This window comes from Mesorhizobium argentiipisi (SeqCode) (assembly GCF_037179585.1).
GTDB classification, from domain to species: Bacteria; Pseudomonadota; Alphaproteobacteria; order Rhizobiales; family Rhizobiaceae; genus Mesorhizobium; species Mesorhizobium argentiipisi.
Genome location: NZ_JAPYKO010000028.1, coordinates 1 through 52,193, shown reverse-complemented (window position 1 = coordinate 52,193; position 52,193 = coordinate 1). Strand labels below are relative to the sequence as shown.

General features: G+C 62.0%; 62 protein-coding genes and 3 tRNA genes (1 of these 65 running past the window's edge). 44 read left to right on the top strand and 21 right to left on the bottom strand.

What is annotated here, in order from left to right; translation table 11 throughout:
• Positions 1 to 146, top strand: partial view of an SRPBCC family protein gene (locus tag O7A05_RS27835; RefSeq protein WP_337096271.1) — the final stretch only. Its footprint begins 349 nt before the window's first position; 146 of the gene's 495 nt are visible here — the last part of the coding sequence; its start codon lies beyond the left edge, outside the window; its stop codon occupies positions 144 to 146.
• Positions 147 to 206: 60 nt separating this feature from the next.
• On the opposite strand, the gene O7A05_RS27830 is transcribed toward O7A05_RS27835, so the two are convergent.
• From O7A05_RS27830 to O7A05_RS27820, 3 genes are all read right to left on the bottom strand, one after another.
• A complete protein-coding gene (locus O7A05_RS27830; RefSeq protein WP_040998815.1) occupies positions 207 to 482 on the bottom strand; it encodes an ArsR/SmtB family transcription factor in 276 nt (91 codons plus the stop codon).
• A 32-nt stretch (positions 483 to 514) separates the two neighbouring features.
• Positions 515 to 1,762 (bottom strand): MFS transporter, encoded by a 1,248-nt coding sequence (locus tag O7A05_RS27825; RefSeq protein WP_140752837.1) that lies wholly within the window; start codon positions 1,760 to 1,762, stop codon positions 515 to 517.
• A 100-nt stretch (positions 1,763 to 1,862) separates the two neighbouring features.
• Positions 1,863 to 2,057: a DUF1192 domain-containing protein gene (locus tag O7A05_RS27820; protein ID WP_040998812.1), complete on the bottom strand. Its 195-nt coding sequence runs from the start codon at positions 2,055 to 2,057 to the stop codon at positions 1,863 to 1,865.
• A 114-nt stretch (positions 2,058 to 2,171) separates the two neighbouring features.
• On the opposite strand from O7A05_RS27820, the gene O7A05_RS27815 reads away from it, so the two are divergent.
• From O7A05_RS27815 to O7A05_RS27805, 3 genes are all read left to right on the top strand, one after another.
• Positions 2,172 to 3,182 (top strand): NAD(P)H-quinone oxidoreductase, encoded by a 1,011-nt coding sequence (locus tag O7A05_RS27815; protein ID WP_337096270.1) that lies wholly within the window; start codon positions 2,172 to 2,174, stop codon positions 3,180 to 3,182.
• 297 nt (positions 3,183 to 3,479) lie between these two features.
• Positions 3,480 to 3,620 carry a DUF1127 domain-containing protein gene (locus O7A05_RS27810; RefSeq protein WP_071074868.1) on the top strand — a complete coding sequence of 47 codons (141 nt, stop codon included), beginning with the start codon at positions 3,480 to 3,482 and terminating at the stop codon, positions 3,618 to 3,620.
• Between the two features lie 255 nt (positions 3,621 to 3,875).
• On the top strand, positions 3,876 to 4,574 hold the full coding sequence (locus O7A05_RS27805) for a DUF1013 domain-containing protein (protein WP_337096269.1): 699 nt from the start codon (positions 3,876 to 3,878) through the stop codon (positions 4,572 to 4,574).
• A gap of 71 nt (positions 4,575 to 4,645) precedes the next feature.
• Here the strand turns inward: O7A05_RS27805 and O7A05_RS27800 are convergent, their stop codons facing one another.
• Positions 4,646 to 5,365, bottom strand: a complete 720-nt coding sequence (locus O7A05_RS27800; RefSeq protein ID WP_192257602.1) for a helix-turn-helix transcriptional regulator — start codon at positions 5,363 to 5,365, stop codon at positions 4,646 to 4,648.
• Between O7A05_RS27800 and O7A05_RS27795 the strand changes: the two genes are divergently transcribed.
• The gene (locus O7A05_RS27795) at positions 5,327 to 5,647 is read left to right on the top strand and encodes a hypothetical protein (protein WP_337096267.1); all 321 of its coding nucleotides are present in this window, start codon (positions 5,327 to 5,329) and stop codon (positions 5,645 to 5,647) included. The genes O7A05_RS27800 and O7A05_RS27795 overlap by 39 nt on opposite strands.
• A gap of 70 nt (positions 5,648 to 5,717) precedes the next feature.
• Here the strand turns inward: O7A05_RS27795 and O7A05_RS27790 are convergent, their stop codons facing one another.
• Entirely contained in the window at positions 5,718 to 5,882 is a 165-nt protein-coding gene (locus O7A05_RS27790; protein WP_156913455.1) for a hypothetical protein, read from the bottom strand.
• A gap of 186 nt (positions 5,883 to 6,068) precedes the next feature.
• On the opposite strand from O7A05_RS27790, the gene O7A05_RS27785 reads away from it, so the two are divergent.
• A complete protein-coding gene (locus O7A05_RS27785; RefSeq protein WP_040985195.1) occupies positions 6,069 to 6,248 on the top strand; it encodes a hypothetical protein in 180 nt (59 codons plus the stop codon).
• 149 nt (positions 6,249 to 6,397) lie between these two features.
• On the opposite strand, the gene O7A05_RS27780 is transcribed toward O7A05_RS27785, so the two are convergent.
• From O7A05_RS27780 to tkt, 6 genes are all read right to left on the bottom strand, one after another.
• Positions 6,398 to 7,138, bottom strand: coding sequence for a DUF899 domain-containing protein (locus O7A05_RS27780; RefSeq protein WP_337096266.1), 741 nt, complete (start codon positions 7,136 to 7,138; stop codon positions 6,398 to 6,400).
• A gap of 155 nt (positions 7,139 to 7,293) precedes the next feature.
• A complete protein-coding gene (locus O7A05_RS27775) occupies positions 7,294 to 8,319 on the bottom strand; it encodes a class I fructose-bisphosphate aldolase (protein WP_337096265.1) in 1,026 nt (341 codons plus the stop codon).
• A gap of 117 nt (positions 8,320 to 8,436) precedes the next feature.
• Entirely contained in the window at positions 8,437 to 9,633 is a 1,197-nt protein-coding gene (locus O7A05_RS27770; protein WP_337096264.1) for a phosphoglycerate kinase, read from the bottom strand.
• A 104-nt stretch (positions 9,634 to 9,737) separates the two neighbouring features.
• Positions 9,738 to 11,627, bottom strand: coding sequence for a potassium/proton antiporter (locus tag O7A05_RS27765; RefSeq protein ID WP_337096263.1), 1,890 nt, complete (start codon positions 11,625 to 11,627; stop codon positions 9,738 to 9,740).
• Between the two features lie 159 nt (positions 11,628 to 11,786).
• The gene (gene gap, locus O7A05_RS27760) at positions 11,787 to 12,797 is read right to left on the bottom strand and encodes a type I glyceraldehyde-3-phosphate dehydrogenase (RefSeq protein WP_337096261.1); all 1,011 of its coding nucleotides are present in this window, start codon (positions 12,795 to 12,797) and stop codon (positions 11,787 to 11,789) included.
• Between the two features lie 155 nt (positions 12,798 to 12,952).
• A complete protein-coding gene (tkt, locus tag O7A05_RS27755) occupies positions 12,953 to 14,944 on the bottom strand; it encodes a transketolase (RefSeq protein WP_337096259.1) in 1,992 nt (663 codons plus the stop codon).
• A 260-nt stretch (positions 14,945 to 15,204) separates the two neighbouring features.
• On the opposite strand from tkt, the gene O7A05_RS27750 reads away from it, so the two are divergent.
• From O7A05_RS27750 to O7A05_RS27740, 3 genes are all read left to right on the top strand, one after another.
• Complete coding sequence (locus tag O7A05_RS27750) at positions 15,205 to 15,477, top strand: DUF4164 domain-containing protein (protein ID WP_023763725.1); 273 nt, start codon at positions 15,205 to 15,207, stop codon at positions 15,475 to 15,477.
• 4 nt (positions 15,478 to 15,481) lie between these two features.
• The gene (locus O7A05_RS27745; RefSeq protein WP_140755654.1) at positions 15,482 to 15,847 is read left to right on the top strand and encodes a cell division protein ZapA; all 366 of its coding nucleotides are present in this window, start codon (positions 15,482 to 15,484) and stop codon (positions 15,845 to 15,847) included.
• 196 nt (positions 15,848 to 16,043) lie between these two features.
• Entirely contained in the window at positions 16,044 to 16,703 is a 660-nt protein-coding gene (locus O7A05_RS27740; RefSeq protein WP_337096257.1) for a peroxiredoxin, read from the top strand.
• A 270-nt stretch (positions 16,704 to 16,973) separates the two neighbouring features.
• Here O7A05_RS27740 and rpoH read toward each other — a convergent pair whose 3' ends face one another.
• Together rpoH and O7A05_RS27730 are read right to left on the bottom strand one after the other, a co-directional pair.
• Positions 16,974 to 17,885 carry an RNA polymerase sigma factor RpoH gene (rpoH, locus tag O7A05_RS27735; protein WP_337096256.1) on the bottom strand — a complete coding sequence of 304 codons (912 nt, stop codon included), beginning with the start codon at positions 17,883 to 17,885 and terminating at the stop codon, positions 16,974 to 16,976.
• A 217-nt stretch (positions 17,886 to 18,102) separates the two neighbouring features.
• Positions 18,103 to 19,173, bottom strand: coding sequence for an RluA family pseudouridine synthase (locus O7A05_RS27730; RefSeq protein ID WP_337096254.1), 1,071 nt, complete (start codon positions 19,171 to 19,173; stop codon positions 18,103 to 18,105).
• 26 nt (positions 19,174 to 19,199) lie between these two features.
• Here O7A05_RS27730 and O7A05_RS27725 point away from each other — a divergent pair, with 26 nt between their 5' ends.
• The 9 genes from O7A05_RS27725 (at position 19,200) to O7A05_RS27685 (ending at position 26,060) form a co-directional block, all read left to right on the top strand.
• Entirely contained in the window at positions 19,200 to 19,577 is a 378-nt protein-coding gene (locus O7A05_RS27725; protein WP_337096253.1) for a fimbrial protein, read from the top strand.
• A complete protein-coding gene (locus O7A05_RS27720; protein WP_337096252.1) occupies positions 19,574 to 19,987 on the top strand; it encodes a VOC family protein in 414 nt (137 codons plus the stop codon). Before O7A05_RS27725 ends, O7A05_RS27720 begins: the two co-directional genes overlap by 4 nt.
• A 120-nt stretch (positions 19,988 to 20,107) precedes the next feature.
• Positions 20,108 to 20,182 (top strand) — tRNA-Glu (locus O7A05_RS27715).
• Between the two features lie 199 nt (positions 20,183 to 20,381).
• Entirely contained in the window at positions 20,382 to 20,585 is a 204-nt protein-coding gene (locus O7A05_RS27710) for a DNA-binding protein (protein ID WP_337096251.1), read from the top strand.
• A 1-nt stretch (position 20,586) separates the two neighbouring features.
• Positions 20,587 to 22,215: a hypothetical protein gene (locus O7A05_RS27705; protein WP_337096250.1), complete on the top strand. Its 1,629-nt coding sequence runs from the start codon at positions 20,587 to 20,589 to the stop codon at positions 22,213 to 22,215.
• Entirely contained in the window at positions 22,212 to 22,397 is a 186-nt protein-coding gene (locus O7A05_RS27700; RefSeq protein WP_337096249.1) for a hypothetical protein, read from the top strand. The genes O7A05_RS27705 and O7A05_RS27700 overlap by 4 nt, the downstream gene beginning before the upstream one ends.
• A gap of 11 nt (positions 22,398 to 22,408) precedes the next feature.
• Positions 22,409 to 22,885: a hypothetical protein gene (locus O7A05_RS27695; protein WP_337096248.1), complete on the top strand. Its 477-nt coding sequence runs from the start codon at positions 22,409 to 22,411 to the stop codon at positions 22,883 to 22,885.
• A gap of 285 nt (positions 22,886 to 23,170) precedes the next feature.
• Entirely contained in the window at positions 23,171 to 25,402 is a 2,232-nt protein-coding gene (locus O7A05_RS27690; RefSeq protein ID WP_337096247.1) for a VapE domain-containing protein, read from the top strand.
• A 283-nt stretch (positions 25,403 to 25,685) separates the two neighbouring features.
• Positions 25,686 to 26,060 (top strand): hypothetical protein, encoded by a 375-nt coding sequence (locus tag O7A05_RS27685; protein ID WP_337096246.1) that lies wholly within the window; start codon positions 25,686 to 25,688, stop codon positions 26,058 to 26,060.
• Between the two features lie 19 nt (positions 26,061 to 26,079).
• Here O7A05_RS27685 and O7A05_RS27680 read toward each other — a convergent pair whose 3' ends face one another.
• Positions 26,080 to 26,628 carry a recombinase family protein gene (locus tag O7A05_RS27680; protein ID WP_337096245.1) on the bottom strand — a complete coding sequence of 183 codons (549 nt, stop codon included), beginning with the start codon at positions 26,626 to 26,628 and terminating at the stop codon, positions 26,080 to 26,082.
• Between the two features lie 283 nt (positions 26,629 to 26,911).
• On the opposite strand from O7A05_RS27680, the gene O7A05_RS27675 reads away from it, so the two are divergent.
• From O7A05_RS27675 to O7A05_RS27665, 4 genes are all read left to right on the top strand, one after another.
• Positions 26,912 to 27,328: a hypothetical protein gene (locus tag O7A05_RS27675; protein WP_337096244.1), complete on the top strand. Its 417-nt coding sequence runs from the start codon at positions 26,912 to 26,914 to the stop codon at positions 27,326 to 27,328.
• A gap of 22 nt (positions 27,329 to 27,350) precedes the next feature.
• On the top strand, positions 27,351 to 28,106 hold the full coding sequence (locus tag O7A05_RS27670) for a hypothetical protein (protein WP_337096243.1): 756 nt from the start codon (positions 27,351 to 27,353) through the stop codon (positions 28,104 to 28,106).
• A 295-nt stretch (positions 28,107 to 28,401) separates the two neighbouring features.
• The gene (locus O7A05_RS34525) at positions 28,402 to 28,587 is read left to right on the top strand and encodes a helix-turn-helix domain-containing protein (RefSeq protein WP_415927066.1); all 186 of its coding nucleotides are present in this window, start codon (positions 28,402 to 28,404) and stop codon (positions 28,585 to 28,587) included.
• 140 nt (positions 28,588 to 28,727) lie between these two features.
• Complete coding sequence (locus O7A05_RS27665) at positions 28,728 to 28,880, top strand: hypothetical protein (RefSeq protein WP_337096241.1); 153 nt, start codon at positions 28,728 to 28,730, stop codon at positions 28,878 to 28,880.
• 36 nt (positions 28,881 to 28,916) lie between these two features.
• Here O7A05_RS27665 and O7A05_RS27660 read toward each other — a convergent pair.
• A tRNA-OTHER gene (locus O7A05_RS27660) sits at positions 28,917 to 28,989 on the bottom strand.
• Between the two features lie 753 nt (positions 28,990 to 29,742).
• Here O7A05_RS27660 and O7A05_RS27655 point away from each other — a divergent pair.
• Positions 29,743 to 30,366 (top strand): hypothetical protein, encoded by a 624-nt coding sequence (locus tag O7A05_RS27655; protein ID WP_337096239.1) that lies wholly within the window; start codon positions 29,743 to 29,745, stop codon positions 30,364 to 30,366.
• Positions 30,367 to 30,849: 483 nt separating this feature from the next.
• A complete protein-coding gene (locus O7A05_RS27650; protein ID WP_337096238.1) occupies positions 30,850 to 31,203 on the top strand; it encodes a hypothetical protein in 354 nt (117 codons plus the stop codon).
• Positions 31,204 to 31,219: 16 nt separating this feature from the next.
• Here the strand turns inward: O7A05_RS27650 and O7A05_RS27645 are convergent, their stop codons facing one another.
• Complete coding sequence (locus O7A05_RS27645; RefSeq protein ID WP_337096236.1) at positions 31,220 to 31,618, bottom strand: hypothetical protein; 399 nt, start codon at positions 31,616 to 31,618, stop codon at positions 31,220 to 31,222.
• Between O7A05_RS27645 and O7A05_RS27640 the strand changes: the two genes are divergently transcribed.
• A complete protein-coding gene (locus O7A05_RS27640) occupies positions 31,617 to 31,793 on the top strand; it encodes a hypothetical protein (RefSeq protein WP_337096235.1) in 177 nt (58 codons plus the stop codon). The genes O7A05_RS27645 and O7A05_RS27640 overlap by 2 nt on opposite strands.
• Positions 31,794 to 32,134: 341 nt before the next feature.
• Here the strand turns inward: O7A05_RS27640 and O7A05_RS27635 are convergent, their stop codons facing one another.
• Positions 32,135 to 32,311: a hypothetical protein gene (locus O7A05_RS27635; RefSeq protein WP_337096232.1), complete on the bottom strand. Its 177-nt coding sequence runs from the start codon at positions 32,309 to 32,311 to the stop codon at positions 32,135 to 32,137.
• 179 nt (positions 32,312 to 32,490) lie between these two features.
• On the opposite strand from O7A05_RS27635, the gene O7A05_RS27630 reads away from it, so the two are divergent.
• The 5 genes from O7A05_RS27630 to O7A05_RS27610 all read left to right on the top strand — a co-directional run bounded on the left by O7A05_RS27630 (position 32,491) and on the right by O7A05_RS27610 (position 34,761).
• Entirely contained in the window at positions 32,491 to 32,697 is a 207-nt protein-coding gene (locus O7A05_RS27630) for a hypothetical protein (protein WP_337096230.1), read from the top strand.
• Between the two features lie 570 nt (positions 32,698 to 33,267).
• Positions 33,268 to 33,969, top strand: a complete 702-nt coding sequence (locus O7A05_RS27625; RefSeq protein WP_337096228.1) for a Crp/Fnr family transcriptional regulator — start codon at positions 33,268 to 33,270, stop codon at positions 33,967 to 33,969.
• Positions 33,970 to 33,993: 24 nt separating this feature from the next.
• Positions 33,994 to 34,296, top strand: coding sequence for a hypothetical protein (locus tag O7A05_RS27620; RefSeq protein WP_337096227.1), 303 nt, complete (start codon positions 33,994 to 33,996; stop codon positions 34,294 to 34,296).
• Positions 34,297 to 34,305: 9 nt separating this feature from the next.
• Positions 34,306 to 34,533, top strand: a complete 228-nt coding sequence (locus O7A05_RS27615) for a hypothetical protein (protein ID WP_337096225.1) — start codon at positions 34,306 to 34,308, stop codon at positions 34,531 to 34,533.
• Positions 34,534 to 34,542: 9 nt separating this feature from the next.
• Positions 34,543 to 34,761 carry a hypothetical protein gene (locus O7A05_RS27610; RefSeq protein WP_337096222.1) on the top strand — a complete coding sequence of 73 codons (219 nt, stop codon included), beginning with the start codon at positions 34,543 to 34,545 and terminating at the stop codon, positions 34,759 to 34,761.
• 15 nt (positions 34,762 to 34,776) lie between these two features.
• Here O7A05_RS27610 and O7A05_RS27605 read toward each other — a convergent pair whose 3' ends face one another.
• A complete protein-coding gene (locus O7A05_RS27605) occupies positions 34,777 to 35,676 on the bottom strand; it encodes an ATP-dependent DNA ligase (RefSeq protein WP_337096220.1) in 900 nt (299 codons plus the stop codon).
• Positions 35,677 to 35,798: 122 nt separating this feature from the next.
• On the opposite strand from O7A05_RS27605, the gene O7A05_RS27600 reads away from it, so the two are divergent.
• The 3 genes from O7A05_RS27600 to O7A05_RS27590 all read left to right on the top strand — a co-directional run bounded on the left by O7A05_RS27600 (position 35,799) and on the right by O7A05_RS27590 (position 38,064).
• Positions 35,799 to 35,984: a DUF3606 domain-containing protein gene (locus O7A05_RS27600; RefSeq protein ID WP_337096218.1), complete on the top strand. Its 186-nt coding sequence runs from the start codon at positions 35,799 to 35,801 to the stop codon at positions 35,982 to 35,984.
• A gap of 235 nt (positions 35,985 to 36,219) precedes the next feature.
• Positions 36,220 to 36,432 carry a hypothetical protein gene (locus tag O7A05_RS27595; protein WP_337096217.1) on the top strand — a complete coding sequence of 71 codons (213 nt, stop codon included), beginning with the start codon at positions 36,220 to 36,222 and terminating at the stop codon, positions 36,430 to 36,432.
• A gap of 24 nt (positions 36,433 to 36,456) precedes the next feature.
• Complete coding sequence (locus tag O7A05_RS27590) at positions 36,457 to 38,064, top strand: hypothetical protein (RefSeq protein ID WP_337096216.1); 1,608 nt, start codon at positions 36,457 to 36,459, stop codon at positions 38,062 to 38,064.
• 7 nt (positions 38,065 to 38,071) lie between these two features.
• Here O7A05_RS27590 and O7A05_RS27585 read toward each other — a convergent pair whose 3' ends face one another.
• Positions 38,072 to 39,397, bottom strand: a complete 1,326-nt coding sequence (locus tag O7A05_RS27585; protein ID WP_337096214.1) for an integrase — start codon at positions 39,395 to 39,397, stop codon at positions 38,072 to 38,074.
• A 120-nt stretch (positions 39,398 to 39,517) separates the two neighbouring features.
• Between O7A05_RS27585 and O7A05_RS27580 the strand changes: the two genes are divergently transcribed.
• The 4 genes from O7A05_RS27580 to O7A05_RS27565 all read left to right on the top strand — a co-directional run bounded on the left by O7A05_RS27580 (position 39,518) and on the right by O7A05_RS27565 (position 41,882).
• Positions 39,518 to 39,586 (top strand) — tRNA-OTHER (locus tag O7A05_RS27580).
• A gap of 147 nt (positions 39,587 to 39,733) precedes the next feature.
• Positions 39,734 to 40,315 carry a VOC family protein gene (locus O7A05_RS27575; RefSeq protein ID WP_337096212.1) on the top strand — a complete coding sequence of 194 codons (582 nt, stop codon included), beginning with the start codon at positions 39,734 to 39,736 and terminating at the stop codon, positions 40,313 to 40,315.
• 22 nt (positions 40,316 to 40,337) lie between these two features.
• Positions 40,338 to 41,258, top strand: coding sequence for a glutathione S-transferase family protein (locus tag O7A05_RS27570; RefSeq protein ID WP_337096210.1), 921 nt, complete (start codon positions 40,338 to 40,340; stop codon positions 41,256 to 41,258).
• Positions 41,259 to 41,516: 258 nt separating this feature from the next.
• Positions 41,517 to 41,882, top strand: a complete 366-nt coding sequence (locus tag O7A05_RS27565) for a hypothetical protein (RefSeq protein ID WP_415927063.1) — start codon at positions 41,517 to 41,519, stop codon at positions 41,880 to 41,882.
• 80 nt (positions 41,883 to 41,962) lie between these two features.
• Here O7A05_RS27565 and O7A05_RS27560 read toward each other — a convergent pair whose 3' ends face one another.
• Together O7A05_RS27560 and O7A05_RS27555 are read right to left on the bottom strand one after the other, a co-directional pair.
• The gene (locus O7A05_RS27560; protein WP_337096209.1) at positions 41,963 to 42,178 is read right to left on the bottom strand and encodes a hypothetical protein; all 216 of its coding nucleotides are present in this window, start codon (positions 42,176 to 42,178) and stop codon (positions 41,963 to 41,965) included.
• Between the two features lie 175 nt (positions 42,179 to 42,353).
• A complete protein-coding gene (locus O7A05_RS27555) occupies positions 42,354 to 42,701 on the bottom strand; it encodes a hypothetical protein (RefSeq protein WP_337096208.1) in 348 nt (115 codons plus the stop codon).
• 197 nt (positions 42,702 to 42,898) lie between these two features.
• On the opposite strand from O7A05_RS27555, the gene O7A05_RS27550 reads away from it, so the two are divergent.
• The 7 genes from O7A05_RS27550 (at position 42,899) to phoB (ending at position 51,937) form a co-directional block, all read left to right on the top strand.
• Positions 42,899 to 46,249: a response regulator gene (locus tag O7A05_RS27550; protein WP_337096207.1), complete on the top strand. Its 3,351-nt coding sequence runs from the start codon at positions 42,899 to 42,901 to the stop codon at positions 46,247 to 46,249.
• Positions 46,250 to 46,739: 490 nt separating this feature from the next.
• Entirely contained in the window at positions 46,740 to 47,798 is a 1,059-nt protein-coding gene (pstS, locus tag O7A05_RS27545; RefSeq protein ID WP_337096205.1) for a phosphate ABC transporter substrate-binding protein PstS, read from the top strand.
• Positions 47,799 to 47,861: 63 nt separating this feature from the next.
• The gene (gene pstC, locus O7A05_RS27540; protein WP_337096203.1) at positions 47,862 to 48,848 is read left to right on the top strand and encodes a phosphate ABC transporter permease subunit PstC; all 987 of its coding nucleotides are present in this window, start codon (positions 47,862 to 47,864) and stop codon (positions 48,846 to 48,848) included.
• Between the two features lie 3 nt (positions 48,849 to 48,851).
• A complete protein-coding gene (gene pstA, locus O7A05_RS27535) occupies positions 48,852 to 49,703 on the top strand; it encodes a phosphate ABC transporter permease PstA (RefSeq protein ID WP_224714010.1) in 852 nt (283 codons plus the stop codon).
• Positions 49,700 to 50,503 (top strand): phosphate ABC transporter ATP-binding protein PstB, encoded by an 804-nt coding sequence (pstB, locus tag O7A05_RS27530; RefSeq protein WP_224510637.1) that lies wholly within the window; start codon positions 49,700 to 49,702, stop codon positions 50,501 to 50,503. Before pstA ends, pstB begins: the two co-directional genes overlap by 4 nt.
• 20 nt (positions 50,504 to 50,523) lie before the next feature.
• Entirely contained in the window at positions 50,524 to 51,231 is a 708-nt protein-coding gene (gene phoU / locus O7A05_RS27525; RefSeq protein WP_337096200.1) for a phosphate signaling complex protein PhoU, read from the top strand.
• A 16-nt stretch (positions 51,232 to 51,247) separates the two neighbouring features.
• Positions 51,248 to 51,937 (top strand): phosphate regulon transcriptional regulator PhoB, encoded by a 690-nt coding sequence (gene phoB, locus O7A05_RS27520; RefSeq protein WP_010911896.1) that lies wholly within the window; start codon positions 51,248 to 51,250, stop codon positions 51,935 to 51,937.
• The last annotated feature ends 256 nt before the right edge of the window (positions 51,938 to 52,193 follow it).

Below are 52,193 nucleotides of genomic sequence, written 5' to 3'. Positions count from 1 at the left end.
TTATCCTGACGGAACAGGGCGCCTTTTTCGACGGCATCGACTCACCGGCCACCCGCGAGCACGGCACCGGCGAATTGCTCGATGCGCTCGGGACGGCACTGGGAGCTGAGGCCTCCAGCCAAAGCGCATCGCGCTTTGGATCTTGATGCACGTCGTGTCTCAAAACCGCTGCACGCTTCCGAGCGACATGCATTGATCGCCAAAGGCTATTCCCCCGGGGCCGTTTCCCAGAATTGGTCGAGCCAGATGTTGAGCCTGAGGAAGCCGGCGCTGCTGACAGTATAGACGCGCCTTGTGCCTTCGGCCTTGGCGTTGACCAGGCCGGCATCGAGCAGGACCTTCAAATGCTGGGAGACCGCCGGGCGTGAGACAGGCAACCCGGCCGCCAATTCGTTAACCGTCTTCGGGCCGCGCCGGAGTTCTTCCAAGAGATAGCGCCGATTGGGATCGGCTATCGCCACGAAGGCGTCAGAAAACATCATGCCTTTATTTGTGAGGCAAAGTCTTCCGAATCTCAACTATTGGTTTCAACCTTTCTGCGCGGATCGAGCCGCGTTGCCTCGGGCGTGACCGCGCGGTCCGCGGGTTGCGTCTTGAAGGCATCGCGGTTTTCGATCGGTACCGGCGCGCGGGCGCGGATACGCAGCAGCGTGTAGCCGGCGAGGCTGAGATGGGCGAGCGCGGTTGCAAGAAAAAGCCCCTCCGGACGCACCGAACCCATCAAGGCCGCGGCCAGGAGCGGGCCGATCATCGTGCCGAAACCGTAGAGCAGCAACAGGCCGCCGGAAACCTTGACGAAGTCCTCGGCGCGCGCGTGGTCGTTGGCATGCGCAACGGCGATCGAATAGAGCGTATAGGCGAAGGCGCCATAGGCGGCGGTCAGCACGATGACGAAGACACCCGAACGCGGCGCGACCAGGAAGATCAGCACCGCGACCAGCGCCGCGCCGAAGGCCGCGCCGGCCAGCACGAAGCGGCGGTCGGTGGTGTCCGAGAGACGCCCGGCCGGAAGCTGCATGGCGGCGCCGGCGATGACCACAAGGCTCATCATCAGCGCGATCTCGGCGGTGGAGATGCCGATGCGGGCGCCATAGACGGCGCCGAGCGTGCCCCAGGCGCCGTTGGCAATGCCGATCAGGAGGCAGGCCACCGCCGACACCGGCGAGTTGGCGTAGAGGCCTTTGACGTCGAGCTTGACGTCCTGCAGGGGCTTGGGATGCGACTGCGTCGACACGGCGGTCGGAATGAGCGACAGGCAAAACAGGATGCCGGTGATCATGAACAACGAGGCCGACCGCACATCGCCGCCGGCGACGATCATCTGACCGCCCATGATCGAGGCATAGGTGACCATCATGTAGAGACCGAAGACGGTGCCGCGGTTTTCGTTGGTGGCCTTCTCGTTCAGCCAGCTCTCGATCACCATGAAGGCGCCGGCCATGGTGAAGCCTGTGAAGGCGCGCAAAAGGATCCAGACATATTCGTCGATGATGAGGCCGGTGAGCAGCGCGATGATCGCGCCGGACGCGGCGAAGGCGCCGAAAGCCCTGACATGGCCGGCACGGCGAACAAGGCGCGGCGCGAAGAAACAGCCGGTGACGAAGCCGCCCGCCCAGGCCGTACCCATCAGGCCGAGCGATGCGGTCGAAAAGCCTTCCACCTGGCCGCGCAGCGGCAGGAGCAGCCCGTGCAGGCCGGATGCGGCGAGCAGGAACGCCGTGCCGCGAAGCAGCGAGAGGATCGGTCTGTAGGTGGCAAACATGGGCTGATCCGGCTGGAATTTCGGGGCGCGGGTTTGTTTCAGAGGAAGGTCTCGCAGTCGCAATCAGGCTTTTCCGGGGCGGGCTGGCACGCCCGCGGAACTATCCTCTGCGAAACAGCGCCTCGGCCGCGGATTTGGTGGCTCCCTTGGCGGCCCGTGCCTCTTCCAGCCGGGCGATCTCGTCGCGCAGCATCGCAATGCGCTCGGACAATTCGTCGACGGAAAGCAGCGACAAGTCCTGGCCGATCTCGTGCGGGCGCGGCTTCTTCCTGGGTTCGTCGTCGAAGATCGCCATCCGTCGCTCCTCCCTTGCTTGGCCATTTGCCTGATTTGGCAAACAGCATACATAGGGCAGGGGCGCCGATGCAAACCACTGCGACAAGGCGGGATTCGAGGAGACGGGACAGCCATGGCGAACAATCACGAGATTCCGGCGAAGATGACGGCCATCGCGATCTCTCAACCCGGTGGGCCGAGGGTGCTCAAGCCGGAAACGCGCGACGTGCCGGTGCCTGGTCCGGGCGAGGTGGTGATCCGCGTGCATGCGGCCGGCGTCAACCGGCCGGATGTCCAGCAGCGCAAGGGCGCCTATCCGCCGCCGCCCGGCGCCTCGGACCTGCCCGGCCTCGAGGTGGCGGGCGACATTGCGGCGCTCGGCGACGAGATATCGCGCTGGCGCATCGGTGACCGGGTCTGCGCGCTGACGCCGGGCGGCGGCTATGCGGAGTATGTCAGGGTTCATGCCGGCAGCGTGCTGCCGATCCCGGCCGGCTTCACCTACTCGGAGGCGGCCGCCGTGCCGGAGAACTATTTTACCGTCTGGCACAATGTGTTCGAGCGCGGCGGCCTGAAAAAGGGCGAGACGCTGATCGTCCATGGCGGCTCGTCCGGCATCGGCACCACCGCCATCCAACTCGCCTCGACCTTCGGCGCCACCGTGATCACCACGGCCGGCAGCAAGGAGAAATGCGACGCCTGCCTCAAGATCGGCGCCGACCGGGCGATCAACTATCGCGAGGAGGACTTCGTCACCGCCGTGAAGGACGCGACCGGCGGCAAGGGCGCCGACGTCATCCTCGACATGGTCGGCGGCGACTATGTCGCACGCAACTACGAAGCCGCGGCCGTCGAGGGGCGCATCGTCCAGATCGCCGTGCAGGCCGGCGCTGTCGCAAGCACCAATTTCGCAACGCTCATGGTGAAGCGCCTGACCCACACCGGCTCGACGCTCAGGCCGCGTACCGTCGAGTTCAAGGCGGCGATCGCGGCCGCGCTCGAGGCCCAGGTGTGGCCGCTGCTCGGCACACGCAAGGTGGCCCCCGTCATGGACATGATCTTTCCGCTGACCGAAGCCTGGCGGGCGCATGAGCGGATGGAAGAGGGCGAGCATATTGGCAAGATCGTCCTCGACGTCGGCTAGGATGGGTCGTTATTCAGGTGAGGCCGGCCTGCAAATGCCGGGCTTCTGCGCTTCCGGCGCTCACGTACTAAAGTACGCTCCGCTCCGGGTCTCAAAGTTCACCATTTTCGACTCGGCCTGACCTGAATCTCGACCCATCCTGGCGTCGGCGCGTGTCCCGGTTCCAAGCTGAACGAAACCTTAATGCTGCAATGCACAAAACGCATTGCGGCCATGCAAAAGCGTCCGTTCAATTTATGGGCAGACATGCCTATTTACGCGGCATCAAACGATTTAACCAACGACTGGAGAAACATCATGAACCCGATCCGTGCTTTCCGTAAGTGGCGCATGTACAACGAGACCGTGCGCGAGCTGAACAAGCTCAACGCCCGTCAGCTGAGCGACCTCGGCATCAATCGTGCCGACATCGAGCGTATCGCCCGCCAGGCGGTGTAATCAGACGCAGCCCGACCGCAAGGCCGGGCTGGGACATGCAACCCAGAGCCGTCGAGACGCTTGCTTCGTTTCCGGTTCCGAGCCCGCTGGACCTTGTCCAGCGGGTTTTGTCTTTTTAGGGGTGTGAATCGGGCCCTTCCCAAAAACATTGCGAAAATTGGAGGGAGCGTTTATACAGGCCGCGAATTTCCCATTTTGGTGGCTCTAAAACCACCGCCCGCGCGGGAACGCGGGCGAACGAGAAGGATTTTTGATATGGCCAATACGCTGCTGATGCCCAAGGCGACCGCCGTCTGGCTGGTCGACAACACTGCGCTCTCCTTCGAGCAGATCGCGCAGTTCTGCGGGCTGCATCCGCTCGAGGTCAAGGCGATCGCCGACGGCGAGTCGGCGCAGGGCATCAAGGGCATGGACCCGATCATCACCGGGCAGCTGACGCGAGACGAGATCGCGCGCGGCGAGAAGGACGTCAATTACCGGCTGAAGCTGTCGGAGCCGAAGGTGCGGGTGCCGGAATCGAAGCGCAAGGGCCCGCGCTACACGCCGCTGTCGAAGCGCCAGGACCGGCCGAACGCCATCCTGTGGCTGGTGCGCAACCACCCCGAGCTCAAGGACGCGCAAATTGCCCGTCTCGTGGGCACCACCAAGTCGACGATCGAGCAGATCCGCGAACGCAAGCACTGGAACTCGGCCAATCTGCAGCCGATGGATCCGGTGACGCTCGGCCTCACCTCGCAGATCGATCTCGACCTCGAGGTCAACCGCGCCTCGCGCGGCCGCGAGCAGCCGCAGCCCGCCGGCGATACGCTGCTGCCCGCCGCGCTCACCGAACGGCTTGTGCCCGCGCCCGAGAAGCCGAAGGACGAGGATCAGGAGCTCGACGCCAACGCCGTCTTTGCCAAGCTTTCGGCGCTCAAGTCGAAGGACAAGAACGAAGACGACGATCAGGAGTAAGCCTCCCGGCGTCCAATAAAAAAAGCCCGCTCGAAGCGGGCTTTTTTATTGGACAGTGGCTTGGGAGGAAGTCACGTCCGCGCGGCGCGGTCGGGCGCCATGCCGTAATCCTCGCTGCGCTCGACGGCGCGGTAGAAGTCGGCGAGCTGCTTGCCGCGCTCCGGCTTGAAGATGCGGCCGGCAATGACGACCGAGGCGATGCGGTCGATGCGGAAGGCTCGGAAATCGTCGCGCATCTCGCACCAGGCGACCAGGGTCCAGACCTTGCCCCAGAACCACAGCCCCAACGGCCTGATATCGCGCGCGGTACCGCGGCCGGCTTCGTCCGAATAGTCGATGGTCAGTACTTGGCGCTTCTCGATGGCGCGCTCGATCAGGTCGATCGCTTCCCGCGCGGCGTCGCTCACCACCCACATCGGTGTGTGGATCTCGGTGCGGGCGATGCGGTCCTTTTCCGTGTCGGGCAGCACGGCGCCGATCTTGACCAGAGCCTCGTCGGCGGCCCTCGCCATCGCGGCGCCGCCGAAGGCGCGCACCATGCGGGCGCCGGCAACCAGCGCCACGATCTCGTCACGCGTGAACATAAGCGGCGGAAGGTCGAAACCCTCCCGCATCATGTAGCCGACGCCCGCTTCGCCGTCGATCGGCACGCCGGTCGACTGCAGGTCGGCTATGTCGCGGTAAATGGTGCGCTCGGAAACCTCGAGCCACGTGCCGAGCTTCTGCGCGGTGACCAGCCGGCCACCCCGCAAATGCTGCACGATCTGGAAAAGCCTGTCGGCGCGGCGCATCGATTTCTCCCCGAGCGTTTATGGCTTCAGCCCTTCGCGCTTGCGATGCGCGGCAACGAACTTCGTCCCGAAGGACAGTCGCGGCGACGGCTTAATGCCGTTGATGCCTGGCGTGTTCAGCCTGTCGTTCCAGCTTTTCACCATGCGCGGATTACTCCGGATCGTCGGGATCATGTTCGTTGTTGTCAGGATCGAAGCCGTTCTAATTATCGCACGCCTCCTGACAACATACTGTCAGGAGGCTACGGCGAAACCATCGGCAAACAAGGCTATTTTCCCTGAACTCGACATCACTGGGCCGCATTACATCTGGGCGCGGCAGCGCCACAATCCAAGTCGCGGCGGCAAAATTTCAGTTTTCGCGTACGCGGCCGGTGTAAAGGTCCGGCCAGCCGATGTCCTTGCGGATGTCCGCCGGCAAGTTGTTCAGGAAACGCTGGGTGCGGATCTCGTTGCGCACGGTGCGGATCCTGCCGACATAGTGCTGCACGCTACGCAGAATGGTAAAACCGTTCATGACCTCACTCCTCTTTTTTGATGAGAAGAGTATCTCACACCCCTCCTGACAGCAGTCTGTCAGGAGGTTGGCAGGGTGCCGAAGAAAGCGGTGTGGCGCCTCTCGAAGGGTTCAAATCAACCCGATTTCTGTCAGGAATGTTCCGGCCGAGGTGTGCCTTGAGAACAGCTTTGACAGCCGCCGTCGATGCTGGTCAAAGGCGGCATGACGAAACTGCTCGCCCTAGTCATCATCGGCATCATGCTGATCCAGGTCATCAAGCCGCTGGGCTGGCCGGGGCTGAAGCGGCGTGGTGATTTCTGGAAGCTGGCGCTGCTGGCGATGGCTGCGATCTCGCTGGCGGCGGTGCTTGGGCACTGGGCTTAAACTCGGCCGACCCGGTTAGGCTGCCTCGTTGCCCAGCACGAAATCCAGCAGATGCTCCGCCAGCCATTAGATTCCAGGAAAGCGGTTTTCCGTCCGGAATTGCATCAGAATGCTCTGGAGCATGTTTGGGCTGGCGTGAACGATGGCGTTCACGCGCAGCAGTCCGGCCGGTCCTTGGCCTTGTCCTGGTATTCGTCGTGCAGACGCACCCAGTCCATCAGGCCGTGATAGGGGCCGGTCTCGTTGCGGGCCTTGGGCGTCATGTCGAGATAGTGATAGGCGCCGATGAGGGCATCGCCGCCGCGGGCGCGCGACATGAAGGTGAGGAAGATGTCGCCGCACTCGTTGCGATAGAAGATGCTTGTGCCGGGCAGGTCCTTCGACCGCAACGGGCGCTTCTCGAAATTGTAGGTGGTTTCGCCCGCCGCGATCTGCTTGTCGGTGAAGGAGACCTGCAGGTCGAAATTGAAGTCGGAGGCGTAGGACGACATCCAGTCGAACTTCCAGCCCATGCGCCGCTTGTAAGGCAGGATCTCGGCCAGCGGCGCGCGCGAGACGACGACCAGCGAGACGTCATGATGCTTCAGGTGCTGGTTGGCCCCGTCGATATGATCGGCGAGGAAGGAGCAGCCCTCACATCGATGGTCCGAGCCCGGCGTCATCATGAAATGATAGACGATGAGCTGGCTCTTGCCCGCGAACAGCTCCGCCAAGCGTTTCGGCCCTGCCTCGCTCTCGAAGACATAATCCTTGCGCAGCTTGAACCAGGGCAGCTGCCGCCGCTCCGCGGCGATGCAGTCGCGCAGCCGCGTCAGTTCCTTCTCCCGCTCCAGATGCTTGCGATGCGCTTCGAACCAGTCTTCGCGCGAAACCACGGCATTGCGTTGCATGACCATCTCCTGTCCTCTCCTGCCAAGGACGTTCGACATCGGCGCGATCCGACATGGTCGATAGCGGTCGGCGCCTGACAAGTGGGAACGCGGCTCGCAAAAAGCAAAAACCCGGGCCATCGGCCCGGGTTTTTATGTACTGCTCAGGGATGGCGTCAGGCGGCCTTTTCCAGCGCCGGCTGCCATTTCCCGAGCGCTGCCAGATGGTTCATATGGGCGCGGTGGGTGAAGGCGGCCTGGCCCGCGGCGATGTTCGAGGCCTTGCCGCTCCACGCCTTCTGCGGCGCGGCCTGCAGCGCGCGGCCATAGGAGAAGGTGAGCTTCCAGGGGTGCGGGCCAATGGCGTTGATGGCGTTGAGGTTGGCGGTTGCCTCCTCGTCCTCCTGGCCACCGGAGAGGAAGGCAATGCCCGGCACCGCCGCCGGCACCACTTCGCGGAACAGCTTTATCGTCTTCTCGGCGATTTCCTCAGGCGCGTCGGTCTTGCCCGACTTCTTGCCGGAGATGACCATGTTCGGCTTAAGGATCGACCCTTCGAGCACGACCCGCGCCGCGTAGAGCTCGTCATAGAGCTTGACCAGCGTCGCCTTGGAGATGTCGTAGCAGGTGTCGATCGAATGCGCCCCGTCCATCAGCACTTCCGGCTCGACGATCGGCACGATCCCGGCCTCCTGGCATAGCGCAGCATAGCGGGCCAGCGCGTGGGTGTTCGAGGCGATCGAATTGGCCGAGGGCACGCCCTTGCCGGTGTCGATGTCGATCACCGCGCGCCATTTGGCGAAGCGGGCGCCGAGCTTGTAATAGTCGCCAAGCCGCTCGCGCAGCCCGTCAAGGCCCTCGGTGATAGTGTCGCCGGGAAAGCCCGCGAGAGGCTTGGCGCCGAGATCGACCTTGATGCCGGGAATGGCGCCGGACGCCTTGATGATGTCGACCAGCGGCGTGCCGTCGGCGGCCTTCTGGCGGATGGTCTCGTCATAGAGGATGACGCCGGAGATGTATTTCGTCATCGCCTCCTTGGTGCGGAACATCATCTCGCGATAGTCGCGCCGGTTATCGGCGGTCGACTCGACGCCGATGACGTCGAAACGCTTTTTGATGGTGCCGGAGCTCTCATCGGCGGCCAAAAGGCCCTTGCCACCGCTCACCATCGCGGCGGCGATATCTTCGAGACGTTCGCTCATGGGTGCTCTCCTACGCTGCGTTTATTCCGCGCTAGCAGAACACTACCGCCAAAGGAATGACGCCGGAAAGCTAGAATCGATTGAAAGCCGCGCGGGCTTTGCCCGGTCTCGGACTGTTTACCGCTTCAGCACCTCGACGCCGGGCAGCGGCTTGCCTTCCATCCATTCGAGGAAGGCGCCGCCGGCGGTCGAGACATAGGTGAAGTCGTCGGCGACACCGGCATGGTTGAGCGCGGCCACCGTGTCGCCGCCGCCGGCGACCGAGACAAGCTTGCGTGCCTTGGTGCGCGCCGCCGCATGTTTTGCCGCCGCCACCGTGGCGCGGTCGAAGGGCTCGATCTCGAAGGCGCCGAGCGGACCATTCCAGACCAGCGTCGCTGCGCGGTCGATCCAATCGTTGACGCTCTGCACGGTCTTTGCGCCGACGTCGAGGATCATGCCGTCGGCCGGCACGTCCGAGATGGCGACGGTCTCGCTGGACGCACCCGCCTTGAACTCCTTAGCGACCACGCCGTCGGCGGGCAGAATGATGGCGCAGCCGGCTTCGGCCGCCTCGATCATGATCTGCTTGGCGGTGCCGGCTAGGTCATGCTCGCAGAGCGACTTGCCGACGTCCGTGCCGCGCGCAGCCAAAAAGGTGTTGGCCATGCCGCCGCCGATCACCAGCGCGTCGACCTTCTTTACGAGATTCATCAAAAGATCGATCTTGGTCGAGACCTTGGCGCCGCCGACGATGGCCACCACCGGCCGTACCGGATTGCCGAGGCCCTTTTCCAGTGCGTCGAGCTCGGCCTGCATGGTGCGGCCGGCATAGGCCGGCAAGTGGCGCGCCAGGCCTTCGGTCGAGGCATGCGCGCGATGTGCGGCCGAAAAGGCGTCGTTGACATAGATGTCGCCATTGGCGGCGAGCTTTTCGGTGAAGGCCGGTTCGTTCTTTTCCTCGGCCTTGTGGAAACGGGTGTTCTCGAGCAGCAGCACGTCGCCGTCCTTCATGGCAGCGACGGCCTCGGCAGCTTTGTCGCCGACGCAGTCGGCGGCAAAGCCGACAGGGCGCCCAAGCACTTCCGCAGTCGCGCGGGCGATCGGCTCCAGCGAGAACTCGGCCGACGGGCCGTCCTTCGGGCGGCCGAAATGCGCCAGCAGGATGACCTTGGCGCCCTTTTTCGAGAGTTCGGCGATGGTCGGCGCGATGCGCTCGATGCGGGTGGCGTCGGTCACCTTGCCGTCAGCGACGGGAACGTTGAGGTCGACGCGCACCAGCACGCGCTTGCCGCCGACGGCGCCGATATCATCGAGTGTCTTGAAGCCGGCCATGGTCGTTCCTTTCCGCGAAAAAACGCGGCGACCTTACCCGGCACCGGGGACGATGCAAGGGCTGCGTTGCAGCGCGCGCGCAAAAATGATGTCGGCGTGAGACATCAGCTTTCGGTCGTGGCTTTTTGCGCCACAGGCTTAGGCGCCGCCGCTTCGGTTGGCTCGCTCTCGGCAACCTGCTTATCCGCAGGTTTGCGCCAGTTGCGGATGAAGGCGACGATGCGGTCGGCGATCTCGCCGGCGCTCAGGAATACCGGCACGCGCGCCACCGGCGCGGTCGGCTCGAAGGACAGGCCAAGCCCGGTGATCCTGCCTTTTTCGTCGACATCGCGCACGATCAGCTCGATCGGACCGATCATCACACGGTCGGCATATTCGGCATGGCCGCCGAGCCGCTCGGTAACGAGCGCTGCGACGGTGAGCTTCTGTTCGGCCTCGGTCAGGCCCGGCGCATAGGCGGCTTCGAGCTCCGCCGCCGATCGGGCGGGATCTACGGCAAAGGCGCCGAAGAAGTCGGCATCCTCCGGATCGACCACGGCGCGGCTGGCAAAAAGCTTGTCGAGTAGGCGCGGATAGCGGTCCGGCACGAAGATGTAGACCTGATCGCCGGCCGCCAACCGGCCCATGTCCTGGAAGCGCATCGAACGGCCGTCGCGCAGCACCAATGAGGGCCTCGCCCAGCGCGGGATGCGCTCGCCGCGCGCCACCGGGCTGCCGGGAGCGACGCGATAGGCAAGCAGCTCATGGTGGGCCGAGCCCGGCAATTCGAGCTCCACCTTGTCCAGCGGCCCGAGACGCGCAGGAACGATGAGGCCGAGGCGCCGGGCCAGCGGCCCGACCGTCCAGCCCTGCACTACCAGCGAGACAAGCACGATGATGAACGCGGCATTGAAGATCAGGCGGCCGTGCTCGAGCCCGCCGAGCAGCGGCGTGATGGCGAGCAGGATCGAAACCGCGCCACGCAGGCCGACCCAGGAGACGAAGGCCACTTCGGGACGCGGCAGGCGAAACGGGATCAGGCAGAGCCAGACGGCCAAAGGCCGCGCCACGAAGATCAGGAACAGGCCGAGCAGGATCGCCGGCGCGAGGATTTCGGGGAATTGCGAGGGTGTGGCGAACAGGCCGAGGATCAGGAACATGATGATCTGCGCCAGCCACGACATGCCGTCCTGGAAGCGCTTCAGGATGGTGACGGCACGGATGTCCGAATTGCCGGCGATCAGCCCGGCAAGATAGACGGCGAGGAAGCCCGAGCCGCCGATGGCGCCGGCCGCCGCGAACACCATCAGCGAGAGCGTCAGCACGAAGATCGGCAACAGGCCGTGATCGAGGTTAAGCCGCTCGACAAGGCGCACGATGCCGAAGCCGCCGAGCACGCCGATAATGGCGCCGAGCCCCATATTGGCCAGGAAGCCGAGCAAAAGGTTGGTGGCCAGCACATTGGCTTCCGGGTTGGCATGCGCGGCGATGATCTCGACCAGGGTGATGGTAAGGAAGATGGCGATCGGGTCGTTGGTGCCGGACTCCACCTCGAGCGTCGAGCGCACGCGCTCGCGCAGATGGATTTCGCCGGCGCGCAGCAGGAAGAACACGGCGGCCGCATCAGTGGAAGCGACGGCGGCGCCGAGCAGAGAGGATTCCAGCCAGCTGAGTTTGAGAAAATAGGAAGCGGCGACGCTGAAGATGCCGGTGGTGAGGATGACGCCGATCGTGGCCAGCGACAGCGCTGGCCCGGCCGCCTGGCGCAGCGCGTTGAGCGGCGTGCCGAAACCGGAATCGAACAGGATGATGGCCAAGGCCAGTGAGCCGGCAAAATAAGCCAGCCGTGCATTGTCGAATTCGATGCCGAGCCCGTCGACGCCGGTGGCAAGGCCGATGCAGAGGAAGAGGAGCAGCAAAGGGGCGCCGAAGCGGAAGGCGATCAGGCTCGAAAACGCGGCGGCGACAATGAGCGCCGTGCCGACCAGCGTCACGAGATAGATCGCATGCTCCATCCGCCAGTGCCCCTCCAAATCCCTCTCATTTGTCGATTTACGGGAGAGTGGGGCGAAGACATGACCAGTGCAAGGCAACAGCATCTTTTTTGGCTCAGTCGGCCAACAAAAAACGCCCGGACCAAGCCGGGCGTTTCAAAACTCCGAATGAACCCCGGATCAGGCGATGGTCTTGCCGAAGGCGACGGCGGTGTCGCCCATGCGGTTCGAGAAGCCCCATTCGTTGTCGTACCAGGACAGGACCGAAACGAAGTTGCCGTCCATGACCTTGGTCTGGTCGAGCGCCACGATCGAGGAATGCGGGTCATGGTTGAAGTCGATCGACACGTTCGGGTGATGGGTGACCGACAAAACACCCTTCAGCTTGCCATTGGACGCGGCCATGACCGCTTCGTTGATCTCCTGCGCGGTGGTCGAGCGCTTGGCGATGAACTTGAAATCGACGACCGAGACGTTCGGGGTCGGCACGCGGATCGAAATGCCGTCGAGCTTGCCCTTGAGCTCGGGCAGGACAAGGCCGATCGCCTTGGCGGCGCCCGTCGAGGTCGGGATCTGCGAGAGAGCCGCGGCGCGGGCGCGGTAGAGGTCCTTGTGCATGGTGTCCAGCGTCGGCTGGTCGCCGGTGTAGGAATGGATCGTCGTCATCATGCCCTTCTCGATTCCGACGGTCTCGTGCAGCACGGCCGCCAGCGGCGCCAGGCAGTTGGTGGTGCAGGACGCGTTCGAGATGACGATATGGTCCTTGGTCAGCTTGTCGTGGTTGATGCCGTAGACGACGGTGAGGTCGGCGCCTTCGGCCGGGGCGGAGACGAGCACGCGCTTGGCGCCGGCGGTGAGATGCGCGGCGGCCTTGTCGCGGGCGGTGAAAATGCCGGTGCATTCGAGCGCGATGTCGACGCCGAGCTCCTTCCACGGCAGCTGGGTCGGATCCTTGATCGCGGTGACCTTGAACTTCTCCTTGCCGACCGAAATCTGGTCGCCGTCGACGGTTACCTCATGCGGGAAGCGGCCATGCACGCTGTCATAGCGCAAGAGGTGCGCGTTGGTCTCGACCGGGCCGAGGTCATTGACGGCGACCACGTCGATGTCCTTGCGGCCGGATTCATGGATAGCGCGCAGGATGTTGCGGCCGATGCGGCCAAATCCGTTGATGGCAACTCTGACGGTCATTGTTCTCTCCCTTGGGGGCTGGAAAGCGGATGGGTCCGCAGTTTCATAACGGCGGAAGGCGCAAGAATCCAGCCGCAGAAGGTCGCATTTAAATCGATTAGGTTGGTCCAGCCCGGCAAAACCGTCAATCGGGGTTTGCCGGGCTGAGCCAATTCCTAGTTGCCGTGCAGGCGGGCTTCGACCGCCTTGGCCGCGGCCTCGGCAGTGATGCCGAAATGCGGATAGAGCTGCTCGATCGAGCCGGAGGCGCCAAAACCGTGCATGCCGACGAAAATGCCGTCGGTGCCGATCAGGTGATCCCAGCCCTGGCGGATGCCGGCCTCGATCGCGACCTTCACCTTGGCGTTGCCGATGGTCTTCTTGCGGTAATCGTCGCTCTGCTGGTCGAACAGCTCGAAGCAGGGCACCGAGACGACGCGGGTCGGATGGCCCTGCTTTTCGAGCAGGTCGCGCGCGCCGAGCGCGATCTCGACCTCGGAGCCGGTGGCGAAGATCGTCACCACGGCCTCGCCGCTGGCGGCGGCAAGCTCGTACGCGCCCTGGCTGGAGAGGTTCTTCGCCGAATGCTCGGTGCGCACGGTCGGCAGGTTCTGGCGGGTCAGCGCCAGGGTCGAGGGCGTCTTTTCGGATTCGAGCGCGATCTGCCAGCATTCGGCGGTTTCGACCGCGTCGGCCGGGCGGAAGACATTGTGGTTCGGGATGGCGCGCAGTGCGGCCAGATGCTCGACCGGCTGGTGGGTCGGGCCGTCCTCGCCGAGACCGATCGAATCATGCGTCATGACGAAGATCGAGCGGATGCCCATCAGCGAGGCAAGACGCATCGACGGGCGGGCATAGTCGGAGAAGCACAGGAAGGTGCCGCCATAGGCGATCAGGCCGCCATGCAGCGTGAGACCATTGATCGCCGCCGCCATGCCGTGCTCGCGGATGCCGTAATGGACATAGCGCTGGCCGTAATCGTCGGGCGTGATGTTCTTGGTCTGGCTGGTCTTGGTGTTGTTGGAGCCGGTGAGGTCGGCCGAGCCGCCGATGGTTTCCGGCACCGCGCCGTTGATGACTTCCAGCGCCATTTCCGACGACTTGCGGGTGGCGACCTTCGGCTTGTCGACCGACAGCTTCTTCTTGTAGTCGGCGATGACGGCGTCGAAGTTGGAGGGCAGCTTGCCGGCAAGGCGGCGCTCGAACTCGGCCTTGAGCTTCGGCTCGGCCTTGGCCAGGCGGCCTTCCCAGTCGGCGCGGGCCTTGGCGCCGTTCTTGCCCACGGCGCGCCAGGCGTCGAGGATGTCGGCCGGAATTTCGAAGGGTGGCGAGTCCCAGTTGAAGAATTTGCGCGCGCCGGCGATTTCCTCCGCGCCCAGCGGCGAGCCATGCGCCTTGTTGGTGCCGGCCTTGGTCGGAGCGCCGAAGCCGATGGTGGTCTTGCAGGCGATCATCGTCGGCTTGTCGGAACGGCGCGCCGCCTCGATGGCATAGGCGATCGCTTCCGGATCGGTGCCGTCGATGTGGCTGGCGTTCCAGCCCGAGGCCTGGAAGCGGGCGACCTGGTCGGTGTTGTCGGCCAGCGAGACCGGGCCGTCGATCGAGATGTTGTTGTTGTCCCAGAAGACGATCAGCTTGTTGAGTTTCAGATGCCCGGCCAGCGCGATGGCTTCGTGGGAGACGCCTTCCATCAGGCAACCGTCCCCGGCCAGCACATAGGTATAATGGTTGACGAGGTCGTTGCCGAAGGCGGCGTTCATGATGCGCTCGCCGAGCGCGAATCCGACCGAATTGGCAAGGCCTTGGCCGAGCGGGCCGGTGGTGGTCTCGATGCCGGCGGCATGGCCGTATTCGGGATGGCCGGCGGTCTTGGAGCCGAGCTGGCGGAAATTCTTGATCTGGTCGATCGTCATGTCCTCATAGCCGGTGAGGTAGAGGAGCGAATAGAGCAGCATCGAGCCGTGGCCGGCCGACAGGATGAAGCGGTCGCGGTCCGCCCAGTGCGGCGCTTTGGCGTCGAATTTCAGGAAACGGCTGAACAGCACCGTCGCGATATCCGCGCAGCCCATCGGCAGGCCGGGGTGACCGGAATTCGCCTTCTCGACGGCGTCCATGGAAAGGAAACGGATCGCGTTGGCCATCCGATCATGTTGTTCACGCGAGGTCATGCTTCCTCCGGAAGTGAGTTGGAGCCTGGGGAGAACCCTTGGAAAAGGATGCCGCGACACATAGCAGGCACGGTCTTTTAGTCAACAAATCGGGACGGATTTTGCCGGGCTTGTGATGGCATCGACGCCTACATTAGCGATAGCGGGGGACAGTCGCGAGAGCTTTGTTGACGCGCCCTTCACCCGGCGCCTAATCTTTCCGAGGTAACGCGTTCTGAACGCGTGCGATTCGGTGATGGGCAGGGCATAGGACGAAGGCCATGACCGGGGAAACGACCCTCAAGGAAGTCATCGCCAGGCTGGGCAAGGCCATGGAAGGGCTGGAAAACGCCGTGGCGGCGAAGCTCGAGCATGAGCGCGATTATTCGGAAGCCGAGGCCGAGGTGCAGCGCATGAACGCCGACCGTTCGCGCCTGGCGCAGGAGCTCGACAATTCGGAAGCGCGCGCCGAGCGGCTGGAGGACGCCAACAAGGAAGTGTCACGGAGGCTGGTGACCGCCATGGAAACCATCCGCGCGGTTCTGGACAGGTAAGGCAATGGCACAGGTCACCGTTTCCATCGACGGCAAGCAGTACCGGATGGCCTGCGACGAGGGCCAGGAAGAGCATCTGATCGACCTTGCCGAGCGCTTCGACCGTTATGTTTCGCACCTGAAGGATTCCTTCGGCGAGATCGGCGACCAGAGGCTCACCGTCATGGCGGGCATCATGGTGATGGACGAGCTTTCAGAGCTCACCAAGCGCGTCAAGGGCATGGAGAGCGAGGTGCTCACCTTGCGCAAGACGCGCGACGAGGCGCTGACCAAGGCCGACAAGAGCGACAGCGTGCTCACGACCGCGCTTGCGGCGCTTGCGCAGCGCATGGAAGATCTCACGGCAACGCTGGCGATAAAGAAGGCTTAAGCCGCTTCATCCAGCCTCCAGCATCGTCGTGGAAATTCCGCCTGTCATTTCCAGGAAAAGACGAAATTTTTCCGCTCCGTCGATCACGCTGACAGACACAAGTCTTTTGAACTGGACCGTGCGGCGGTATAGAAGGCTAAGCCGCCGATGGGGTTGGCCCATGCCGGTGGCATGTCACAAGGGTAGGGAACACGTCATGAGCCTTCGTATCAATGATATTGCGCCGGACTTCACGGCCGAGACCACGCAAGGGACGATCAATTTCCATCAATGGATCGGCGACGGCTGGGCGGTGCTGTTCAGCCACCCGAAGAACTTCACCCCGGTCTGCACGACCGAGCTCGGCACGATGGCCGGCCTGGAAGGCGAGTTCAAAAAGCGCAACGTCAAGATCATCGGCATTTCCGTCGATCCGGTGTCGAGCCACGAGAAGTGGCAGGCCGACATCAAGACCGCTACCGGCCAGACGGTGAACTATCCTTTGATCGGCGATAAAGACCTCAAGGTCGCCAAGCTTTACGAGATGCTGCCGGCGGGTGCCGGCGAGACCTCGGAGGGCCGCACGCCGGCCGACAATGCCACCGTGCGCTCGGTCTATGTCATCGGCCCGGACAAGAAGATAAAGCTGGCGCTGACCTATCCGATGACCACGGGCCGCAACTTCGACGAGATCCTGCGCGTCATCGATTCCATCCAGCTGACTGCCAAGCACCAGGTGGCGACGCCGGCCAACTGGAAGCAGGGCGACGACGTCATCATCACCGCCGCCGTCTCCAACGAGGACGCGATCAAGCGTTTTGGGGCGTATGAGACGGTTCTGCCGTACCTTAGGAAGACCAAGCAGCCGACGGCATGAACCTTTTCCTTCTCCCCGTTTCACGGGGAGAAGGTGCCCGAAGGGCGGATGAGGGGCGGCGCGGCGTTTGAGGGGATCGCGCCGAAAACCTTCGTCGGATGGTTCTGAAAAGAAACCTCGCAGCGTCGGCGCTGCCCCTCATTGTCCTGCCGGACATTTCTCCCCGTATAGTGACGTATAGTGACGGGGAGAAAGGGCCGGTTCGGCGCTTCCGCCAAACAAAAAAGGCGGCGCCGAAGCGCCGCCTTTTCATTTCTGCCTCGAGCAGTTCTACGCCGCCGGCTGCGCCTCGATGGTGCGCAGCGCCTGGGTCTGGCGCTTGGCGGCGGCCTTGACCGCGTCCTGCACCTTCTCAAAGGCGCGCACCTCGATCTGGCGCACGCGCTCGCGGCTGATGTCGAACTCGGCCGACAGCTCTTCCAAGGTCAACGGCTCCTCGGCCAGGCGACGCGCCTCGAAGATGCGCCGCTCGCGATCGTTGAGCACCGACAGAGCGCCCGACAGCATGGAGCGCCGGTTTTCCAGCTCGTCCTGCTCGATCAGCATCTCTTCCTGGCTTTCGTGATCGTCGACCAGCCAATCCTGCCATTCGCCGGACTCGCCTTCGCTCGCCCGGATCGGGGCGTTGAGCGAAGCGTCGCCCGAAAGGCGGCGGTTCATCGAAATCACTTCAGCCTCGGAGACGTTGAGGCGGGTGGCGATCTCGGCGATCTGGTCGGGCTTCAAGTCGCCATCGTCGAGCGCCTGGATCTTGCCCTTCACCTTGCGCAGGTTGAAGAACAGACGCTTCTGATTGGCGGTGGTGCCCATCTTGACCAGGCTCCACGAGCGCAGGATGTACTCCTGGATCGAGGCCTTGATCCACCACATGGCATAGGTGGCGAGCCGGAAGCCACGTTCCGGTTCGAATTTTTTCACGGCCTGCATGAGGCCGACATTGCCTTCCGAGATCACCTCGCCGATCGGCAGGCCGTAGCCGCGATAGCCCATGGCGATCTTGGCGACGAGCCGCAAGTGGCTGGTGACGAGCTTGTGGGCAGCCGAAGTGTCCTGATGCTCGGCATAACGCTTGGCGAGCATGTACTCTTCCTGCGGCTGAAGCATCGGAAAGCGGCGGATTTCTTCCAGGTAACGGGCGAGACCGCCTTCACCGGAAACGATACTGGGTAATGATTGGGCCATGATAGCGCCCCTCTCTCTCTTTGGAGTGAATGCCCCCTAAACGCGGCGGGCACGCGTCACAGATGCCAAAGGCTCATCCGCGACAACCTGTATATATAGGAACAAAACCAGAAAAGACAGGCATTTGTTCAACGCTAAACAGTCTGTCACGCTGAAGTGAACAACGCCGGTCAGGTTTTTTGATGGCTGGTTTGCAGCTTGTTCGTGGCGGGCCGGTTCAAAGTTTTCGGAAGTCGCCGACGAGTTCCTCCATGTCTCCCGGTATCGGCGCTTCGAACCTCATCGTTAAATGGGTGGTCGGGTGCCGGAATTCAAGGAGCCAGGCATGCAGGGCCTGCCGGGGAAAGGCTTTGACCTTGGTTTTCAAGGGCTCGGGCAGCCGGTTGGCCTTGGTGCGGAAGGCCTGCCCGTAATCCGGGTCGCCGACCACCGGGTGGCCGATATGGGCCATGTGGACACGGATCTGGTGGGTACGCCCGGTCTCCAGCCGGCATTCGACGAGGCTCGCGGCGGCAAAAGCCTGCTGTCCTTCGCCGAAGCGCTCGACGACGCTGAAATGGGTTACTGCATGGCGGGCGTCGTCGCGGCTTTCCGGCACCACCGCGCGGCGGACGCGGTCGGCGGCGCGGCCCAAGGCGGCGTCGACCGTGCCGGTCGGCCGCTGCGGAATACCCCAGACCAGCGCCAGATAGGCGCGTTGCAGATCGCCGGTGCGGCCGTGGTCGGCGAAGGCCTCCGACAGGGCCTTGTGCGTGCGGTCGGTCTTGGCCACGACCATGACGCCGCTGGTTTCCTTGTCCAGCCGGTGGACGATGCCCGGACGCCTGACTCCGCCTATGCCGGACAGGGTCTCGCCGCAATGATGGATCAGCGCATTGACCAGCGTACCGGTCCAGTTGCCGGCGCCGGGATGGACGACCAGTCCCGCCGGCTTGTTGATGACGATCAGCTCGTCGTCCTCGTAGAGGATGTCGAGGGGAATGTCCTCGCCCTGCGGCTCGGCTGGTTCGGGCGCGGGTACCAGGATTTCGATCCGCTCGCCGGCCGTCAGCTTGCGCTTGGCCTCCAGCACCGCCTTGCCGGCAATGGAGACCGCGCCTTGCTTGATCAGCGCCTGCACGCGGCTGCGCGAGAGTTCCGGACCGAGCTTGGCGGCAAGCCACTGGTCGAGACGCTGACCGGCGGCATCGGCGCCGGCTTCCAGCACGACAGTGTCGCCGGCAGCCGATTCCTCGTCCGCCAATTCGTCCTCTATCAATATCGGGGTCTCTTCGTTATGAGCGCTCATCGAAACCCGTTGCGGATTGTTTAGCCATGGCCCGGCCGATCGCCGAAGAAGATGAGGAAAAGCCGCTCGATCCCGCGGCCGAGAATGTGCGCCGCAAGCTCGTCCGTTTCATGATCGTCAATCTCGGCCTTCTGTTCCTCGCCCTTATGGTGGTGATCGGGGCGCTTGTCTACAAAGCCCGCAATGCGCCGATGGCGGCGCCCGCCGGCGATGTCCAGGCTCCGGCCGGTGAGCCGCTCTCCGGCGACATCGTGCTGCCGCTCGGCGCCAAGGTGATCAGCCAGTCGCTCTCCGGCAACCGCATGTCGATCGATGCCGAGCTTACCGACGGCAGCCATTCGATCTTCGTCTACGACATCGCCGAGCGCCGCATGATCGGCAAATTCGCGATCCGCACCAAATGAGCGGCCTTGCCGAACGCCGCAGTGTCGCGACCGTGGCGCTCGTCGTCGGCAATTACGACGAGGCGATCGTCTGGTATGTCGAGCGGCTCGGCTTCCTGCTCATCGAGGATGTCGATCTCGGCGACGACAAGCGCTGGGTCACCGTCGCGCCGGCCAAGGGCCAAGGCGCGCGGCTGCTCCTGGCGGAGGCATCCGGCGAAGAGCAGGCAAGCCGCATCGGTAACCAGACCGGCGGCCGGGTCTTCCTGTTCCTCGAGACCGACAATTTTTCCCGCGACCATCAGGCGATGCTCGCCAAGGGCGTCGAATTCCGCGAGGCGCCGCGCCGCGAGGCCTATGGCGCGGTGGCGGTCTTTTCCGATCTCTACGGCAATCTCTGGGACCTGATCGAGCCGAAACGGCAGGGCTGACCCCACCCGTTTAGGCCTTTTTGTTTGCCGCAGATTCTTGTCGGAAACCGTATGACACTTTTCCGGAATCTGCTTGGTTGCTTTTTCGCGGCCGCCAGCCTATGTAGCCGGTTCTTGAGCGCGCCCATCGTCTAGCGGTCAGGACACCGCCCTCTCACGGCGGGAACAGGGGTTCGATTCCCCTTGGGCGTACCAATAAAATCAAGCACTTAGTTCTATCTCTCCGAAGGCGGTCGAATATCCGTCGAATAAACGCGCCTGTACAATTGCGGACGGCGTTGGCCGGCTGAAACAAAATATAGGGGCAACGCCCCCTATTCGGCGCAATATGTTGGAGTTTCTTCGGTCTCGGTCGGATGATGGCGCATCCACCGCAGTCTGAAGGAATGCAGTTATGTCTTTCACCGAGCCTAGGGCTCTTTCCATCCCTGATTTCACCCGCTGGGCGGCCATCGGACGCTCTAAGGCGTACATGGAGATTCAGGCAGGGCGTTTGAAAACGCGCAAGATCGGCTCCCGCACGGTGATCCCAATTGAAGACGCCCGTGCATGGTTCGACGCCCAGCCGTCAGGCTTCGCCACGCATGGGGCGAAATGATATGTCGGAATCAGAAGGGCCATGGGTGAGGTACGCGGCGCTGAACGCGCAGCAACAGAGCGCCCCTATCGGCCAGGAAGACGGCCCCTGGTTGCGTTATCAGCGGCAAGGGACGGCGCCGGTCGTTCCTTCTGGCACTGCCAGCGCGTCGGCGCCGGGGGCAGCCGCCCATCCGCAAACCCCGATGACGGCCGCCGACGTGCTGTCAGGCGCAGTGCAGAATTTCCTGCCCAGCGCCGGCCAGTTCGCGCAGGACATCGCGCAGCCGATCCTGCACCCGATCCAGACCGCGCAGAACCTCGGCGACATTGCCGGCGGCGTCGCGGCCAAGGCCGGCATCGGCGACCATGACCAGCACTCGGCCGACGCCGTAGGCCAGTTTTTCGCCGGCCGTTACGGCGGTTTTGAGAACGTCAAAAAGACTATGGCGACCGACCCCGTCGGTTTCCTGTCAGACGTAGCGACGCTGCTGTCAGGGGGTTCGCTGGCCGCCGCGAAGGCTCCAGGCGTGCTGGGGACCGTCGCACGGGCCGCCGGAACCGCCGGCGAGATCCTTGACCCCGTGCAGGCCGCCGGCAAAGTCGTAACTGGCACCGGCCGGGCAGTCGGCACCGGTGTTTCAGCGGGACTCGGCCTGACAACCGGCGTTGGTGGCGATGCCATCCGGTCAATGCAGCGTGCCGGCTTTGAGGGAAACACCGCTGCCCTGGAGCAGATGCGCGGCGCTGCACCGTCAACTGAAATCCTTGACCGCGCCAAGAGTGCCTTGGGTCAGCTCGATAGGGACCGCGCGACGAAATACAACGCGGACATGGCCCCGGCGCGCGCCGACCAGTCCGTGCTCAACTTCAGCGGCATTGACAACGCCATCCGCGACGCGAACGACATGGTTCGCTTCAAGGGTGTGGTCAAGAACCGCGAAGGCGCTGACATCGTCAACCAGATGAAATCCGTGGTGGACGACTGGAAGCAGCTCACGCCTGCCGATTACCATACGCCTGCCGGTTTCGATGCGCTCAAGCAGACCCTCGGCGGTATCCGTGAGAGCACCGAAGCGGGCACTCCTGCTCGCAAGGTCGCTGACACGATCTATCGCCGCGTGCGCGACGACGTGGAGGCCCAAGTGCCATCCTACGCTGCCGCCATGCGCGGCTATGAGAACGCGACCAACAACAGCAACCAAATCAGGAAGACCCTGAGCCTTGGCGAGAACGCCACGGATGACACAGGCCTTCGCAAGCTCCTGTCTTCGACGCGCAGCAATGTCAGCGCCAACTTTGGCACTCGCGCGGCTTTGGTCGATCAGCTTGCGCAGAAAGAGCCCGCGCTTCCTGGCATGCTTGCCGGCCGGGCAATGTCTGGCCTAGAGCCGCAAGGGCTCGCACGTGTCTTGCATTCCGGCGCAGCCTACGCTGTGCCAGGCGCTGCGCTGCTTTCAAATCCGCCGGCACTCCTTGCGGCGCTCTCGACACTCGCCGTGTCATCGCCGCGCGTCATCGGCGAAGCCGCGTACGGTGTTGGCGGGGCGCGGCGCGCATTCAATCCTGCGTTTCTCAGCCCAGCTCAAAGGCTGCTTTTGCGCCAATCGGCTTTCCAGGCGGGGCGTGCAGCACGGGTGTCAGGCCAATGACAGATTTCGTGCGGGAGATCATTTCCGCCTATGTGCGCCGTGTCGTTGCGTCCCTATCGCCAGAAGAGGACGTTGACCCCGACAGCCCCGAAACGGTGTTCAAGGCTTTTGCCTGGGCGACCGCTTGTCTTGTTCGGGGCATCGATCCCTTAGCCGCCGAAAACTCCCCCACCTTGCATTGAAAGGCCTCTTCATGTTCTTGCCCGAATTCGTACCGGCACGCTTCAAAACACCAGAAGCTCAGGCGGGCATCAGCGAGCTTGTCACCCGTGCCAAAGCAACCGGCGCGAAGAAAGACAGGGACGTGTTGATTGCGGTTGCTCGGTCGATCTTGGACGAAACCGTTGCCAGCGCCAAAGCCGCGCCGCCCGAAGAGGTTGACCTCTTAGTGCGGTCGTACCTCGCACGCTGGCACGAGCGCTTCGGCCTGCCGTACGACGCCCTTGACGAGCTGCCCGACGAAGCTTGGTCATCCGCCCAGGCAGCGACCGTCATGCTAGATGAGGACTTGCTCGCCTTCCCCTTGCCGGACGTGTTCACGGTCGAGGGGTTCCCCCTGCCGCTTCACGGTGCCGCGCCGGACGCGTGGGCTACCTTCAATAAGGATTTCCGGGGCGTGGCCCGTGACGCCTGGGAAGCCGAACAAAACGCGCGCCACAGTCTCGACTAGAGCTAATCCCGTGCTCGCCTAGGGCGGCCGCGCCCTAGGTAGCGGGCAGATTATCCGCCAGCCAAAACGCCCTATATCTCGTGTCATTCCTTTGCGATTTCGGTCGCAAGGCGCTATATTTAGTCCCGCTTGTCGCGCAAGGACACGCCTTTCCAGTTGCCTGCACCATTCAACCGATCTTGGGGGATCGGGGTGCAGGCAACGAGGAAAAGCATCCCGCCTTCAAAGCCCCGTTTCCCCCAAAACCCCTGACATCCCCCCTCCCTTCACAGAGGCTCGCCTTCCTTGCGCCCAGACATCAGCTATACCTTTGGCGGCTCCGCCGCGCCCCTAATCCGTGCCGGTTTCGCCCGGGCAGATATCCTGCCTCTCATCCCTCCCGGTGCTCCGCTCTCCCCGCTCTCGAAAGTCTCGCCGTCTCAAGTTGGCAAGATCCCCGGCCGTTTCCGTGACGGCGTTTGGTCTGGCATGACCGGGCAGTGGGCCGCTACAGGCCTCGATCCCGAGACCATCGCGGCCGCCCAGGATTGGCCCACCGAGAACGTCGGGCTTCGCGCAGCGGCTTTTCCCGCAATCGACATTGACACGGCCACCCCCGCTGCGCTGGCGCTTGTGGAGGGAGCGGTCGCGACATTGTTCGGCACTGGCAACCCGGTGCGCGTCCGGTCCGGCGCGCCGCGCGCGCTCTATCCCTTCCGGCTGAAGCCCGGTGCCGAAGCTATTCGCAAGCGGCGGCTCGAATGGGCCGACATGGATGGAAACCGGCACGGGCTAGACGTGCTCGGCCTGGGGCAGCAATACGCCGTTGCGGGCACGCATCCGAAAGGCGCTCGGTACGAATGGCGTGACGGTCAAGGCCTTGCCACAGTGGGCGCTAACAGCCTCCCACCTCTGACAACTGACGACGTGGACGCATTTATTGACTTGCTGACTGAGGCAATCCAGGCGGAGGGCGGCGCTGTTGTCAGCGTGTCAGCGCCGGTTGGGGTTTCGTCGGATTATCAGGTGACGGTGCGGGATGCTGTTCCCGCATGGTCCGATGAAATGGCAATGGAGGCCTTGAACGCTATCCCAAACACGCCTGAAGGCTTGCCCACACGGGAAAGCTTGGTCGCGCTTCTGGCGAGCTTCAAAGCCGCAACGGGGCGCAACGCCGACACGTTGGCGCATGACGTTGAAGAGTGGGCTGTGCGGTACGGGTGGGCCGAACCCGAATATTTCTGGAAGATTTGGGACAGTATCGCGGTTTCGCATGTGCCGCCGGATCACTTAGCGCACGTCGCCAGGGCGCACGGGTGGCGCGGTGACGCCGTGCTGGATTTCATCGGGCTCGGCGGCGACGTTGACCGGGTGATCGAGCGGTATACGAGGGGGGCGCTTGCGTTGCCGGTGCCCGATAAAGCGCCGGCCGATCTCGCTACAGTCGCTGACATCTTGCGCCAATACGCCCCCGACGTTTTCAGGTTTGACGAAATGCGGCGCGCGGTGATGGTGATGAAATCCCCGGTGGGAGCCGACACGTTCAAGCCGCGCCATATCGAAGACAATGACGCGACCGTCGTGCAGGAATTTTTGCAACGTGGCGGCCTCCGCCGCGTGTCTAAGGTGGTGGTGGCTGACGCAATCGAGCTTGTTGCGAAGGAAAATGCTTTCCACCCTGTCCGCGATTGGCTCGGCGGCCTCCGCTGGGACAGCGTGGAACGCCTGCCACGCCTGTTCCCCAAATATTTCGGAAGCGAGGACACCGAATACACCCGCGAGGTGGGGCGCATGATGCTCATTTCGATGGTCGCCAGGGTGATGAAGCCCGGTGCGAAGGTCGACCACATGGTGGTGCTTGAGGGCAAGCAGGGAAGCCGGAAATCGACGGCTGTCAAAGTGCTCGGGGGCGATTGGTTTTCGGACGGCCTGCCTGATATCACAAGCAAGGACGCTTCACAGCATCTGCGTGGCAAGTGGTTGATCGAAGTGGCCGAAATGCACGCGGTCAACAAGGCCGAAGCCAACGCGCTGAAAAGCTTCCTGACACGCTCGGAAGAGCGGTATCGGCCGCCCTATGGGCGCTACGAAGTGCACGAGCCGCGCCAAGCTGTTTTCATCGGCACGACCAACGAGACGGAGTACCTACGCGACGCGACAGGCGCACGGCGCTTTTGGCCCGTGCGCGCTGGGGACATCGATACGGATGCATTGAGCAGCGACCGCGACCAGCTCTTTGCGGAAGCGTACGCGCGCTATCAGCGGGGTGACAAGTGGTGGCCGGAAGGTGATTTCGAAACTCGAGTCATGCGGCGGGAGCAAGAGGAACGCTTCGAGTCCGACCCTTGGGAAGAGCCTGTCAAGAACTATGTCGCTGATAAGGGCCGTGTCACAATTCCAGAAGTGGCGTTCAATGGGCTCGGGGTTCAAACGGGAAGCCTGGGTATGACGGACCAACGCCGCTTGGGCACGATCATGCGGCGTCTGAACTGGGAAAAGAAAAAGTCGATGGGCACCATGAGCTGGGTGCGGGTTTAGGGACCGTCAGGGACCGTCGGAATCCTACACGGTCCCTGTCGCAAAGCCTTGCACCGCAAGGGTAGGGACCGTAGGGACCCTCAGGGACCGTATCTCTAATAGAGCAGATAAATAGGGCATATGGGTAGCGTTATACGCTCTATGGAAAAAGGGTTCCTTACGCTCCCTACGGTCCCTACATTCCCTACGGTTCCCACGTGCGGTGCTCGCCGCCCAACGTCGCGTAATATCACCTCACGGCACGTCCGTTGCACGAGCCAACCTTTCAGGGACAAGCAATGAAATGACAGAGAACAAGCAGGCCATCGAACGTGTTGACAAGGGAAGGTTCGCCAAGGGGCAGAGCGGCAACCCTGGCGGCCGTGCCGCAACGCCTGCCCATATCAAGGAAATGCTTGGGCAGCTCACACCGCGCGCCGTTGAGATCATGGCGGAAACGATGGGGTGCGATGACCCGAAACTGCGGTTCTTGGCCGCCCAAGAAATCTTGAACCGCACGCTAGGCAAGCCAAAGCAGGACGTGGCGCTAGACGTTCGCACAGACCCCGCCAGCGCGCACTTTGCTGCGCTCCAGTCGCTTACGGCGCTGGTGGCCGCGCGTTCCGCACCTGTGCTTGAACTTCAGCCGATTGAAGATGTACAGCCCGAGGACTGCTGACAGGACGCTGTCAGCGCTGTCAGACGGACTCTTCCGACAAGACCCGGTAGACGCTGGCGCGGCCAATCTTCAATTCCTTGGCAATCTCGGTCGCGCCTTTCCCTTCACCACGTAGGGTGCGCACGCGCTCAACGTCGATTGAAGCCTTGCGCCCCTGATAAACCCCTGCGTCTTTTGCCTTAGCTATGCCTTCCATCTGGCGTTCACGGCGGAGATTGGTTTCGAACTCCGCAAACACGCCCAGCATGTCTAGGAACGCTTTCCCAGCGGCGGTGCTGGTATCGATCGGTTGTTCTGTCGCTTGAAGGTGCGCGCCCTTTTCGCGAAGGCGGCGCATGATCATTTGCAAGTCGCCGACGCTACGCGCCAAGCGGTCGATACGTGTGACCACCAGGGTATCGCCAGCTCGGAGGAAGTCTAAGAGCGTTGCCAGCTCTGACCGCTTTTCCATAGTCGTGCCGCTCTGCTTTTCCGCTCGGATGATTTCGCACCCTGCCGCCTTGAGGGCGCCGGCCTGAATGGACAGGTCTTGGTCCGTCGTGCTGACACGCGCATATCCGTACTTCACTGGCCTTGCTCCCGAATTGTCTCGTTTGGATCTAGAGCCGCAATGGATACTGTCTCATAGGGCTGACGTCAACCCTAATAAGACACCTTTCCCGTCTCGCCGTAACGTCTCGTCGGGGTATACCCAAACGATACGGCAATTCGCCTTGCACGAGATTGACAGCCACGTGTACCGCGCGTTCTATTCCACCCAGGGTTAGGAGCAGGGGGCATCATTGAAAGCCAACTCTATTGCACTGGCGCTGTCGTGCGGTCTTCTGTCAGCGTGTGCGTCTAGCAGCGCTATGAGAACGTCCGCCAGCACTGCGATTATTCAATCTTCGGCCGCGCCAGTGTGCGGCGGCATCGGGGCGGCACGCGTCGCGGAAAAGCAGGCGGCAATCGAGACGTTGAAAGCCGGGTATGACCGCTACATCATCTACGACGCGGCAGCGAGCAACGATGTTCGCGTGACTCAGATGCCGGGAAGCTACCAGACCAACGGCATCGCTACCGTGTACGGCAACATGGCGACAATCAACGCCAATACCCAATACATCCCCGGCCCGACCATCGTGTCAGGCGGCCACCACCAAGCGCTCGGGGTGAAGATGTTCAAGGAAGGCGAGCCGGGCGCAGCCCAGGCGATCCCAGCCCGTGACACGCTCGGGCCGGATTGGCAGAAGCTCTTGAAAGAGGGCACGGTCCACACGTGCACCTAACCAGAGCGCACTTCGCAGGGCGATGAAGGAAACAACGCTAGTCGAGGATTTGGCACGGCTGGGTGTACGGCTTAACGGGCTCGTCATTCCAGGCAAGTCGATCCAGCGGGCGTTGTCGAGATACGCCTTCAATCTAGTCGTGCTCAACGACCATGAAACGTACCAGGTCTCATTGGTTGGGTCCGCTACTGCGGTTCGCTTCGGCGGCAGGTATATCTTGCTGTGCAGCAATCACCAGCTACGGACCGTGGACCCCCAGCAAGTGGCGATGCTGAAAGACGACGGGAGCATCCTTGTCACATCCGGAGGATTCCGGGCCTATCGGCCGCGCCTGGATACCGACGGGAACGACATCGCCGCCTTTGATTTCACAGAGCCCGTTGAAGCGCACCCGGATTTGAAGAAACGCTTCTTCGATTTCACGGAGTTGCCGCCGGACACGCCCGCCCCAAATGTGATGGCAATGCTGCTGACGGGCTTTCCTTCCGCCGGGCAAGCCTACGAGTTAGAAGCGAAAAATCACTTGGGGCTGGCTCGCCTCGATGTCCTCTGCCTACCTGATGGACAGCCGAAGGATGGCGCATTGATCCGGGTGCGTGCTACGAGCCCGCTCCGCATTGACCCGGACGGCATGAGCGGCGGCTCCGCCTTTGTCATTCAGATGGTCGGGGCGGAACTCAAGGCCTACTTCGCAGGGATCATCTTACAGGGCAGGGAGCTGTTTCACGTGCTCAAGTCCGGCTACGTCATGGCGTTTCTGCGCAGCGTGTTCTCGTGACTGACCGGTATCGGCCGCGCCCCCGACGCACCCCCCCCGCCCCGCCCATGACGGGGGCGCGTCTTAGTAATCAGCACCCTCTGGCGCTACACACCCCCACCCCTGGGGATGCGCTTCCTCGACCGCCGCTCAAAAAGAATAGAAAAGAAAAATCAAGATTGCGTTTTAGAAACAAGCGGTTGTTTCCTCCCTAGATTGACAGTTTGGCGCGCCCCACGTTGATTTGGCGGTCCGTCATGAAAAGGAAACGTCCGCCGTGCCCCGCCCCCGCAAAGAGAACCTCTGCCCCACCTGCATGAAATGGTCCGAAGCGAATCCTGAAAAGCTCGCCTATAGCGTGCCTGGGGCGGCCGAAGCGCTTTCTCTGTCAGTCGATTACGTTTGGAAACTCGTCGCCATGGGCGAACTGCCATCCGTGAAAATTGGGAGGCGTCGGCTCATTGAGGCTGACAAGCTTCGGGCGTTCCTCAAAAACCGCTAGGCCTCGGTCCCGATATTCTTGCCTTTGAAACAACGGCCTTGCGTTGAATACACGTTTGACCGGCAGCCGCCTTCAACGCGCATTGCACGACGGTTGCCGAACGGACGGCCACGCGTCACGACGATGCGGAAACCGGCCGGTTGCTTGCGGACGAGCGCGCCAGCGCCCGCGACTTCGCCGCGTACCGTCCGCTGTCCCTGGCGGAAGTTAAAGCAAAGGCGACATATTCCATTCTCGCAGCCGAAGCCCTGACCGAAGATGACCGCCAGACCGTGTTGCGGTCACTGCTCTGACAAAAGAAAAGGGAGCGCGGTCAGCGCTCCCTTTTTTGGGCGGGCGTAAGGGAACCCTTTACCTTCGGATGCGAATCCGATGCTCTATCCAGATGAGCTAACGCAGCAGGCAGGCGGTAGCGAAGCGGAGCAATTGCAAGTGTTTTCCGTCCCAACTTCTGCTGTTGCGATCTTGCCGCATGAAAAAAGGTAGGCGCAACGAAGACGAAGCACTGCTGAAATCCCCGAAACTGTTTCCTAATTTATGAAGCCCCCTGCCGCGAGGTGGCACTGGGAGGCAGCGGGCTTTTGAATTGACGAGAGTACCTGCCGCCTACCATCGGACGATCCGCAGCCTCAACGGAACTGCAACGAACGGCTCGCTGGTCTGTAAGCTTTGCCCGAGCTTGCGTGTGCCTTTGGTTTGCGCGATGTTTTCGTAGGGCAAATGGGGGGCGAGAAAGTGTCTTTGCGCTTGATGTTCTTCGTTGTGACGACAGTAATAGGCTGTCTCGCTTCAATAGTGGGGGCATGTGCGGACGTTTGGTCTGTTACCCAAATTCGAGATCCGGCGAATGCCGAACTCGTCTCAGCGGCAATCGTGACAAATGCTGAGGGTTATTCAATTTCCATATTTCGAAACAGTGATAGCAAGGTCCGGTGGGTCTTGTCGCTACCACGCGACTCACTAGAAAGATTAAGGCCGCTGGGACGAGTTGCAGCCTACCGAATTGACGACAACGCTGCCATTGATGTCGAAATAGCTGCCAGCGAACAAAACCTAGCCGGCCTTGAGCAGCCAACAATTGTTAATGGCAGGTCGATACGCGAAATTCTTTGGCATGGCCAAGACCCATCGCCAACGCGTGGAGTCCTTCGGGATATGCTGGACGGCAAGGTTTTGGCAATTCGTTTCTTTTTTGAGGGCGGCAACTTCGCTGACGCAACATTCGACCTTTTCGGTGCCGGCAACGCGATCGGACCCGCACTGAAAATTGAGACCAGTGCCGATCCGAACATAGTCGCACACGCCCGAGATCGGGACGAAGCCGTCATAATCTCAACGACAGTTTGCCAATCTAGCCCAGATTTGTCCGCATGCTTAGGCGTGATGACAAATTGTATGGGCGCGAACCCAAGCCAACTCACTGGTGAGCAGATGCGGAGCTGCATGGCTGAACATGGCTACCCGCTTGAACCATTGGCAACGAAGAAGGTCGGAACCATGCCACAGGCAAAGGCTGACGCTATCCTGACGAAGAATTGTACTGCCTTAGGCGGCCTTGCCCGAAGCATCATGGACAAGCGCCAAGGCGGTGTGGACATGTCGCAAATCATGTCCGCCATCGAGAGCATAAGCAATGAGGAGTTCAAGCCGGTCGCAAGATCGATGGTGATCATGGCTTACAATACGCCTCGGTGGAATGGCGAGGAACTGAAGCAACAGGCGATTTCTGATTTCTCCAACCAGGTTCAAGTCGCGTGCTACCAAGGCAACACGCCATAGGATGGTCCCGCTCTACATAGCCGCCTGGGTCGCGCTGCTGGCCTACCTGCATCTCCTGGTATTACCGGCGCCCTCGCGCTAGCTACCTGGTTCACTTTCCCGGCAAACGGGCAAGAGACTTTCCATGGCTATAATTGCACGGATGACTGCTCGGGACACGAGGCCGGCTAGGATTGGGCGGCAAGGAACGACATCACCGGCGAGCGGGATTGCGACACAGACAGCCGATCTTTCAACGAAGGTTGCCAGGGGTACGTCGAAGAGCAGGCGGGCGATACAAATCGGAACGGCCAATCCGACGATGAGACAACGGAAACAGCGACGAATAAGGATACCCACCCACTCATCGCGCATTTTTTCATCGCGTCCTTTCCAGCCTTCTTGCAAAGGTTCCGGTCGCTTCCGACATGATGGCGCGTAGCGATTGAGGGCGCCTATATGATCCGGCAGTTGTTGAACCGATTTCGAGAGCCGGATCAGCCTTTGACCTTTTACGAAGAGTGGAGGGACCGGGCGAAGACCTTCCACGAATCTATCTTTAGAGCCATTGAAGGCATCCTGTTGTTAGCTACTCTTCAATATGGCTATCAAAAAACCGGATCGCTTTACATCGGAGCACTGATGGCTGTCGGCTATGCCGCAATGCTTACGATGCTCATCGAAGACATGAGGTACGGGATGCACGCGTTCTTCGATCGCTTTTTCGAAGGCAGCCGGTACAGAGGTGCTTTTTTATGGGGGGCGGGGGCGATCGTAATCGCCCTCTTCTTCATCCTTCCTACCCAAGTCACTCATGTTATCGATCAGCTAGTCACTAATCACTTGATGAGCGAATAACGCGGTGCGCGCCCTGCTATTCGTCGCGCCAAATAACGCGTTTCTCCCATCGGATTTCCTTTAGACGCCGAAAGCGGATCGTGACGAGTTCCTGCCCATAGGCGTGGAATAGCTCCGCCCGCATGTAATCCTTCTTGCCGCAAGCCTGGCAACGGGCGTTGGCGCGCACCTCATCGATCGTGACGTTGCCGATTACTTCGCGCAGCTCTGCCGGTTTGTAGAAGCGCTTAATGTTGCAGTGGCCGCACCAGATGCGCGCGATCTGCCCGGCATCATGGGCGTGCATCAGCGTCCAAGCCTGGCCTCGCGGCCACTTTTCAGGTTGCTCCAGCATCCCCTGAAATGAGGAAGATATTCCTGTCCGGTCAAGAGCGATAGTGACTCTTTTGTTCTCATTTCGTTCACTGTTGCTCATGAGCGACGAAATCCGACTGCCGAAACCTGAATATGGCACCCCGCCCGGTGTCCAGCATCATGTCTGCGAGCACCATGGCTGCAACAAGGATGCTGGCTGGGGCTTTGCCAAGCCGAAGCAGGCTTCGCACTGGTTCTGCTTTGAGCATAGGGCCGAGGGCGAGCATTACCTGTAGCTGGAGGGTGCGATATGATCCGTCATGACATCGCCGCCGATCCCAAGGTAACCACGCATCCTTCGCCACCTTATGAAAGACCGCCTCCGGCTGGCAGGCGTCTCCAAGTCGGACCAAGACATCGTTGCTTGGTCACTCGTCAGGTAGCGTCGGCGAGGACTACGGTCGCGGGCAAGACGCGATGCTGGAGTTAGCCCAGCGGGCGCTCAAGGCGGCGTTGGAGCTGAGCGGCAAACGCCAATAGGCCCTGTTGTCTGTCTGGTGGCGCCGTTTGAGGCTTAGTCCGTCTGGTAGGAAGCACCACCCGGACCCAACCGGCGCTCTACTCCCCGCGCGGGACATCAGCGTTGTTTGGCGTGTAGAATGCGGGCCTCTCGCAGAAGCGAAGTCCACTCGTAGCCGAGCATGGCAATAAGGCTTCTAGCCTGCTCCTCTGTTATGCCTGTCTCGGCCACCAAGCGTCGAATGAAATAGGTTTCATCGGTCCCGCCGGGCGGCCCTTGATCTTCATCGGCCATTAGCGTTGTCCCGTTTTAGCCCAACGAGCCTATTGACCGGGGGTTCCTGTCGGGGGAATTGATTTCGCTGTCTTGTCCGAGGGTATATGGTCGCTGTTGTTGTCCGGTCTACAATGGGTGCGGACAGTTGGAAGAGACCATCGCGCCTTCGCCCATTCTGTGTGAGAGGCAATGCGAAGATGTTGAGGGCTCTATGGGGCATCGCCGACCCCGATCAATTGGCGGCACTCGGAAAACTTTTGGATGAAAAGGTCGAAGAGATGGGCATCTCTGGTGATCACGAAGCCCGTCAACGTCTTGCCGAGCGCATCATGAGCCTGTTCAACCAAGGCATAACGGAGCCGGAGGACATTCGTCGTCGCCTGGGTTCCGGCCGAACTCCATAACGTCGCATCGCCGGACAAAGCGAAAGGAACCCCGATCAAATCGAACGGGGCTCCCAAGGGCGTCTTACCGCCGCGACCTTCGCCCCCGCGCGGTTAGAGTGGCTTTTTCAGCAAGAAGGCTTCGCGCCGTAGGGATGGTAGATTGCCCATCCCGATCAACTCGATCAGCTCGCGAGCCTGCGTGGTTGTTATGCCAGCTTCCTTTACCAGCCAAGCGACGTGAAGGTCTCTGAGCGCCTTCGCGCGAAGCTCGCTACTATCCTCGACCATGGTGGGCCCCAACATGGCGTAACCCGGTGGGAGCGATTTTGTTCCGTACCCCGATTAGTCGCCTAATATTTCCAAGTCCCCGGCGCATCCCCTCGCGTTCCGCATTGGCCAGAGGGGGGACAAAACATACCGCGCCTTGAGCGATGCGAAATCCGGCATGCAAAGTCTGGCATGCAAGCGAGCCGTCGTTTGTTTGCTAATCGTCTGTCCGAAGCCTATGCTTCGATATCGGCCGCCAGATATCACGGATGCAGCCGACAGTGAGAGGAAAGTGCTCTTGCCCGCAACGGGAGAAGAGCCATGCCTCAATCCACTTTTCGCAACCATGTGCTGAAATCCCTCGCCGCCGACGATTTCGCGCTCCTGCAGCCGTCGATGCATCACGTCGAACTGGGCATCAAAGAGCAGTTAGAGGTCCCATATCAGCCGATAGAGCAGGTGTATTTTCCCGAGACGGGGATCGCTTCGGTCGTCGCTGTCATGACCGGAGGGCGACAAAGCGAGGTCGGCATCATCGGCCACGATGGCATGACGGGTGTTACGGTCGTTCTCGGCCAAGAGAGTTCTCCCAACGAGACCTATATTCAGATCGCTGGCCAGGGCTGGTGCCTGCCGGTTGAAAGTCTTCGCGCGGCCCTCGCAATAAGCCCGACCCTTAGTCGGTCGTTGCTTCGCTATGCCAACGCGTTCCTCGTCCAGGCTTCCCGCACGGCGCTGGTCAATGGCCACTCGAAGATCGAGGAGCGACTGGCTCGGTGGCTGCTCATGGTCCACGATCGCTCTTCAGGAAGCAGGATTTACCTGACGCACGAATTTCTGGCGACCATGCTCGGCGCCCGGCGCCCTGGGGTCACTACGGCCCTCCAAATGCTTGAATATCGGGGGCTGATCCACGCCAAGCGTGGCGAGATCACGATCGTCGATCGCAGTGGGCTGATAAAGCTCACGCATGGCGCTTATGGCGAGGAGGAGCACCGGCATTTCGGCATTCTCACCGACTGATTGTCCGAAAGCGTACATAGCTTGATGGCCGCTGAAAATAGAGCGAAAATCAGGTTGGTTTTGTGTTCAGGGGTGCTCGCAATGACCAACGCTTTTCGCGGCGTCACGGTCGAAAGGGCGACCGAGGCCTATGTCCTTTCCAGGGGACGAGCCCGGTTCCTTTCCATCGCACAGGCAATCCGCGCCATCCGAACACTTATGCCTGCCTGCAAAACCAGCGATCATGAGTTGGAGGGTATGTTGGCGGCGGCCTGCATCGTTCACGGCATTCCCGTGGCCTTCGACGCAACGATGACCGAGGTCAAGGAAATGCGGCTCCATTCGTAGGGTCTGGAGATGCTCACGGTCCCGCAGACAGCCATTTCGTCGGACGTTCGGCAGGCGATTGTCCGCTACCTGCTCGACAATGTTGACAATCCCTGCATTTCGATCGCCGAGGCTGTCCATGTTATGAGAGAGATGTTCCCGCTTTGCGAGTTGACGGAATGGCAACTTGGCGATCTCATTGCACGAGCCGCCATCGACGCGGCGTTTGCGGTTGAATTCGACGCGGGGGCTTCCTGAATGAAGACAATGGTCGGCGAATATCTGGATCACCGTTTGGAGTGCCCCTATTGCGGGACGATCCGCCTTCAGATCCCGGCCGACGCCCAACCTTCAACGCCAATCACCTGCGCCGATTGCGGGAAATATCTCGGCACATGGGATGATCTGCAGACCGATTTTGAGAAACAGGGCGGCACTGACGGGATATTCCGCCTCGACAAGGGGCGCATCCTCAAGCTCGATTAGTGCCCGCTTATTTCGTTAAGGTTCATCTCGCCGCTCTTCTGCGTCGCGAAAGTCATTCAGCGACGCATGGCGAAGCTTGGCCTCACCCTTGAGGAACTTGACCCGTCCCACCAATCCTGGCTTCAGCCACTCGGCTTTCTCTTTCGCCAGCCCTTTCGGCGGCGGAGCGCCGGCCTTGCCTTGTACGCGATCCCATAGGGCTTGCCGCTTGTCGGCTTTGAAGGTGACGAAGGCACCGCCCATGTAGTGGCCGCCCTTGTCAGCCATCAGCACCATGGCCGGCTTTCCGGTCTCCCGCTTCACGCCGATGATGTCCATTTCCTGCTCAACGTAGCACTTGATCTTGCGCCAGTTCATGGTCGAGCCGCTGCGGTAGAGGCTGTCGAGGCGCTTCGAAACGATGCCCTCAAGGCCAGCCTCGCAAGCAAGATGGTAGACGGCCTCGCCAGTGCCAGGCAGAGCCTCGCTGAACTGGATATGGCCGCCGGCCGGGATCACCGCCTGCAAGATTTCCCGCCTGTCCTTCAGCGGCATGTCGCGCAGATCGTGGCCGTTGAGGTGCAGAAGGTCGAAGGCCACGAGATAGAGGTCTTGAGGGCGCTTGGTGATGGCCGAGCGCAGCGCATGGAAGTCCGAAAGTCCGGCCTCGTTGGTGACGATTGTCTCGCCCTCGATGATGAAGCTGTCCGCCTCAATCGCCTCCGCCTCGTCGGCAAGCGGCCGGTACTTGGCCGTCCAGTCGAAGCCGTTCTTGGTATAGAAGCGGACGCCGTCAGCGTCCTTGATGACTTGGGTCCGGTAGCCGTCGAACTTGACCTCATGGCCCCATTCGCCACCCTTGGGCGGCTGTTCGACCAACTCGGGCTCCATCGGGCGGATGAACGACAGCCGAACGCGGCCGGCAGGCTTACGCATAGGCACTCCACGCAACTCGCATTTTATTCAATATCGCACAGCCGTAAGCGTTCCGTTAGCTGGCGCTTATGGAACCATCCCCACCGGCCGCTGTTCTCCTTGGCCAAGGAGGAGGAACGAGCATGGCAGACGACAAGAGCAAGCGCGGGGGCCGCGACCGGGACAAGGTGTCGGCGGAAGAGGACTACGAGGTCCGGCACTTCGCCAACAAGGTGGGCCTGACGGTTCAACAGGTCCGTGATTTGATCAAGCAGCACGGCAACGACCGCAAGACGCTGGAACGCGAAGCCGACAAGCTTCGAGGATGACCAAGCTGTTGGAATCTTGCGCCGCCCATCATAGTCAGGCGGCACGGTCGCGAGATGTCCAACGAAGTGATGGGCAACTAGAAGGAACTGTTGATGCACCGAATCGTTGGTCAAGAAATTTATGGCGCGTCAAGAACTTTCGTGTATATATGGCCCGGCAAAGTGCATATCCACTAACCCTTTGAAATATCGTCCTCTTTCCCGAGAACGTGAATCTGATCAAGAGGTTAAGACGATGCATAAGAAGCGAATCGCAGGGGAGAATCGCATGGGTGAACCAGTCTCGGCGGCAATCGATTTGGAAATCGAAGTGAGCAGCGAGATGGCTGCGGAACGCGTTCCGGGGCTTGGCTGGACTATGCCCCAGGAAACAATCGAGGCTTTGCGCGATATCGATGACAGCATCCGTTCGGCCGAGCAGTTGAGCGGCAGCCTCATATTCGGCTAATAGACATCATTCGACGGGGGGCGGATGGCGTTTAGTTTTTTGGCGCTTGCTGCGCCAGGCGATTGGGCCAAGCTTGAAGCTAGACTAATTGCCGATCAGGTAAATTCAAATATACCGGCGATTCTCGTAAGACGTCTTCAAGAGTTGTCTGCGAAGTCGGTGCTTATCGAGGATAACTATCTCGATAAGGATTTTAGTGAAGCATATTCAGCTTACTATTCCAAAACTTTTAGGCGTCATACCAAACTCTGCACGCGGCTGTTGTTTTTTGCTAGTGATGTGAGTTTTGTAAATTCAGGTGACGCAGGCGAGGTTCTGGAGAAGCTTGAAGCCTCTGTCTTCATCGGGCAAATCGTTCTGCGCCCAATATCGCAGGCGCCGGTAGGGCAGGCCCTTTTTGCGCCGCCACCGCCGCCAGCTAATCACGAAGGGCATCTTCTCGTGAGAGGCGAATACTCCGCGCACGTCTTTGGGGCGGAGCTAAAAGTGGAAGGCGTGCCAATGACGCAGCAGGATTCGCGCGTTGGCGCCTGTGCCCAAGCGTCCATTTGGATCGCGGCACGGCATTTCCACGTTCGCCACCGAGGGCCGTGGCTGTCGACTGTCTCAATCACTAAGGCTGCGGTCGCTCATTCAGAGGCTATGATTAACACCGTGGTTCCGGCGGGATCAGAATTCCTGAGCGTCGGAAATATGGTCGCCGCAATGCGGCATGCCGGGAGGGAGCCGCTCATATATGCAGCTACGGGTTCCGTCGCCGGAGTGCCGACCTGGGGGTCCGTCCGGCCGGCGGACGTGATCAATAGATACGTCGATTCCGGCATCCCTGTCATAGCGGGGCTGACATTCCCGGGTCAGAACGTCGGCCATGCTATCGTCATGACCGGACAGGTATTGCGGCAAACTCCTTCTGGCCTGCTTCCGCCGCGTCCCACTCGGGCAGAATATTGTGAGACGTTCTATGCCAACGATGATCAGTTAGGACCAAACATTCGGGTAGGTTTGCGCCCCAACAGCCCTCTCGCAGAGGCCGGCTATTCGATTGAAACAAACGCCAACTATTTGATCATACCACTGCCAGAGAAGGTGTATCTCCCCGCAGAGAAGGCGGAAGCCCTAGCCTGGGGCAGCCTCATTTCTTATGCGGCAGACTGGCCTGCTTTCAAAGCCAGGCATACAGGCAAATTGGGCACATCGGAACAACTGGGTGACGGATTGGTCGGCGCGATGGCGGCCAACACCGTCGTCGCCAGGACGTACCTCACATATGGTTGGAAATATAAGAAGAGAGGTATCAGAAACCGGTTTTCAAACCCGGTAAAGCAGGTGATCAGGAACTTGGAAGTGCCTCGCTTCGTGTACGTTACCGAATTCGCAACTACCGGCGACACCAACGGTCGATCCCAATTCGAACGGCGCATCGTGGCGCACTGCGTGGTGGACGCAACTGCCAAAAACCAGGGGCAAGATTCCGTTCTACTGGTTCATGCTCCCGGTCTTTGCTCTTGGTATGCCCACGATCAAAATGGGTCCTACTCTCAATCAGTTGGAGCTGTGCAAGACTCAACGACCTACTTTCCCAAGGCTCGCGGCTTAACTCACTTCGCCGATTTTGCAGCTACTGGTTTCTAGCCTCCGCTTAGGCGAGCGGCGTTCCGCCACCAGAGGGCACCAGAGGCACGACAGCCCGTGTTGCCAATTCCTCCAGTCCGTCCGCAATCCAGCGCCCGTAATGCCGCTCAATCATCGCCACGGACGTATCATGCAGCGCTGCCACTAGCCGAATTGGGAGATTGGCGCCGATGCCCCGCACAATCGAAGAATGGCGCATCGAATAGGGGATGACCCCCGGCAGTTCGGCTTTCGCCTGGATGGCTCGCCAGGGCCTCACCAGTTCGCTGGCGCTCTGCCAAGGGCCCCGCGCTGAACGTTGCCACCGGACATCACCAGCGACCTGCACGTGACGCCAACGTGCTAGCAGCGGTTCGTTGGGCTCCCGCCCTTCCACCGACGGGAGCAGGGCGGCGAGCACGTCGTCGCCAACAGGCACCGGCAGTGCGCCGCTTTTCCCGCCACGTCCTTTCCTTGATACTGGCACCAAAAGGCGCTTCTCGGCCTTTTGGTAATCGGCCACTGTCAGCCGAACGACCTGGGAGAACCGCGCGCCGGTCGCGGCCAAGACCAGCACTAGGCGGAACAAGTCGCCTTCCCATTCCTCGTCCGCATCCACGGCCCGCGCTGCTGTCAGTAAACGCGCAATCTTATCATCTGACAGGATTTGGTTTTCGCGCGCCACAGGTGCGGCCTCGTCCTCAATCTTGGCGGCTTTAAGCCCGTGCTTGATGACGGCGGGGAGGGTTCCCGGAAGACGTTTGCGGTTCTTGGCATAGGCGTCGTTGAGCGCCGCCTTCAAGTCATTGACAAGCCGCTGCCGTGTCGTGGCTTTCAGGGCTGCGGGTAAGCCCTCCCGCCACCCAGAAAGGTCCGCGTCTTCGAGCTTGTGGAGTTGCACGTCGGCTAGCGGCGCTGTCAGCACGTGCCGCCCCAAGCGCCACGCTGCGTCGGAACGGACCTCGCGGCCCTTGCGCTTGCTGTCCCTCTTGTCCCTGTCAGCAATGTAATCCGCGACCGCCGCCCGGACGACTATAGGCGCTCCGTCTGCCGCCGCCTTCGTCTCCGCCCTCGCGTCGGCAACCCGCTCCCGTGCCGCACTCTCCGCTTGATGGAACGTCAGAAGGCCGTCAGTCGCCTTGTCGTTTTGGTCGTTCGCCGGCCCGAGCGGAACCTGTCGGTAATTCGCTCCTGTGCCCCTGTTCCTCCAGCGCACAAACCACGCCCCGCCCGATGCGCCCTTGCGATAGTAAAGATGCGCCTCAGCGTCTAGCCGCCGCCCGTGCTCCCCGCGCGGTAGCCGCCCCCTAGCTTTTGCAGTCGTGATTTCCGTTTCTTTGAGCACTTTGCCCATGCTGTCACCGCCCCACTCGTCGAATATTCGTCGAATATACAGCTACGTACGGCTGGGGACAATGATGGACAACGTAGTCCTATCATATTGGAATAATGAGATATCTGTGGACGCGTTCGGACGCCTGTCAGTTGTCAAACTCGCCCTCTCACGGCGGGAACAGGGGTTCGATTCCCCTTGGGCGTACCAAGCAGCTCTCCTTGCCTATCGATCGAAAGACCAGCTCGCTGGGATCAATCCGGCGTTCGCGCGTTCGTCCGTTCTGGCGCAGCGCCTGCAGTTGCTTTAGCATTCCCTTGCACAAAGCCTGCCGCAAGTGCGGGCGGGAGGAGTCCAATGCGGAAGCTGCAGTCGCAAGGCGTTCATCACATCACGCTGGTCGGCGCCGGGCGCCAGACCTCGATCGACTTCTGGGAGGGCGTGCTCGGCATGCCTTTCATCTTCGAGCAGCCCAATCTCGACAAGGCGAGCGAAAGCCATCTCTATTTCGATCCCGGCGACGGGCGGCTGATCACCGTCTTCACCGACGAGAGCCGCACCCCGGTCAAGCGGCGGACACCGACCGATATCGGCTGCGTCCACCACATCGCGTTCTCGGTGTCGCGGGTCACCTTCCTGCAGGCGGTCGCGCGGCTCGACGAGCGCGGCATCAAGCACAGCGGCGTCAAGGACCGCGGCTTCATGGACTCGATCTATTTCGAGGATCCGCTGGGACTTTTGATCGAGCTTGCTTCCAACCGCTTCGAGCCGCCGGCCGGTTTCACCCACGCCGACGTGCTGATGGAAGCGCACAAGATCCGTGTGGCGCGCGGCGACTACAACATCGCCGAACTGCATCTGGCCGATGCCATCCTGGCGCTGGTCGAGCGGTCACGCGAAACATTGTCCGAAAGCAGGACGCCGAAAAATCCTTATTAACCGGGTCAGAGGGAGGACCGACATGGCAAAGGCTGCAACGAGGAGCGCGAAGAAACCCGCGGCTAAGGCCGCGGCAAAAACGGCCGCGAAGGTGAATACGAAAGCCGCGCCTAAAGCGACAGCAAAAGCTGCGCCTAAAGCGACAGCAAAAGCCGCGACGGCAAAGGCTGCGTCTGCGACGGCAAAGGCCGCGACCAAAGCGACGGCGAAGGCCGCGCCCAAGGCCAAAGCGAAGCCGGCCAGGATGCCCGGCGTGAAGCTCAGCATGCTGCGGCCGAGCGTCAACAACATGACGGTGCGGGTGTTCGCGCGCGCGGCCGGACTCGATCCGGCAGAGACCGATGCCTGGGGCCTTACGCGTTCGCCCGAATTCCTGGCGCGCAATCCGGCGCATCTGACGCCGATGATCGAGGACAAGGGCCTGCCGCGCGGCGTGCTGTGGGAAAGCTGCGCCATCATGCAGTATCTCGCCAACAAGCACGGGCTGGATAAGTTCTATCCGAAGGCGCCGGCAAAGCGGGCGATGATCGACAGCGCCATGTTCTACCTGGTCGGCACGCTTTATCCCTATGTTGCGCGCGCGACATATCCGGCGCTCGGCTTTCCGCAATATGCCGGCGAGGTCGGCCACAGCGACGCCCATCCCGACAAGAAATCGGAAGCGCAGAAGGCGGCGATGGCCGCGATCGCCGAGCCGCTCGAGGTGTTTCACTCCTTCTTCCGCAACGGCAAACCGTTCATCGGCGGCAACAATCCGTCGATCGCCGATATAAGGCTGGCGGCAACGCTTGAATTCCTGGCGGTCATCGACTACGCGCTGCCCAGCTGGGCGAAGGAATACATGGCGGCCATGGAGAAGAAGCTCGGCAAGGCCTATGCGGAGCCGGCCGGCGACGTGCGCGGCTACATCGCTCATGTGAAATCGCAGGCCAGAGCGCAGTAAGCCCTCGGTGTTAAGGTTTCGTTTACCTAAGGCCTGTCTACTGGTTCCAGTCCTCGCCGCGACCACGGATGTACTGGCGCCATGACGAGGCAAGGGAAAGGTCGGCTGCGTGCCGGCCTTTTGCTTTTTCGCGGGCCATCGTGCCGCAATCACGACGGTTGAATGCGTCGCCGGGGGCGGCCGGAAATGCTATTGTCATCCTCGTCCTGGGTCGTACGATAGCACCAGGGGGCAGAGCGACGGCAACGAGGGCCTGCGATGAACATGGCAAGACTTTTGATGATGGCGGGCGCGCTGTCGGTTGTGTCCTTTCCATCCGCCGCTGCACCGCTCACCAGCATGGACGAGGTCGGCGCCGCCCTGCTCGCCTGCTGGACGCCACCGGCCAATTCCGACAATTCCTCGGTCACGCTCAGCTTCAGCTTCAAACGCGACGGCACGCTGATCGGGCCGCCGAAAACGACCGCTATCCATGTCAGCGGAGACGACAAGGCGCGCACGGCCTATGTCGACGCGGCGACCAGGGCCATGCAGGACTGTCTGCCGCTCAGCTTCTCGCCCTCGCTGGCGCAAGGCATTGCCGGAAACGTCTTCACGCTGCAGTTCAACTCGCCGAAGAAGTAGGCGGGCGGGCTGACTATTTGTTTTGGGCAATCCGGAGGGACGGCGAAGGCGCCGTGGTCGCACTTTTCCCGGAATTGGTTTCAGGTCAAACCGCGCCTGACCTGAGCGTGCTTTTCCAGTTCCGGCATCTCGAAGACATAGTCGCTCCAGGCGGAGTCCGGGATCTGCCCGGCCAGGTAACAATCCAGCAGAAGGCTTTGTTCGGGAGTAAGGGATCTCAGCGTCGGCTCATGATCCAGCCCAAGTGAATGGATCAGGTTCCTGGTCAGGCCAGAGACGGTGAAGTGAAAGGACATCTTCGATCTCCCTCTGCGCTGCGCGGATCGCATCAGAGCCAACAACGTCCGGCGCCGGCCAAGGTTTCATCAGCGATGCGTGATCGCGCCGCGGTCGCGGCCGCGGCCGGCCTGGGCAGTCGGGTTGTCTTCCATCCGGGCAATGTCGCTCTAGACCGGCGGATCGAGGGCAAGGTTACTCGCAGACGACGCGGTAGCGCTTGCCGCTTTCGCCGACATTCCTGCAGGTGAGGGGGGTCTGCTCGCCGGAAGACTGATCAGGCAGATCCTGGTTGTAGGAAGGCCTTGTCGGAGCGGACCCGGAATGGCGCCGCACAGGCGAGCCCTGCGGCGGACTCGGAGGCAAGGGAAACACGTCCGACGCGATCTGCCGCGACGCGGTCGTTCCCGGCGGCGCCTTGTCCCAGACACGCCTGACGTCCATCTGGCTCGGAACGATCACCGTGCCATCGTCGCTGCGCGCGCAGCCACCCGCCGCAAGCAGCGCCGGGCACAGGACAAAAGCTACGATTCGACCGAACATTAGCAACACCTCAGGCACCTTATAATGCTTCGTTGCCGGGTTCGCCAACGGGCGGATTAACGCAGCCGGCGCCAGGGTCGGAATCTGCCTCAACGGCACCGGTCGCAGGCGTTGCAATCATTATGGTTAGCGGATCGTTAATGCTTGTCGGGCACATTCCGCCGACGAACGGGCACGGTTCGGCCTTGGGGGTAGGAATGGCGGATACGAACGAAACTGTCGAGGCGGACAGCGCGCGGGATTCGAACAAGGCGGATATTCGCGGCACCGGCGCCTGTCTCGGTGATGATATGGCCGGGGCCTCGGAGGCGCTCGCCAATCTGAGCCTGATGGTCGATTCGATGCCGATCGGCGTCATCGTTCTCGATGCCGAATTGCGGGCGGAGGTGATCAACCGGGCATTCTACGACTTCTGGCAGATCGACCCGCGACGCGCTCCGGCCGGCAGCCGCTTTCGCGACCTCATGGAAGCCAGCCGTGACGCCGACCCGTTCGGCGGCGAGGAACAGGCGTGGCAAAGCCATGTGGCCGAACGGGAGGCCGAAATCCGGGCTGGCGCCGCAGGCTCCAGGCAATTGTCGCGCAAGGACGGCCGCACGCTGATTGCCTCGCTGGCGCCTCTTCCAGGCGGCAAAAAGCTGATCTCCTATGTCGACATCACCGACATGAAACAGCGCGAGACGGAGGCGGAGGACGCGCGCAAGAACCTCGCCACCGTGCTGGAGTCGCTGCCGGCGGGCGTCATCATCTACGATCGCGACGACCGCTTCGTCTTCGCCAACCGCAAGCTGCAGGATACGCTGCCGGCGCTGAAGCCGGCCTGGCAGCCGGGCCGCACATTCCGCGAGGCATTGGCTCTCGGCCATTCGGTTGGCTATTTCCGCTCGAGCGGCGACACCGAAATCGACGGCCTGCATGGCGTCGACACCGAGCGCTGGCTCGACGCCATGCTCGAGCGCTACCGTTTGCCGAGCTCGACCTACGAACGCCTCAACGCCGACGGGCGCTGGTACCAGGTCTATGACATGCGCACCGACGACGGGACGTTCATCGGCGTGCGCGTCGATATCACCGACATCAAGGCGCGCGAGAAGGCGTTGCGCGACTCCATGCGCCAGATCGACCTCTACCGGCATGTCATGGACGAGCTGCCCGTGGCCGCCTTCATCAAGGCGGACGACCTCAGCATAGAATTCGTCAACAAGGCCTGGTGTGCGCTGACCGGCCTCGCCAAGGATGAGGTCTTCGGCAAGACCGATCGCGAGCTTTTCGCGACGGAAGAGGCGGATGGTTTCAGCAATCACGACGCCGAAGTCGTAGCGACCGGTGTGGGGCGCGAGGTCGAGGAGGCCGTCACCCATCGCGACGGCACGGTGCGGCAGCTGATGACCCGCAAGAGCCGGCTGGTGGCGATCGACGGCTCCGTGCATCTGGTCGGCTCCAGCACCGACATCACCGACGTCAAGGCGCGCGAACAGGCGCTCAAGGCAAGCATGAGCGAAAACGAGGTGTTCCGCAGCCTCATCGACAATGTGCCGGTGTCGATCTACGCCAAGCGCTCGGACCTCAGGCAATTCTATGTCAACAAGGGCTGGTGCGATCTCACCGGCTTCAGCAGGGAAGAAGCGATCGGCAAGACCGACGTCGAGATATTCGGCGCGGACGGCGAAGCTTTCGTCGCCGGCGACCTTGCCGTGCTGCGCACCGGCGAAACGCAGGAGATCGAGGAGACGGTGACGATGCCCGACGGCAGCGTCAGGCACCAGTTCGCGCGCAAGGGCGCGATGATTGCCTCGGACGGCTCGCTCTATCTCATCGGTTCCACCACCGACATCACCGAGCTCAAGCAGCGCGAGGCCGAGCTGAGCGAAGCACGCCGGCGCGCTGTGCTAGCCGACCGGGCCAAATCGGAATTCCTCGCCAATATGAGCCACGAGATCCGCACGCCGATGAACGGGGTCCTTGGAATGGCGGAACTGCTGGCAAAGTCGGACCTCGATCCGAAGCAGAAGACATTCACCGACATCATCGTCAAATCCGGCAACGCGCTGCTCACCATCATCAACGACATCCTCGACTTCTCCAAGATCGACGCCGGTCAGCTGGTGCTCGACCCGGCGCCCTTCAATCTCGCCGAGGCGATCGAGGATGTGGCGACGCTGGTATCGACGCGCGCCAAGGAGAAGGACCTCGAGCTCATCGTCCGCATCCAGCCGGGGCTCGACGGCCAATTCGTCGGCGACGTCGGCCGCGTCAGGCAGATCGTCACCAACCTGCTTGGCAACGCGGTGAAGTTCACCGACAAGGGTCATGTGCTGGTCGACGTCACGGGCGAGCGGGTTCCGGCGGGAACAAGGCTCACCATCTCGGTCACCGACACCGGCATCGGCATTCCGGAAGAGAAGCTGAAGCTGGTGTTCGAAAAATTCAGCCAGGTCGATACGTCCTCGACCAGGCGGCACGAAGGCACCGGACTTGGCCTTGCCATCACCTCGCGGCTGGTCGAGATGATGGGCGGCGAGATCGGCGTCGACAGTGCCGAGGGCAAGGGCTCAACCTTCTGGTTCACGGTCACGCTGCCCAGGGCCGAGCAGGGTGGACAGCGCATCATGCCGGTCGACGTCACCGGCGCGCGCGTGCTCATCGTCGACGACAACGCCGTCAACCGCTCGATCCTGAGCGAGCAGATGGCATCGTGGACGTTCGATTCCTGCGCGGCCGAAAGCGGCGCCGAGGGGTTGAAGGTGCTGATTGCCGCCGCTGCCTATGGCGTGCCGGTCGACTGCGTGGTGCTCGACTACCAGATGCCCGGCATGACCGGCGCCGAGATGGCGCGCATCGTGCGCAGCACGGCGGGCCTGGCGCATACACCCATCATCATGCTGACCTCGGTCGACCAGTCGCTTGCCAACACCACTTATCGCGACCTCGGCATCGATGCGCAGCTTATCAAGCCGGCGCGCTCCTCCATTCTCCTGGAAACGCTGGTTGCGACCATCCAGCGCCATCGCCACAGCAGCGCCGCGGCGCAACCCGCCGCAGGCAGCAGCCTCCCGCAAGCCGCGCCGGCGCAGGCGGCGGCATCGGACCGCGCCATGCTGCAGCCGCCGCCGGTGCGGGCGCGTCCACGCCCAGCCGAGGCGGAGCGCGGGCTCGACATCCTCGTCGCGGAGGACAATGAGGTGAACCAGATGGTGTTCACCCAGATCCTCGGCGAGACCGGTTACCGCTTCGAGATCGTCGGCAACGGCCGCAAGGCGCTCGACGCCTTTGGCAGGCTCAATCCGCGCATGATCCTGATGGATGTATCAATGCCGGAAATGAGCGGGCTGGAGGCGACGGGCGCCATCCGCCGGCTCGAGGATGACATGGGCACGCATGTGCCGATCGTCGGCGTCACCGCGCATGCGCTGAAGGGCGACCGCGAACGCTGCCTGGAAGCCGGGATGGACGATTACCTGCCGAAGCCGATCAGCCCGCGGGCGCTGCTCGAAAAGCTCGAGCGCTGGCTGGGACCGGACGTTGAGACCCGGCGCAACGCCGGCTAGAACGAATTTGGCGGCAGGACGGCGGCAAGAGGCTGACGCACGCGTATGGCGCGATCGCACCATACCAAAGCAAACGCCAAGCTTGGACAATGTTGGCATTGATTCCGCTCTTCGGTTACGGGCGGGAGCAGCGACCGCCAACAAGAAACAGCGTCGACTCTACCCCAACGGACCCTGTTTTCGGCGATGGCCACGCCATGATCCGCTCTGGTGCTCAGGCAACGCGCTCTCGTCCGGATTTTATTTCCCGGCGGCCGTGATCCGGCCGCCGGGATAAATTTTGCTTCAAAAGCCAGACAAGTTGCTGATTTCCGCGGCAAACTCCGGCCGGTCCTTCGGGGCCGTCGCCGACCTCTCCAGACATCCCCTTTCAGACGTTACCGGGCTGACACGAAACTGTCATGCGACTGTAATAATCGAGGGCTATTGCGCTCACGGGCGCCGATAGAACGGGTGCCGAAAGACCATCTTCCGAACAGGAGCAGGCCACATGAGACATTTCATCCGCTCGGCGGCCGTTGCGATTGCAATGGCTGCGGCATCAACCCTTAGCATGGCCGCCGCGATGGCAGCCGACATTTCCGGCGCCGGCGCCACCTTCCCCTATCCGATCTACGCGAAGTGGGCCGACGCCTACAAGAAGGAGACCGGCATCGGTCTCAACTACCAGTCGATCGGCTCCGGTGGCGGCATCAAGCAGATCAAGGCCAAGACCGTGACCTTCGGCGCTTCCGACGCGCCGCTGAAGGGCGAGGATCTGAAGTCGACCGGCCTCGCGCAGTTCCCGATGGTGATGGGCGGCATCGTTCCGGTCGTCAACCTCGAAGGCGTCAAGCCGGGCGAACTGGTGCTCGACGGCCCGACGCTGGCCGATATCTTCGCCGGCAAGATCACCAACTGGAACGACGCGGCAATCAAGAAGCTCAACCCCAAGATCAAGCTGCCTGACCAGGCGATCGCGGTCGTGCACCGTTCGGACGGCTCGGGCACCACGTTCAACTTCAGCTACTACCTGGCTGACGTCAGCGCCGACTGGAAGTCGAAGGTGGGTGTCAACACCGCGCTCGAATGGCCGGTGGGCATCGGCGCCAAGGGCAATGAAGGCGTCGCCAACAACGTCTCGCAGACCGGCGGCGCGATCGGCTATGTCGAATACGCCTATGCCAAGCAGAACAAGCTCACCTATACCGACATGGTGAACAAGGACGGCAAGAAGGTCGAGCCGACCGCGAAGGCGTTCTCGGCCGCTGCGGCCAATGCCGACTGGAGCTCGCAGCCGGGCTACGGCGTCATCCTGGCCAACCAGGCGGGCGCCGAATCCTGGCCAATGACCTCCGCCACCTGGATCCTCGTCTACCAGAAGCCCGACGATGCGGCAGCCACGGCCGAAGCGCTCAAATTCTTCGCCTGGTCCTATGCCAAGGGCGACAAGATGGCTGCTGAGCTTGACTACGTTCCGATGCCCGACAAGGTCGTGAAGAGCGTCGAGGAGATGTGGGGCAAGGACATCGTCGATAAGGACGGCAAGCCGGTCTACTCCGGCATGTAATTCCCGCGGAATAAGGAGGGCGTCTTTGGCGCCCTCCTGTCTCTTTCGAATGCGAGGGGCTAAATGACGGCCGTTTCCGAAGCTGCGACATCATCCGCCATGCGGACCAGGGAAGCGACAGTGCGCCGCTTCGCCCTCACCGACATGGTCTTCCGGACGGCCACGCGCCTTTCCGCCATCCTCGTGCTGGTTCTCCTCGGCGGCGTCGCGATCTCGCTGATCGCCGGTTCGTGGGAGGCGCTGTCGAAGTTCGGCTTCTCCTTCGTGACCACCGAATCCTGGAACCCGGTCACCGAGAATTTCGGCGCGCTTGCGCCCATCTACGGCACCATCGTCACCTCGGCCATCGCCATACTCATCGCCGTACCGATCGGCATCGGCATCGCCGTCTTCCTGACCGAGCTTTGCCCGCGCCCGCTCAGGCGGCCGATCGGCATCGCCGTCGAACTGCTCGCCGGCATTCCCTCGATCATCTACGGCATCTGGGGCCTGTTCGTCTTCGCGCCGTTCCTGCAGACGACTGTGCAGCCCTTCATCATCAGTCTTTTCCACGGCATACCGGGGCTCTCCAGCCTGTTTGCCGGTCCACCCTACGGCATCGGCCTGCTGACCTCGTCGCTGATCCTCGCCATCATGGTGCTACCCTTCATCACCTCGATCACCAAGGACGTGTTCGACACGGTGCCGGCGGTGCTGAAGGAATCGGCCTACGGCATCGGCTGCACGACCTGGGAAGTGACCCGGCGCGTGACTATCCCCTACACCCGCGTCGGCATCATGGGCGGCGTCATGCTGGGCCTCGGCCGCGCGCTCGGCGAGACGATGGCCGTCACCTTCGTCATCGGCAACGCGCACCGCATCAGCGCCTCGCTGTTTGCGCCGGGCACGACCATCTCGGCGACCATCGCCAACGAATTCACCGAAGCCGACGGCAACCTCTACACATCCTCGCTGGTATCGCTCGGCCTGATCCTGTTCATCATCACCTTCATCATCCTCGCGCTCGCACGCTACATGCTGTTGCGCATCGATAGCCGCACGGGAGCCTGACCGATGTCGACGGCCCAATCGCTTCACCAAAGCCGCAAACGCAAGAATGCCGTGATGATGACGCTGTGCGTGACCGCAGCGGGCATCGGCCTAGCCTGGCTGGCGCTGATCCTCGGCGCTCTGCTCTATAAGGGGCTTTCCGGGGTGTCGCCGGCCGTGTTCACGGAAATGACGCCGCCCCCCGGCGATGCCGGCGGCCTGCTCAACGCCATCTACGGCAGCATCGTCATGACGATCATCGGTATCGTCGTCGGCACGCCGATCGGCGTGCTGGCCGGCACCTACATGGCCGAATACGGGCGCTTCTCACGCCTTACGACGATCGTGCGCTTCATCAACGACATCCTCTTGTCGGCGCCGTCGATCATCATCGGCCTGTTCGTCTATGAGCTGCTGGTGCGGCCGATGGGGCACTTCTCGGCAATCGCCGGCGCCGTCGCCCTGTCGATCCTGGTGATCCCCGTCGTGGTGCGCACCACCGAGGACATGCTGAACCTCGTGCCCAACGCGCTGCGCGAGGCCGGCACCGCCATCGGCGCGCCGCGCTGGGTGGTGATCCGCTCGGTCGCCTACCGCGCGGCGCTGTCCGGCATCGTCACCGGCATTCTTTTGGCGATCGCCCGCATTTCCGGCGAGACGGCGCCGCTTCTCTTCACCGCGCTCAACAACCAGTTCTGGTCGAGCAATCTCAATGCCCCGATGGCCAGCCTGCCGGTGACCATCTTCCAGTTCGCTCTCAGCCCTTACGAGGAATGGCAGCAGCTGGCCTGGACGGGCGCACTCATAATCACCCTGACGGTTCTCGGGTTGAGCATCATCGCCCGCAGCCTAACCGGACGCAGAGAGGACAGATGAAACCGATGTTGTCCACCGACCTGAACGCACCCGAGACGACCGTCGAGAAGGCCAAGATCGAGGTCAAGAACCTCAATTTCTACTATGGCCAGTCGAAAGCCCTGAAGGACATCAACCTGTCCCTGCCCGAGCGCAGCGTGACGGCCTTCATCGGCCCGTCGGGCTGCGGGAAGTCGACGCTGCTGCGAGTGCTCAATCGCATCTACGAGCTCTATCCGAAGCAGAGCGCTGAGGGCCAGGTGCTGCTCGACGGCAAGAACATCCTCGACCGCTCGCAGGACCTCAACCTGCTCAGGACCAAGATCGGCATGGTGTTCCAGAAGCCGACGCCGTTCCCGATGTCGATCTACGAAAACATCGCCTTCGGCGTCAGGCTCTATGAGAAGATCAGCAAGGCCGAGATGGACAGCCGCGTCGAGCAAGCGCTGAAGCGCGCGGCACTCTGGAACGAGGTCAAGGACAAGCTCAACGCCAGCGGCCTCAGCCTCTCGGGCGGCCAGCAGCAGCGCTTGTGCATCGCCCGCACCGTGGCGGTGAAGCCCGAGGTCATCCTGCTCGACGAGCCGGCCTCGGCACTGGATCCGCTGTCGACGGCCAAGATCGAGGAACTGATCGACGAATTGCAGGCCGACTATACGATCGTCATCGTTACCCACAACATGCAGCAGGCGGCGCGCGTGTCGCGGCAGACGGCGTTCATGTATCTGGGCGAGCTGGTGGAGTTCGACCGGACCGAGAAGATCTTCACCTCGCCCCGCGAGAAGCGCACCCAGGACTACATCACCGGCCGCTTCGGCTGAGTTCATACGAGGACATCATCATGGCCGAACATACCGTCGCTTCCTTCGACGAGGATCTGAGACAGATCAGCCGGCTCATCAACGACATGGGCGACCTTGCCGCTTCCATGGTCGGCGCGTCGACCAGGGCGCTGCTCGAGACCGACAATGCGCTGGCGCAGCGCGTCGTCTCCGACGACGCCATCATGGACGCGCGTCAGCGCGAACTTGACGACCGCGCCATTACGCTGATCGCCAAGCGCCAGCCGATGGCCGATGATCTTCGCAACGTGGTCGGCTCGATCCGCATGGCGGGCGATCTCGAACGCATCGGCGATCTCGCCAAGAACATCGCCAAGCGCGTCGGCTCGGTCGGCGTCGGCGCCGCACCACGCGACCTCACGCATTCGATCGATTCCATGGCGCAGATGGTGCTGATCCAGGTCCAGGCCGTGATCCAGGAATATACGGTGGGCGACGCCACGGCGCTGGCCAAGCTTCGCAACGACGACGAGCGCATCGACGTCAAATACACATCCGTCTTCCGCGAGCTCCTGACCTACATGATGGAAGACCCGCGCAACATCACCGCTTGCACGCATCTTCTATTCTGCGCCAAGAATCTCGAGCGCATCGGCGATCATGTGACCAACATCGCCGAGAACGCCTACTATGTGCTGACCGGCACGCAATTGCCCGCCAACCGTCCGAAGCAGGACGAGACGGCAATGTCGGCGCCGGCGGCCTGACAGGGGTAACTGCCAGATGATCGCGCCACGCATCATGGTGGTGGAGGACGAGGAGCCGCTGGGGGTGCTGCTCCGCTACAATCTCGAATCCGAGGGTTACCAGGTCGAAGTGGTGACCCGCGGCGACGAGGCCGAAATCCGCCTTCAGGAAAACGTTCCCGACCTGCTCGTGCTCGACTGGATGGTGCCGGCGGTTTCCGGCATCGAGCTCTGCCGACGTCTGAGGATGCGGCCCGAGACCGAGCGGCTGCCGATCATCATGCTGACGGCGCGCGGAGAAGAAAGCGACCGCGTGCGCGGCCTCTCGACCGGCGCCGACGATTATCTGGTCAAGCCATTCTCGACGCCGGAGTTCATGGCGCGCGTCAAGGCGCTGCTGCGCCGCGCCAAGCCGGAGGTGCTGTCCAGCGTGCTCAAGGTCGGCGACATCGTGCTCGACCGCGAGTCGCACCGCGTCTACCGCAAGAAGAGCGAGATCCGGCTCGGCCCGACCGAGTTCCGCCTGCTCGAATTCATGATGCGCCATCCCGGCCGCGTGTTCTCGCGCAGCCAGTTGCTCGACAATGTCTGGGGCGAGACGATCTATATCGACGAGCGCACCGTGGACGTCCATGTCGGACGCCTGCGCAAGGCTGTCAACAACGGCCGCATGCCGGATGTAATCCGCACCATCCGCGGGGCGGGCTATGCAATCAGGGAAGATTAGCGATAGGGCGCGGAGACGCTGGCGGGTTCTGAGTCTCCGGCAGCGGATCGCATGCGTTGGCGATCAGCCGAGATACTCATGCTTCGTCCTCGGGCGAAGCAAGGAGCGCAGCGACGCGGCGCAGACCCGAGAATCCTGTGTGTTGGTTCTGGTGTATGGTTGAAGTGGGAAGGAGACCGAGTGGATCCTGGTCGTCCTTTCGGACAGGCCGTGGCATGGCCCGGTCCCTTCCCACCGGTGAACCATCAACCTGAAC

Bases quoted from the DNA above. Each gene is read 5' to 3' on its own strand.
- O7A05_RS27830 (WP_040998815.1), bottom strand. From the start codon at position 482: ATGATGTTTTCTGACGCCTTCGTGGCGATAGCCGATCCCAATCGGCGC.
- O7A05_RS27550 (WP_337096207.1), top strand. From the start codon at position 42,899: ATGGCGGATACGAACGAAACTGTCGAGGCGGACAGCGCGCGGGATTCG.
- pstB (WP_224510637.1), top strand. From the start codon at position 49,700: ATGAAACCGATGTTGTCCACCGACCTGAACGCACCCGAGACGACCGTC.
- O7A05_RS27785 (WP_040985195.1), top strand. From the start codon at position 6,069: ATGCTGGTCAAAGGCGGCATGACGAAACTGCTCGCCCTAGTCATCATC.
- O7A05_RS34525 (WP_415927066.1), top strand. From the start codon at position 28,402: ATGAAATGGTCCGAAGCGAATCCTGAAAAGCTCGCCTATAGCGTGCCT.
- pstC (WP_337096203.1), top strand. From the start codon at position 47,862: ATGACGGCCGTTTCCGAAGCTGCGACATCATCCGCCATGCGGACCAGG.
- O7A05_RS27685 (WP_337096246.1), top strand. From the start codon at position 25,686: ATGACAGAGAACAAGCAGGCCATCGAACGTGTTGACAAGGGAAGGTTC.
- O7A05_RS27655 (WP_337096239.1), top strand. From the start codon at position 29,743: ATGCTGGACGGCAAGGTTTTGGCAATTCGTTTCTTTTTTGAGGGCGGC.
- O7A05_RS27705 (WP_337096250.1), top strand. From the start codon at position 20,587: ATGTCGGAATCAGAAGGGCCATGGGTGAGGTACGCGGCGCTGAACGCG.
- O7A05_RS27675 (WP_337096244.1), top strand. From the start codon at position 26,912: ATGAGAACGTCCGCCAGCACTGCGATTATTCAATCTTCGGCCGCGCCA.
- O7A05_RS27595 (WP_337096217.1), top strand. From the start codon at position 36,220: ATGCATAAGAAGCGAATCGCAGGGGAGAATCGCATGGGTGAACCAGTC.
- O7A05_RS27700 (WP_337096249.1), top strand. From the start codon at position 22,212: ATGACAGATTTCGTGCGGGAGATCATTTCCGCCTATGTGCGCCGTGTC.
- O7A05_RS27790 (WP_156913455.1), bottom strand. From the start codon at position 5,882: ATGAACGGTTTTACCATTCTGCGTAGCGTGCAGCACTATGTCGGCAGG.
- O7A05_RS27745 (WP_140755654.1), top strand. From the start codon at position 15,482: ATGGCACAGGTCACCGTTTCCATCGACGGCAAGCAGTACCGGATGGCC.
- O7A05_RS27570 (WP_337096210.1), top strand. From the start codon at position 40,338: ATGGCAAAGGCTGCAACGAGGAGCGCGAAGAAACCCGCGGCTAAGGCC.
- O7A05_RS27565 (WP_415927063.1), top strand. From the start codon at position 41,517: ATGAACATGGCAAGACTTTTGATGATGGCGGGCGCGCTGTCGGTTGTG.
- O7A05_RS27625 (WP_337096228.1), top strand. From the start codon at position 33,268: ATGCCTCAATCCACTTTTCGCAACCATGTGCTGAAATCCCTCGCCGCC.
- O7A05_RS27810 (WP_071074868.1), top strand. From the start codon at position 3,480: ATGAACCCGATCCGTGCTTTCCGTAAGTGGCGCATGTACAACGAGACC.
- O7A05_RS27815 (WP_337096270.1), top strand. From the start codon at position 2,172: ATGGCGAACAATCACGAGATTCCGGCGAAGATGACGGCCATCGCGATC.
- O7A05_RS27695 (WP_337096248.1), top strand. From the start codon at position 22,409: ATGTTCTTGCCCGAATTCGTACCGGCACGCTTCAAAACACCAGAAGCT.
- O7A05_RS27605 (WP_337096220.1), bottom strand. From the start codon at position 35,676: ATGCGTAAGCCTGCCGGCCGCGTTCGGCTGTCGTTCATCCGCCCGATG.
- O7A05_RS27805 (WP_337096269.1), top strand. From the start codon at position 3,876: ATGGCCAATACGCTGCTGATGCCCAAGGCGACCGCCGTCTGGCTGGTC.
- O7A05_RS27710 (WP_337096251.1), top strand. From the start codon at position 20,382: ATGTCTTTCACCGAGCCTAGGGCTCTTTCCATCCCTGATTTCACCCGC.
- O7A05_RS27590 (WP_337096216.1), top strand. From the start codon at position 36,457: ATGGCGTTTAGTTTTTTGGCGCTTGCTGCGCCAGGCGATTGGGCCAAG.
- pstS (WP_337096205.1), top strand. From the start codon at position 46,740: ATGAGACATTTCATCCGCTCGGCGGCCGTTGCGATTGCAATGGCTGCG.
- O7A05_RS27720 (WP_337096252.1), top strand. From the start codon at position 19,574: ATGAGCGGCCTTGCCGAACGCCGCAGTGTCGCGACCGTGGCGCTCGTC.
- O7A05_RS27800 (WP_192257602.1), bottom strand. From the start codon at position 5,365: ATGCGCCGCGCCGACAGGCTTTTCCAGATCGTGCAGCATTTGCGGGGT.
- O7A05_RS27740 (WP_337096257.1), top strand. From the start codon at position 16,044: ATGAGCCTTCGTATCAATGATATTGCGCCGGACTTCACGGCCGAGACC.
- O7A05_RS27635 (WP_337096232.1), bottom strand. From the start codon at position 32,311: ATGGCCGATGAAGATCAAGGGCCGCCCGGCGGGACCGATGAAACCTAT.
- O7A05_RS27670 (WP_337096243.1), top strand. From the start codon at position 27,351: ATGAAGGAAACAACGCTAGTCGAGGATTTGGCACGGCTGGGTGTACGG.
- O7A05_RS27765 (WP_337096263.1), bottom strand. From the start codon at position 11,627: ATGGAGCATGCGATCTATCTCGTGACGCTGGTCGGCACGGCGCTCATT.
- O7A05_RS27610 (WP_337096222.1), top strand. From the start codon at position 34,543: ATGGTCGGCGAATATCTGGATCACCGTTTGGAGTGCCCCTATTGCGGG.
- O7A05_RS27620 (WP_337096227.1), top strand. From the start codon at position 33,994: ATGGCCGCTGAAAATAGAGCGAAAATCAGGTTGGTTTTGTGTTCAGGG.
- O7A05_RS27615 (WP_337096225.1), top strand. From the start codon at position 34,306: ATGCTCACGGTCCCGCAGACAGCCATTTCGTCGGACGTTCGGCAGGCG.
- phoB (WP_010911896.1), top strand. From the start codon at position 51,248: ATGATCGCGCCACGCATCATGGTGGTGGAGGACGAGGAGCCGCTGGGG.
- O7A05_RS27585 (WP_337096214.1), bottom strand. From the start codon at position 39,397: ATGGGCAAAGTGCTCAAAGAAACGGAAATCACGACTGCAAAAGCTAGG.
- O7A05_RS27640 (WP_337096235.1), top strand. From the start codon at position 31,617: ATGAGCGACGAAATCCGACTGCCGAAACCTGAATATGGCACCCCGCCC.
- O7A05_RS27630 (WP_337096230.1), top strand. From the start codon at position 32,491: ATGTTGAGGGCTCTATGGGGCATCGCCGACCCCGATCAATTGGCGGCA.
- O7A05_RS27725 (WP_337096253.1), top strand. From the start codon at position 19,200: ATGGCCCGGCCGATCGCCGAAGAAGATGAGGAAAAGCCGCTCGATCCC.
- O7A05_RS27825 (WP_140752837.1), bottom strand. From the start codon at position 1,762: ATGTTTGCCACCTACAGACCGATCCTCTCGCTGCTTCGCGGCACGGCG.
- O7A05_RS27820 (WP_040998812.1), bottom strand. From the start codon at position 2,057: ATGGCGATCTTCGACGACGAACCCAGGAAGAAGCCGCGCCCGCACGAG.
- rpoH (WP_337096256.1), bottom strand. From the start codon at position 17,885: ATGGCCCAATCATTACCCAGTATCGTTTCCGGTGAAGGCGGTCTCGCC.
- phoU (WP_337096200.1), top strand. From the start codon at position 50,524: ATGGCCGAACATACCGTCGCTTCCTTCGACGAGGATCTGAGACAGATC.
- O7A05_RS27780 (WP_337096266.1), bottom strand. From the start codon at position 7,138: ATGCAACGCAATGCCGTGGTTTCGCGCGAAGACTGGTTCGAAGCGCAT.
- tkt (WP_337096259.1), bottom strand. From the start codon at position 14,944: ATGACCTCGCGTGAACAACATGATCGGATGGCCAACGCGATCCGTTTC.
- O7A05_RS27770 (WP_337096264.1), bottom strand. From the start codon at position 9,633: ATGGCCGGCTTCAAGACACTCGATGATATCGGCGCCGTCGGCGGCAAG.
- O7A05_RS27560 (WP_337096209.1), bottom strand. From the start codon at position 42,178: ATGTCCTTTCACTTCACCGTCTCTGGCCTGACCAGGAACCTGATCCAT.
- O7A05_RS27645 (WP_337096236.1), bottom strand. From the start codon at position 31,618: ATGAGCAACAGTGAACGAAATGAGAACAAAAGAGTCACTATCGCTCTT.
- O7A05_RS27730 (WP_337096254.1), bottom strand. From the start codon at position 19,173: ATGAGCGCTCATAACGAAGAGACCCCGATATTGATAGAGGACGAATTG.
- O7A05_RS27775 (WP_337096265.1), bottom strand. From the start codon at position 8,319: ATGAGCGAACGTCTCGAAGATATCGCCGCCGCGATGGTGAGCGGTGGC.
- O7A05_RS27750 (WP_023763725.1), top strand. From the start codon at position 15,205: ATGACCGGGGAAACGACCCTCAAGGAAGTCATCGCCAGGCTGGGCAAG.
- O7A05_RS27555 (WP_337096208.1), bottom strand. From the start codon at position 42,701: ATGTTCGGTCGAATCGTAGCTTTTGTCCTGTGCCCGGCGCTGCTTGCG.
- O7A05_RS27600 (WP_337096218.1), top strand. From the start codon at position 35,799: ATGGCAGACGACAAGAGCAAGCGCGGGGGCCGCGACCGGGACAAGGTG.
- O7A05_RS27575 (WP_337096212.1), top strand. From the start codon at position 39,734: ATGCGGAAGCTGCAGTCGCAAGGCGTTCATCACATCACGCTGGTCGGC.
- gap (WP_337096261.1), bottom strand. From the start codon at position 12,797: ATGACCGTCAGAGTTGCCATCAACGGATTTGGCCGCATCGGCCGCAAC.
- pstA (WP_224714010.1), top strand. From the start codon at position 48,852: ATGTCGACGGCCCAATCGCTTCACCAAAGCCGCAAACGCAAGAATGCC.
- O7A05_RS27795 (WP_337096267.1), top strand. From the start codon at position 5,327: ATGCTGCACGATCTGGAAAAGCCTGTCGGCGCGGCGCATCGATTTCTC.